The organism is Streptomyces sp. NPDC031426 (assembly GCF_055581585.1).
In genome coordinates this window covers 1-45,573 of sequence record NZ_JBVIJE010000014.1, presented here as the reverse complement: position 1 = coordinate 45,573, position 45,573 = coordinate 1, and the positions used below count along the sequence as shown (strand labels likewise).

Annotated in this window: 46 protein-coding genes, 1 tRNA gene, 1 pseudogene and 1 riboswitch; of the genes and pseudogenes, 22 read left to right on the top strand and 26 right to left on the bottom strand. The window is 70.9% G+C overall.

Features of this window, described 5'->3' with window-relative positions:
• Positions 1 to 98: 98 nt before the first annotated feature.
• Positions 99 to 416: a PTS glucose/sucrose transporter subunit IIB gene (locus ACZ5NH_RS27260; protein ID WP_468778828.1), complete on the top strand. Its 318-nt coding sequence runs from the start codon at positions 99 to 101 to the stop codon at positions 414 to 416.
• A 62-nt stretch (positions 417 to 478) separates the two neighbouring features.
• Here ACZ5NH_RS27260 and ACZ5NH_RS27255 read toward each other — a convergent pair whose 3' ends face one another.
• Positions 479 to 1,132, bottom strand: a complete 654-nt coding sequence (locus ACZ5NH_RS27255) for a class I SAM-dependent methyltransferase (RefSeq protein WP_468778826.1) — start codon at positions 1,130 to 1,132, stop codon at positions 479 to 481.
• A gap of 91 nt (positions 1,133 to 1,223) precedes the next feature.
• Between ACZ5NH_RS27255 and ACZ5NH_RS27250 the strand changes: the two genes are divergently transcribed.
• Positions 1,224 to 1,793 carry a hypothetical protein gene (locus ACZ5NH_RS27250; RefSeq protein WP_388630649.1) on the top strand — a complete coding sequence of 190 codons (570 nt, stop codon included), beginning with the start codon at positions 1,224 to 1,226 and terminating at the stop codon, positions 1,791 to 1,793.
• A 12-nt stretch (positions 1,794 to 1,805) separates the two neighbouring features.
• On the opposite strand, the gene ACZ5NH_RS27245 is transcribed toward ACZ5NH_RS27250, so the two are convergent.
• The 5 genes from ACZ5NH_RS27245 to thrC form a co-directional block, all read right to left on the bottom strand.
• Positions 1,806 to 2,930, bottom strand: coding sequence for an NADH:flavin oxidoreductase (locus ACZ5NH_RS27245; RefSeq protein ID WP_468778824.1), 1,125 nt, complete (start codon positions 2,928 to 2,930; stop codon positions 1,806 to 1,808).
• A 350-nt stretch (positions 2,931 to 3,280) separates the two neighbouring features.
• Positions 3,281 to 4,903 (bottom strand): chaperonin GroEL, encoded by a 1,623-nt coding sequence (gene groL / locus ACZ5NH_RS27240; RefSeq protein WP_031170937.1) that lies wholly within the window; start codon positions 4,901 to 4,903, stop codon positions 3,281 to 3,283.
• Positions 4,904 to 5,287: 384 nt separating this feature from the next.
• The gene (locus ACZ5NH_RS27235) at positions 5,288 to 5,494 is read right to left on the bottom strand and encodes a cold-shock protein (protein ID WP_019057200.1); all 207 of its coding nucleotides are present in this window, start codon (positions 5,492 to 5,494) and stop codon (positions 5,288 to 5,290) included.
• A 432-nt stretch (positions 5,495 to 5,926) separates the two neighbouring features.
• Positions 5,927 to 6,202, bottom strand: coding sequence for a MoaD/ThiS family protein (locus tag ACZ5NH_RS27230; RefSeq protein WP_004000249.1), 276 nt, complete (start codon positions 6,200 to 6,202; stop codon positions 5,927 to 5,929).
• The gene (gene thrC, locus ACZ5NH_RS27225) at positions 6,199 to 7,482 is read right to left on the bottom strand and encodes a threonine synthase (RefSeq protein ID WP_468778821.1); all 1,284 of its coding nucleotides are present in this window, start codon (positions 7,480 to 7,482) and stop codon (positions 6,199 to 6,201) included. Before thrC ends, ACZ5NH_RS27230 begins: the two co-directional genes overlap by 4 nt.
• 17 nt (positions 7,483 to 7,499) lie before the next feature.
• Positions 7,500 to 7,640, bottom strand: a riboswitch (SAM riboswitch).
• Positions 7,641 to 7,772: 132 nt separating this feature from the next.
• Between thrC and ACZ5NH_RS27220 the strand changes: the two genes are divergently transcribed.
• Positions 7,773 to 8,717: a glucosyl-3-phosphoglycerate synthase gene (locus ACZ5NH_RS27220; protein ID WP_468778820.1), complete on the top strand. Its 945-nt coding sequence runs from the start codon at positions 7,773 to 7,775 to the stop codon at positions 8,715 to 8,717.
• Between the two features lie 72 nt (positions 8,718 to 8,789).
• Positions 8,790 to 10,229, top strand: coding sequence for an alpha,alpha-trehalose-phosphate synthase (UDP-forming) (locus tag ACZ5NH_RS27215; protein ID WP_468778818.1), 1,440 nt, complete (start codon positions 8,790 to 8,792; stop codon positions 10,227 to 10,229).
• Here ACZ5NH_RS27215 and otsB read toward each other — a convergent pair.
• The 3 genes from otsB to ACZ5NH_RS27200 all read right to left on the bottom strand — a co-directional run bounded on the left by otsB (position 10,217) and on the right by ACZ5NH_RS27200 (position 12,742).
• A complete protein-coding gene (gene otsB / locus ACZ5NH_RS27210; protein ID WP_450983068.1) occupies positions 10,217 to 11,050 on the bottom strand; it encodes a trehalose-phosphatase in 834 nt (277 codons plus the stop codon). The genes ACZ5NH_RS27215 and otsB overlap by 13 nt on opposite strands.
• Before the next feature lie 79 nt (positions 11,051 to 11,129).
• Positions 11,130 to 11,354, bottom strand: coding sequence for a DUF3263 domain-containing protein (locus ACZ5NH_RS27205; protein ID WP_450983069.1), 225 nt, complete (start codon positions 11,352 to 11,354; stop codon positions 11,130 to 11,132).
• Positions 11,355 to 11,389: 35 nt separating this feature from the next.
• Positions 11,390 to 12,742: an ABC transporter substrate-binding protein gene (locus ACZ5NH_RS27200; RefSeq protein ID WP_468778815.1), complete on the bottom strand. Its 1,353-nt coding sequence runs from the start codon at positions 12,740 to 12,742 to the stop codon at positions 11,390 to 11,392.
• 64 nt (positions 12,743 to 12,806) lie between these two features.
• Here ACZ5NH_RS27200 and ACZ5NH_RS27195 point away from each other — a divergent pair, with 64 nt between their 5' ends.
• From ACZ5NH_RS27195 to ACZ5NH_RS27180, 4 genes are all read left to right on the top strand, one after another.
• Positions 12,807 to 13,757: an ROK family protein gene (locus ACZ5NH_RS27195; RefSeq protein WP_388631000.1), complete on the top strand. Its 951-nt coding sequence runs from the start codon at positions 12,807 to 12,809 to the stop codon at positions 13,755 to 13,757.
• Positions 13,757 to 14,902, top strand: a complete 1,146-nt coding sequence (gene nagA / locus ACZ5NH_RS27190; RefSeq protein ID WP_468778813.1) for an N-acetylglucosamine-6-phosphate deacetylase — start codon at positions 13,757 to 13,759, stop codon at positions 14,900 to 14,902. The genes ACZ5NH_RS27195 and nagA overlap by 1 nt, the downstream gene beginning before the upstream one ends.
• A 121-nt stretch (positions 14,903 to 15,023) precedes the next feature.
• Positions 15,024 to 15,941 (top strand): 1-phosphofructokinase family hexose kinase, encoded by a 918-nt coding sequence (locus tag ACZ5NH_RS27185; protein ID WP_388630675.1) that lies wholly within the window; start codon positions 15,024 to 15,026, stop codon positions 15,939 to 15,941.
• A 136-nt stretch (positions 15,942 to 16,077) separates the two neighbouring features.
• Complete coding sequence (locus ACZ5NH_RS27180) at positions 16,078 to 16,425, top strand: peptidase inhibitor family I36 protein (RefSeq protein ID WP_388630678.1); 348 nt, start codon at positions 16,078 to 16,080, stop codon at positions 16,423 to 16,425.
• A gap of 99 nt (positions 16,426 to 16,524) precedes the next feature.
• Here the strand turns inward: ACZ5NH_RS27180 and ACZ5NH_RS27175 are convergent, their stop codons facing one another.
• Complete coding sequence (locus ACZ5NH_RS27175; RefSeq protein WP_468778812.1) at positions 16,525 to 17,436, bottom strand: CBM35 domain-containing protein; 912 nt, start codon at positions 17,434 to 17,436, stop codon at positions 16,525 to 16,527.
• Between the two features lie 116 nt (positions 17,437 to 17,552).
• Positions 17,553 to 19,208 (bottom strand): diguanylate cyclase CdgB, encoded by a 1,656-nt coding sequence (gene cdgB, locus ACZ5NH_RS27170; RefSeq protein WP_388630684.1) that lies wholly within the window; start codon positions 19,206 to 19,208, stop codon positions 17,553 to 17,555.
• A 337-nt stretch (positions 19,209 to 19,545) separates the two neighbouring features.
• Here cdgB and ACZ5NH_RS27165 point away from each other — a divergent pair, with 337 nt between their 5' ends.
• Positions 19,546 to 20,118, top strand: coding sequence for a flavin reductase family protein (locus ACZ5NH_RS27165; RefSeq protein WP_468778810.1), 573 nt, complete (start codon positions 19,546 to 19,548; stop codon positions 20,116 to 20,118).
• Positions 20,119 to 20,178: 60 nt separating this feature from the next.
• Here ACZ5NH_RS27165 and ACZ5NH_RS27160 read toward each other — a convergent pair whose 3' ends face one another.
• Positions 20,179 to 21,039, bottom strand: a complete 861-nt coding sequence (locus ACZ5NH_RS27160) for a sigma-70 family RNA polymerase sigma factor (protein ID WP_468779050.1) — start codon at positions 21,037 to 21,039, stop codon at positions 20,179 to 20,181.
• A gap of 146 nt (positions 21,040 to 21,185) precedes the next feature.
• Complete coding sequence (gene arfB, locus ACZ5NH_RS27155; RefSeq protein ID WP_388631003.1) at positions 21,186 to 21,623, bottom strand: alternative ribosome rescue aminoacyl-tRNA hydrolase ArfB; 438 nt, start codon at positions 21,621 to 21,623, stop codon at positions 21,186 to 21,188.
• A gap of 160 nt (positions 21,624 to 21,783) precedes the next feature.
• Between arfB and ACZ5NH_RS27150 the strand changes: the two genes are divergently transcribed.
• The 3 genes from ACZ5NH_RS27150 to ACZ5NH_RS27140 all read left to right on the top strand — a co-directional run bounded on the left by ACZ5NH_RS27150 (position 21,784) and on the right by ACZ5NH_RS27140 (position 23,039).
• Entirely contained in the window at positions 21,784 to 22,359 is a 576-nt protein-coding gene (locus tag ACZ5NH_RS27150; protein WP_388630692.1) for a TerD family protein, read from the top strand.
• 186 nt (positions 22,360 to 22,545) lie between these two features.
• Positions 22,546 to 22,707: a hypothetical protein gene (locus ACZ5NH_RS27145; RefSeq protein ID WP_468778808.1), complete on the top strand. Its 162-nt coding sequence runs from the start codon at positions 22,546 to 22,548 to the stop codon at positions 22,705 to 22,707.
• Positions 22,708 to 22,733: 26 nt separating this feature from the next.
• On the top strand, positions 22,734 to 23,039 hold the full coding sequence (locus tag ACZ5NH_RS27140) for a hypothetical protein (RefSeq protein WP_468778806.1): 306 nt from the start codon (positions 22,734 to 22,736) through the stop codon (positions 23,037 to 23,039).
• Between the two features lie 41 nt (positions 23,040 to 23,080).
• On the opposite strand, the gene ACZ5NH_RS27135 is transcribed toward ACZ5NH_RS27140, so the two are convergent.
• Positions 23,081 to 24,472 (bottom strand): M1 family metallopeptidase, encoded by a 1,392-nt coding sequence (locus tag ACZ5NH_RS27135; RefSeq protein WP_468778805.1) that lies wholly within the window; start codon positions 24,470 to 24,472, stop codon positions 23,081 to 23,083.
• A gap of 77 nt (positions 24,473 to 24,549) precedes the next feature.
• Here ACZ5NH_RS27135 and ACZ5NH_RS27130 point away from each other — a divergent pair, with 77 nt between their 5' ends.
• The gene (locus tag ACZ5NH_RS27130) at positions 24,550 to 25,050 is read left to right on the top strand and encodes a hypothetical protein (protein ID WP_468778803.1); all 501 of its coding nucleotides are present in this window, start codon (positions 24,550 to 24,552) and stop codon (positions 25,048 to 25,050) included.
• Positions 25,051 to 25,053: 3 nt separating this feature from the next.
• On the opposite strand, the gene ACZ5NH_RS27125 is transcribed toward ACZ5NH_RS27130, so the two are convergent.
• Entirely contained in the window at positions 25,054 to 25,743 is a 690-nt protein-coding gene (locus ACZ5NH_RS27125) for a pentapeptide repeat-containing protein (protein ID WP_468778802.1), read from the bottom strand.
• A 224-nt stretch (positions 25,744 to 25,967) separates the two neighbouring features.
• Between ACZ5NH_RS27125 and ACZ5NH_RS27120 the strand changes: the two are divergent.
• Positions 25,968 to 26,451 (top strand): annotated as a pseudogene (locus ACZ5NH_RS27120) (zinc-binding dehydrogenase); the annotation flags it as partial.
• A gap of 89 nt (positions 26,452 to 26,540) precedes the next feature.
• Entirely contained in the window at positions 26,541 to 28,055 is a 1,515-nt protein-coding gene (locus ACZ5NH_RS27115) for an MFS transporter (RefSeq protein WP_468778800.1), read from the top strand.
• Here the strand turns inward: ACZ5NH_RS27115 and ACZ5NH_RS27110 are convergent.
• The gene (locus tag ACZ5NH_RS27110) at positions 28,044 to 28,523 is read right to left on the bottom strand and encodes a GNAT family N-acetyltransferase (protein WP_468778798.1); all 480 of its coding nucleotides are present in this window, start codon (positions 28,521 to 28,523) and stop codon (positions 28,044 to 28,046) included. The two genes, ACZ5NH_RS27115 and ACZ5NH_RS27110, sit on opposite strands and share 12 nt — an antisense overlap.
• Positions 28,524 to 28,815: 292 nt before the next feature.
• On the opposite strand from ACZ5NH_RS27110, the gene ACZ5NH_RS27105 reads away from it, so the two are divergent.
• Positions 28,816 to 29,469 (top strand): rhomboid-like protein, encoded by a 654-nt coding sequence (locus ACZ5NH_RS27105; protein ID WP_468778796.1) that lies wholly within the window; start codon positions 28,816 to 28,818, stop codon positions 29,467 to 29,469.
• A 10-nt stretch (positions 29,470 to 29,479) separates the two neighbouring features.
• On the top strand, positions 29,480 to 30,886 hold the full coding sequence (locus ACZ5NH_RS27100) for an NAD(P)/FAD-dependent oxidoreductase (RefSeq protein ID WP_468778794.1): 1,407 nt from the start codon (positions 29,480 to 29,482) through the stop codon (positions 30,884 to 30,886).
• Positions 30,887 to 30,941: 55 nt separating this feature from the next.
• On the opposite strand, the gene ACZ5NH_RS27095 is transcribed toward ACZ5NH_RS27100, so the two are convergent.
• Positions 30,942 to 31,018: transfer RNA gene (locus ACZ5NH_RS27095), tRNA-Thr, on the bottom strand.
• Positions 31,019 to 31,224: 206 nt separating this feature from the next.
• Here ACZ5NH_RS27095 and msiK point away from each other — a divergent pair.
• The 3 genes from msiK (at position 31,225) to ACZ5NH_RS27080 (ending at position 33,871) form a co-directional block, all read left to right on the top strand.
• Positions 31,225 to 32,361: a diacetylchitobiose ABC transporter ATP-binding protein MsiK gene (gene msiK / locus ACZ5NH_RS27090; RefSeq protein ID WP_451553281.1), complete on the top strand. Its 1,137-nt coding sequence runs from the start codon at positions 31,225 to 31,227 to the stop codon at positions 32,359 to 32,361.
• Positions 32,362 to 32,588: 227 nt separating this feature from the next.
• Positions 32,589 to 33,050 carry a hypothetical protein gene (locus tag ACZ5NH_RS27085; RefSeq protein WP_388630724.1) on the top strand — a complete coding sequence of 154 codons (462 nt, stop codon included), beginning with the start codon at positions 32,589 to 32,591 and terminating at the stop codon, positions 33,048 to 33,050.
• Between the two features lie 89 nt (positions 33,051 to 33,139).
• Complete coding sequence (locus ACZ5NH_RS27080; protein ID WP_388630727.1) at positions 33,140 to 33,871, top strand: nucleotidyltransferase family protein; 732 nt, start codon at positions 33,140 to 33,142, stop codon at positions 33,869 to 33,871.
• A 92-nt stretch (positions 33,872 to 33,963) separates the two neighbouring features.
• Here ACZ5NH_RS27080 and ACZ5NH_RS27075 read toward each other — a convergent pair whose 3' ends face one another.
• The 7 genes from ACZ5NH_RS27075 to ACZ5NH_RS27045 all read right to left on the bottom strand — a co-directional run bounded on the left by ACZ5NH_RS27075 (position 33,964) and on the right by ACZ5NH_RS27045 (position 40,859).
• Positions 33,964 to 35,679, bottom strand: a complete 1,716-nt coding sequence (locus ACZ5NH_RS27075; RefSeq protein WP_468778792.1) for a DoxX family membrane protein — start codon at positions 35,677 to 35,679, stop codon at positions 33,964 to 33,966.
• Positions 35,680 to 35,832: 153 nt separating this feature from the next.
• The gene (gene rlmB, locus ACZ5NH_RS27070) at positions 35,833 to 36,774 is read right to left on the bottom strand and encodes a 23S rRNA (guanosine(2251)-2'-O)-methyltransferase RlmB (protein WP_468778790.1); all 942 of its coding nucleotides are present in this window, start codon (positions 36,772 to 36,774) and stop codon (positions 35,833 to 35,835) included.
• Between the two features lie 91 nt (positions 36,775 to 36,865).
• A complete protein-coding gene (gene cysS, locus ACZ5NH_RS27065; protein WP_468778788.1) occupies positions 36,866 to 38,266 on the bottom strand; it encodes a cysteine--tRNA ligase in 1,401 nt (466 codons plus the stop codon).
• A gap of 45 nt (positions 38,267 to 38,311) precedes the next feature.
• Positions 38,312 to 38,716, bottom strand: a complete 405-nt coding sequence (locus ACZ5NH_RS27060) for a PPOX class F420-dependent oxidoreductase (RefSeq protein WP_468778786.1) — start codon at positions 38,714 to 38,716, stop codon at positions 38,312 to 38,314.
• Between the two features lie 74 nt (positions 38,717 to 38,790).
• Positions 38,791 to 39,309, bottom strand: coding sequence for a 2-C-methyl-D-erythritol 2,4-cyclodiphosphate synthase (ispF, locus tag ACZ5NH_RS27055; RefSeq protein WP_468778784.1), 519 nt, complete (start codon positions 39,307 to 39,309; stop codon positions 38,791 to 38,793).
• On the bottom strand, positions 39,299 to 40,051 hold the full coding sequence (ispD, locus tag ACZ5NH_RS27050) for a 2-C-methyl-D-erythritol 4-phosphate cytidylyltransferase (RefSeq protein WP_388630745.1): 753 nt from the start codon (positions 40,049 to 40,051) through the stop codon (positions 39,299 to 39,301). Before ispD ends, ispF begins: the two co-directional genes overlap by 11 nt.
• Before the next feature lie 325 nt (positions 40,052 to 40,376).
• On the bottom strand, positions 40,377 to 40,859 hold the full coding sequence (locus tag ACZ5NH_RS27045) for a CarD family transcriptional regulator (protein ID WP_003953493.1): 483 nt from the start codon (positions 40,857 to 40,859) through the stop codon (positions 40,377 to 40,379).
• A 626-nt stretch (positions 40,860 to 41,485) separates the two neighbouring features.
• On the opposite strand from ACZ5NH_RS27045, the gene ACZ5NH_RS27040 reads away from it, so the two are divergent.
• Positions 41,486 to 42,163: a copper chaperone PCu(A)C gene (locus tag ACZ5NH_RS27040; protein WP_468778782.1), complete on the top strand. Its 678-nt coding sequence runs from the start codon at positions 41,486 to 41,488 to the stop codon at positions 42,161 to 42,163.
• A gap of 120 nt (positions 42,164 to 42,283) precedes the next feature.
• On the opposite strand, the gene phoP is transcribed toward ACZ5NH_RS27040, so the two are convergent.
• Entirely contained in the window at positions 42,284 to 42,955 is a 672-nt protein-coding gene (gene phoP / locus ACZ5NH_RS27035) for a two-component system response regulator PhoP (protein WP_468362337.1), read from the bottom strand.
• Positions 42,956 to 42,960: 5 nt separating this feature from the next.
• Complete coding sequence (gene phoR / locus ACZ5NH_RS27030; protein ID WP_388630751.1) at positions 42,961 to 44,220, bottom strand: two-component system sensor histidine kinase PhoR; 1,260 nt, start codon at positions 44,218 to 44,220, stop codon at positions 42,961 to 42,963.
• Between the two features lie 180 nt (positions 44,221 to 44,400).
• On the opposite strand from phoR, the gene phoU reads away from it, so the two are divergent.
• Positions 44,401 to 45,090, top strand: a complete 690-nt coding sequence (gene phoU / locus ACZ5NH_RS27025) for a phosphate signaling complex protein PhoU (protein WP_388630754.1) — start codon at positions 44,401 to 44,403, stop codon at positions 45,088 to 45,090.
• Positions 45,091 to 45,573 lie beyond the last annotated feature (483 nt).

Here is a 45,573-nt window from a genome sequence, read left to right as displayed (position 1 = left end):
GCCGTGGCCCACTGCATGACCCGCCTCCGGCTGACCCTCGCCGACCCGGCGGCGGCGGACGAGGAGGGATTGCGGGCCCTGCCCGGCGTGCTCGGGGCGTGCGCAACGACCCCGCCTCCACCGCGACCGCCCTCCTCACCCGGGTCGGCGGCCCGGCCGACATCACCGCCGTGGCCCACTGCATGACCCGCCTCCGGCTGACCCTCGCCGACCCGGCGGCGGCGGACGAGGAGGGATTGCGGGCCCTGCCCGGCGTGCTCGGGCCGGTGTCCGACGGCCCGACCTGCCAGATCGTGATCGGCCCCGGGGTGGTCGACGAGATCACGGCAGAGGTGGAGGCGCGGGTCACGGCCGGACGACAGGCCGTAGACGGCCCCAAGCCGAGGAAGACGAAGCTCCTGGCCACGGATGCCTGATCCGTCAGGGCCGCTGAGGTACGGCAGTCAGGGCGACCGTCAGGGCCGCTGAGGTACGGCAGTCAGGGCGACCGCCAGACCAGCGTGTAACGCCAGAAGAGCCGCCGCCGGAACCGGGCCCCGGGAAGCAGCCGGCGGGCCTCCCGCTCGACCTCGTCGTAGGTCATCCCGGGCTCCCGGGTGGGCGCGGTCATGGACACGGGCCGGTGGGTGACCGCCCGCCCGCGGTTCTTCACCCATCCGGTCAGCGCGTTGAGCGGTACGGCGACCAGCCCGACGGCGTGATCGAGGGGCCTGGCGGCCTGCGCACAGCCGACGACGACAAGGGTTCCGCCCGGAGCCAGCCCTTCCTTGAGCCGGTCGAGGGTCTCGGCGAAGGGCAGGTGATGGAGCGCGGCCACACAGGTGATGACGTCGAAGGGGCCGGGCGGAAGACCGTGCGGGGCGGAGGCGAGGGTGTAGGTGACGGGAGCGTCGGGGGCCGTGAGCTGCCGCGCCTTCCCGAGGATCTCCGGCTCGGCATCCACCCCGACGACCGACTCCGCCCGCCGAGCCAGCAGCCGAACGAGGTCCCCGCTCCCGCACCCCACGTCCAGGGCGGTGCGGAACCGCCTGGGCAACTGCCGTAGCAGCCAGGGGTGATGGTGGGCGTTGTGGTCCCAGGGATGGGCGGCGTTGAAACGCTGGAGGGCGTCAACCAGCCGGTTCGGCAACATGATCACACCCTAGGACGTGGGTCACCTTCCACACGCACCTCGCGGAAGCGCGGCACCGGCCCAAGCAGCCGCTCTCGTACCCTTGGCTGACATGAACCACGTCCAGCTCGCCGCCCTGGGAAGGGCCCTGCGGCTTCTCGGGGAGCACGGGGAGGCGCTGACCGCCGACACCCCGGACGCCCGGCTGCACGAGATCAAGGCCGACCTGCGCCGGGCGCTCGATCTGGTGGAGGAGAGCGTCGGGGGCGGCGCGCCCAGCACCCGCTGCCCCGAGCATCCGCAGGGCCCCGTCGACGAGAGCGCGCCCGATCTGTGTCTGCTCTGTGAGACCCGGCGCCGGGCCGCCCGGCGGTCGGAGTTCCAGGGTGGGCGGACCGGACCCGCGCCCACCGCCACCGCACCCTCCCGCTACGGGGTCCGGGCCGACCGGCCTCAGCCGCAGCAACGCTGGTTGCCGGAGGCGTGGAACGGGCACGAGTGGCAGTTGTGCGGGACACCGAGGCGGGACCGGCACGAGGCCGAGGCGTACCTCGCCGCTCAGCGGCGCGGATCGCGGCCCGCCATGGCCTACCGGCTCGTGCACGAGTTCACCGACTACGAGGTGCTGCGGGTGTGGGGCACCCCCGTGCACGTCGACATCGAGCCCATGGGCAACCTGTAGGCCTCAGGCGTCTCAGCTGAGCGTCTTCAGCGACGCCGCGTCGTACGGCTTCAGCTCGTCGAGGCGGTCGGAGAGCACCTTGGCCGCCCACTCCGGGTCCTGGAGCAGCGCGCGGCCCACGGCGACCATGTCGAACTCGTCGGCCTCCATGCGGTCGAGGAGGTTGTCGATTCCCTTGACCTCGGAGCCCTGGCCCTGGAAGGCGCCCAGGAACTCGCCGTCGAGGCCCACCGAGCCGACGGTGATGACCTGCTTGCCGGTGAGCTTCTTCGTCCAGCCGGCCAGGTTCAGGTCCGAACCGTCGAACTCCGGCAGCCAGTAGCGGCGGGTGGAGGCGTGGAAGACGTCGACGCCGGCCGCGGCGAGCGGGGTGAGGATCGCCTCCAGCTCCTCGGGGGTCTCGGCGAGGCGGGCGGTGTAGTCCTGCTGCTTCCACTGCGAGTAGCGGAAGATGACCGGGAACTCGGGGGAGACCGCGGCGCGGACCGCGGCCACGATCTCCGCGGAGAACTTGGTGCGGGCCACCGCGTCGCCGCCGTAGGCGTCGGTACGGCGGTTGGTGCCCTCCCACAGGAACTGGTCGAGGAGGTAGCCGTGGGCGCCGTGGAGCTCCACGCCGTCGAAGCCGATGCGCTCGGCATCCGCGGCGGCCTCGGCGAACGCGGCGATGACGTCGTCCAGGTCCGCCTGCGTCATCGCCCTGCCGGCCGGCTCGGCGTCCGCCGCGACCAGGCCGGACGGGCCCATCGCGGGGGCGTCCGGGAAGGGGGCCTCGCCGTCCTTGCGGACCATGCCGATGTGCCACAGCTGCGGGACGATCGTGCCGCCCGCCGCGTGCACGTCCTCGGCGACCTTCGCCCAGCCCGCGAGCTGCTCCTCCCCGTGGAACCGGGGCACGCGCGCGCTGTTGCCGGCCGACTCATGGCCGACGTACGTGCCCTCGGTGACGATCAGGCCGACTCCGGCGGCGGCCCGGCGGGAGTAGTACGAGCGCACGTCCTCACCCGGGATGCCGCCCGGGGAGAACATGCGGGTCATCGGCGCCATCACGATCCGGTTGGGGACGGTGAGACCGTTGAGCGCGATCGGGCGGGACAGGACCTGGGCCGCGCGGGAGGCGGGCGTCGTGACGGTCACGTGGGGGCTCCTCGTGAGAGACGGGGTTAACCGAGCGGTATGTGAGCACGCATTGTTGCAGCTCCTTAAGTAATCGCCTATGCGCTGCCCCACATTCCGCCCCTGCCGAAGCCTTTACGTGACACCGCTCACACTGCCCCGGTTCAGCCGCCGCCTGGCCTACTCCGAAGGGCCTGGCCCCCGGACGGCTGGAAGACGATCCGGCGACCGTTGCCCAGCTGTCGGCATCACCCTCGACACCGAGAAGCTGAAGGACTACGCCGACTGACCTCAGCAAACGCCCGAGGGCGGCACCCCCAGCCGGAAGCTGGGGATGCCGCCCTCGCAAAGGACAGGTGATCCGGGAAGGATCAGAAGTCCATGTCACCGCCCGGCATGCCGCCGCCGGCCGGCGCGGCGGCCTTCTCCGGCTTGTCGGCGATGACGGCCTCGGTGGTGAGGAACAGCGCGGCGATGGAGGCGGCGTTCTGCAGAGCAGAGCGGGTCACCTTCGCCGGGTCGATGATGCCCTCGGCGACCAGGTCGACGTACTCGCCGGTCGCGGCGTTCAGGCCGTGGCCCGGGGTCAGGTTGCGCACCTTCTCCACCACGACACCGCCCTCGAGGCCGGCGTTGACGGCGATCTGCTTCAGCGGGGCCTCCAGGGCGATGCGCACGGCGTTGGCGCCGGTCGCCTCGTCACCCTCGAGCTCCAGCTTCTCGAAGACCTGGGAGGCCTGCAGCAGGGCCACGCCGCCACCGGCGACGATGCCCTCCTCGACGGCCGCCTTCGCGTTGCGGACGGCGTCCTCGATGCGGTGCTTGCGCTCCTTGAGCTCCACCTCGGTGGCGGCACCGGCCTTGATGACCGCGACGCCGCCCGCGAGCTTGGCCAGGCGCTCCTGGAGCTTCTCGCGGTCGTAGTCCGAGTCGCTGTTCTCGATCTCGGCGCGGATCTGGTTGACGCGGCCGTTGACCTGCTCCGAGGAGCCGGCGCCGTCGACGATGGTGGTCTCGTCCTTGGTGATGACGACCTTGCGGGCGCGGCCCAGGAGGTCCAGGGTCGCGTTCTCCAGCTTGAGGCCGACCTCCTCGGAGATGACCTCGCCGCCCGTGAGGATGGCGATGTCGCCGAGCATGGCCTTGCGGCGGTCACCGAAGCCCGGGGCCTTGACGGCGACGGACTTGAAGGTGCCGCGGATCTTGTTGACGACCAGGGTCGACAGGGCCTCGCCCTCGACGTCCTCGGCGATGATCAGCAGCGGCTTGCCCGACTGCATGACCTTCTCCAGGAGCGGGAGCAGGTCCTTGACGGAGCCGATCTTGGAGTTGGCGATGAGGATGTACGGGTCCTCGAGCGACGCCTCCATGCGCTCCATGTCGGTCGCGAAGTAGGCGGAGATGTAGCCCTTGTCGAAGCGCATGCCCTCGGTGAGCTCAAGCTCCAGACCGAAGGTGTTGCTCTCCTCGACGGTGATGACGCCTTCCTTGCCGACCTTGTCCATGGCCTCGGCGATCAGCTCGCCGATCTGGGTGTCGGCGGCGGAGATGGACGCGGTGGAGGCGATCTGCTCCTTGGTCTCGACGTCCTTCGCCTGCTCCAGCAGGGCGGCGGAGACGGCCTCGACGGCCTTCTCGATACCGCGCTTCAGCGCCATCGGGTTGGCACCGGCGGCGACGTTGCGCAGGCCCTCCTTGACCAGGGCCTGGGCGAGCACGGTCGCGGTGGTCGTACCGTCACCGGCGACGTCGTCCGTCTTCTTGGCGACTTCCTTGACCAGCTCGGCGCCGATCTTCTCGTACGGGTCCTCGAGCTCGATCTCCTTGGCGATGGAGACGCCATCGTTGGTGATCGTGGGGGCGCCCCACTTCTTCTCGAGGACGACGTTGCGGCCCTTGGGGCCGAGCGTCACCTTGACGGCGTCCGCGAGCTGGTTCATGCCGCGCTCGAGGCCGCGCCGCGCCTCCTCGTCGAACGCGATGATCTTGGCCATGTGAAGTGGTCCCTCCAGGACTGGGGGTGATTCCTTCGGACCGCGCCCGCGCCCGCGACGGACGGCTCGCCGGCCGCGTGGTTCCTTGCCCCACTTGGCCTGCGGGCCTCACCGACCCGGTCCTTCACTGTCACTCTCACCTTCAGAGTGCTAACGCCAATGATTAGCACTCGGCATGCACGAGTGCAAGGCGCACCCGCGAAGCGGGTTCGTTGAGGGGTGGTGGTCGGGCGACGGGTGGGCGCAAGCGCCCTACGGGGTACGGCACCCCCGTCAGCCGCCCGCGAACACCGGACCCCGGGCATGACGCAGGGCCCACACCCCGAGCGAGGTGCGGGCCCTGCGAAGATGAACGAAGAACGTCGCTGACAGTCGACGCGTGCTTCAGCTGGTCGCCAGCCGGACCATGTCCGCCTGCGGGCCCTTCTGGCCCTGCGAGATCTCGAAGTCGACCCGCTGCCCCTCTTCCAGGGTGCGGTAACCGTCCATCTGAATCGCGCTGTAGTGGACGAAAACATCCGCACCACCGTCGACCGCGATGAAGCCGTACCCCTTCTCCGCGTTGAACCACTTGACGGTGCCCTGAGCCATGCCTAACTCCCCTATTACTGGCCCTTGCACAGATCCACACTTCGCGGACCCGGGTCAGACCTCACCCCCCATCGGTCGGGGGCGTGCGCCGGAACGCGTCGACCGCGGCTGAATGTATCTGTCCAACTGCCGTCTGCAACAGGTCAATCGGACGAGAATTCTGGACGGGAACGGTCCGGAATGTGGTGTGAATTCACCCGACTTCAGGGCAAGTCGGGCCCTACAGACCGCCACAAAAGCCGCATAAAGCCCGCACACTTTGGCTACTTCTTGTCGGGCGTCCGGCATGAATACAGGGCTCCCGACCGGTCATGTCGAGAGCGCGTTCCCCAACTCTACCGCGCTCAATCACGCAGAATTGCCCCCTCCGCTTCTCTCACGGAGGGGGCAATTCGATGAACAATGCGTAACTGAAGTTACCCAAGGTAACGATCAGCCACCGGCGACGGCCGGAATGATGGAGACGCCGGCGCCGTCCGGGGTCGCGGTCTCCAGGCCCTGCTCGAAGCGCACGTCGTCGTCGTTGACGTAGACGTTCACGAACCGGCGCAGCTTGCCCTGGTCGTCCAGCACGCGCGCGGCGATGCCGGTGTGGTTCTTCTCCAGGTCGGCGATGACCTCGGCGAGGGTGGCGCCCTCGGCGGCCACTTCGGCCTGCCCGCCCGTGTAGGTGCGCAGGATGGTGGGGATGCGAACGGTCACGCTCATGCGAGGCCAGCCTCTCGGAAGGAGTCCAGGGTCGGTCGGATGGTGGCGGTGAGGCCGGTACCGGCCACCGCGTCAAGGGTCTTCAGGCCGTCGCCGGTGTTGAGGACCACCGTGGTCTTCGTCGGGTCCAGGACGCCGTCCTTGAGCAGCTTGCGGGTGACGCCGACGGTCACACCGCCCGCCGTCTCCGCGAAGATGCCCTCCGTGCGGGCCAGCAGCTTGATGGCGTCGACGACTTCCGCGTCCGTCACGTCCTCCACCGCACCGCCGGTGCGGCGCGCGATGTCCAGGACGTACGGCCCGTCGGCCGGGTTGCCGATGGCGAGGGACTTGGCGATGGTATTCGGCTTCTGGGGCCGTACGACGTCGTGGCCGGCCTTGAAGGCGGTCGACACCGGCGAGCAGCCCTCGGCCTGCGCACCGAAGATCTTGTACGGCTTGTCCTCGACCAGACCCAGCTTGATCAGCTCCTGCAGACCCTTGTCGATCTTCGTGAGCTGGGAGCCGGAGGCGATCGGGACCACGATCTGGTCGGGCAGCCGCCAGCCGAGCTGCTCGCAGATCTCGTACGCGAGGGTCTTGGATCCCTCCGCGTAGTACGGCCGCAGGTTGACGTTGACGAAGCCCCAGCCCTCGCCCGCCGGGTCGCCGATCAGCTCGGAGCAGAAGCGGTTCACGTCGTCGTAGTTGCCCTCGATGCCGACCAGCTCGCCGCCGTAGACCGCGGCCATGACAACCTTGCCCTGCTCCAGGTCGTGCGGGATGAACACACAGGAGCGGAAGCCGGCCCGGGCGGCGGCGGCGCCGACGGCACCGGCGAGGTTGCCGGTGGAGGAGCAGGACAGGGTGGTGAAGCCGAAGGCGCGCGCGGCCTCCAGGGCCTGGGCCACCACGCGGTCCTTGAAGGAGTGGGTCGGGTTGCCGGAGTCGTCCTTGACGAACAGGCCGCCGGTGACGCCGAGTTCGGCCGCGAGGTTGTCGGCCTTGACCAGCTTGGTCCAGCCCGGGTTCAGGTTCGGCTTGTCGGCGACGTCGGCCGGGACCGGCAGCAGCGGCGCGTACCGCCAGATGTTCGCGGGGCCGGACTCGATACGGCGGCGCAGCTCTTCGGTCTCGTAGGCGGAGAAGTCGTAGGCGATCTCCAGCGGGCCGAAACACTCCTCGCAGGCGAACACCGGGCCGAGCGAGACGCGGTGGCCGCACTCGCGACAGCTCAGGGCCGCGGCGGGGCCGAGGTCGACGGCGGAATCGGTCGAGCTTGCAACTGTCTGCACAGCCATGGAGGCGAGGCCCTTTCTCCTCATCTTCCTCACGACGCACCTCGCCGTGAGACGGATTTGGCACCTTCCCTGGCCGGGAGCCTCGCGTGAACGAGTGCGGCTCAGGGGGGTTGCCGGGGCTTCATCGGGCCGTGTCCCTCTGCCCCTCTGGATGAGCGGTATGCGGTTGTGAGCGCCTGGCTGACCCCCGACATGCGATGGTCATCAGCGTTGTTCAAGACTGTAACCGAAGGCCAAGACAGTTGAGAGAGTCGTCCGAACCGCGAGACAACAGTGAGGAGCCGCCGACCGTGCTGGAAGAAGTCGAGCGCTGGCTGAGCACCCGCTCCTGGTCCGTGACCGATCGCCCACTGCACAAGATCTTGGCCGCCAAGCAGCGTACGGGCCAGTCGGTGTCCGTCGTGCTGCCCGCACTCAACGAGGAGGAGACGGTCGGCGACATCGTCGCGATCATCCGCCACGACCTCGTGGAGCGGGTCCCGCTCGTCGACGAGATCGTGGTGGTCGACTCCGGCTCCACCGACCGCACCGCCGAGGTCGCCGCCGCCGCGGGCGCCCGGGTCGTTCACCGGGACGAGATCCTGCCCCGCATCCCCGCCGTCCCCGGAAAGGGCGAGGTGCTGTGGCGCTCGCTGCTGGTGACCAGCGGGGACATCGTCTGCTTCGTCGACGCGGACCTGAAGGAGTTCTCCCCCGACTTCGTCACCGGGATCGTCGGCCCGCTGCTCACCGAGCCGGACGTGGACCTGGTCAAGGCGATGTACGACCGTCCGCTCGCCGGGACGGCCGGCCAGGGCGGCCGGGTCACCGAGCTGATGGCCCGCCCGCTGCTGAACATGCACTGGCCGCAGCTGGCCGGATTCGTGCAGCCGCTGGGCGGCGAGTACGCGGCCCGGCGCTCGCTGCTGGAACAGCTGCCGTTCCCGGTCGGGTACGGCGTGGAGCTGGGCATGCTGGTGGACGCCCTGCACCTGGTGGGTCTCGACGCCCTGGCGCAGGTGGACGTGGGCGTGCGCAAGCACCGCCACCAGGACGGGCAGGCGCTGGGCCGGATGGCCGCGGCGATCTACCGCACGGCCCAGCTGAGGCTGGCCCGGGGCCATCTGATCCGCCCCTCCCTCACCCAGTTCGAGCGGGGCGAGGACGGCTTCGAGCCGCGCACCTACTCGGTGGACACCGAGGAACGGCCGCCGATGGCGGAGATCGCCGAGTACGCCGAGCGCCGCGTGGCCTGAGTTCGTATACGGCCGCGACACCCGGCGTGGCCGTACGTTTGAGCGTTTCCGGGCCGGGCTAGGTTGAGGACCATGGCTTCCACGCAGGGTGCTGCCGAGAAGGCTCAGGTGCTGGTCGCGTCCAACCGCGGCCCGGTTTCGTACACGGTGGGCGAGAACGGCTCGCTGTCCGCCAAGCGGGGCGGCGGCGGGCTGGTCTCGGGGCTGTCGGCCATCGGACCGGACGCGGACTCGCTGTGGGTGTGCGCGGCGCTCGACGACGGGGACCGGGAGGCCGTACGGCGCGCGGGCGGCGGGCCGCTGCCGGACGAGGACACCGGCGGGCAGCGGGTGCGGATGCTGGACATCGACGCGAAGGTCCACTCGGACGCCTACAACGGCATCGCCAACTCGGTGCTGTGGTTCGTGCACCACATGCTGTACCAGACCCCGCTGGAGCCGGTCTTCGACACGGAGTTCCGGCGGCAGTGGGCGTCGTACGAGGCCTACAACCGGGCGTTCGCCGAGGCGCTGGCCGAGGAGGCGGCCGAGGGTGCGGCGGTGCTGGTGCAGGACTACCACCTGTGCCTGGTGCCGGGGATGCTCCGCGAGCTGCGCCCCGACCTGCGGATCGGCCATTTCTCGCACACCCCGTGGGCGCCACCGGAGTACTTCCGGCTGCTGCCCGACGACATCGCCGCCGAGCTGCTGCGCGGCATCCTGGGCGCGGACCGGGCGGCGTTCCTGACCAGGCGCTGGGCGGACGCCTTCACGGAGTGCTGTCACGCGGTCCTGGGACCCGGTACCCCGGCCCTGCGGGTCGGTGTGCACGGGCTCGGCGCGGACGCCGACTTCCTGCGCAAGCGGGCTCATGAGCCCGATGTGGACGAGCGGATGGCCGCGCTGCGCGCGGAGATCGGCGAAGGCCGCAGGACCGTCGTGCGCGTCGACCGCACCGAGCTGTCCAAGAACATCGTGCGCGGTCTGCTGGCGTACCGGCAGTTGCTGGAGGACCGTCCCGAGTGGCGGGAGCGGGTGGTGCATCTGGCGTTCGCGTATCCGTCGCGGCAGGACCTCGCCGTGTACCGGGACTACACCGCCGAGGTCCAGCGGGTGGCCGAGGAGATCAACTCGGCCTATGGCACCCCCGGTTGGACGCCGGTCGTGCTGCACGTCAAGGACGACTTCGCCCGTTCCCTGGCCGCGTACCGGCTCGCCGACGTGGCGCTGGTCAACCCCATCCGGGACGGCATGAACCTGGTCGCCAAGGAGGTGCCGGTCGTCTCCGACGAGGGCTGTGCGCTGGTGCTGTCGCGGGAGGCGGGGGCGTACGAGGAGCTGGGCGCCGACGCCCTCGTGGTGAACCCGTACGACATCGGGGGTACGGCCGACGCGTTGCACTCCGCGCTGAGCATGCCGGCGGACGAGCGGGCGGAGCGGTCGAAGCGGCTGGCCGCGGCCGCCACCGCGTTGCCGCCCGCTCAGTGGTTCCTGGATCAGCTGCGGGCGCTGGAGGAGCTTCAGTCCAGCTGAGCCGCGAGGGTCCGCAGCAGGTGTACGACGCCGGGCGGGCCGTCCACCACGACGTCCGCGCGTTCCGCCAGCTCCGTGACCTCCGTGCTGCCGCTGCAGACCAGGAGGCCGGGGACGCCGTCGGCGCGGAGTTCGTCGACGGCGGCGAAGGCGGGGAGGTCGCCGAGGTCGTCTCCGGCGTAGAGGACGGACTCGGCGCCGGTCCTGCGGACGTGGTCGGCGAGGGCCACGCCCTTGTCCATGCCCGGCGGGCGCAGTTCCAGGACCAGCCGGCCGGGTTCGACGATCAGGCCGTGGCGGGCGGCGAGGTCGGTGAGGGGGCCGCGCAGGGCCTCGAACGCGGCCTGCGGGTCGTCGGCGCGGCGGGTGTGCACCGCGACCGCCCGGCCCTTCTCCTCGATCCAGGTGCCGTGCCAGGCGCCGGCGCGGTCCAGCACGCCCGGCAGCTCGGCGCGGGCCGCCGCGACGCCGGGGTGCGGGGGCGGGGCGGTGACGGTGGCGGTGACCGCGTCCCAGCGTTCGGCGCCGTAGTGGCCGAGGACGGTCAGGTGCTCCAGGCCGGGGACGCCGGCGAAGCCGCCGTAGCGGACCGCGACGCCGGCGGGGCGGCCGGTGATCACGGCGACGGAGGCGACCTTCGGGGCAAGTGCGGCGAGGGCCGGTACGGCCTCGGGGTGGGCGCGGGCCTGCTCGGGGTCGGCGACGATGGGGGCCAGTGTGCCGTCGAAGTCCAGACCGACGATCGCGGCGGACGGCTTCGCCAGGAGCGCGGCGAGGCCGTCCCGGCCGGGCTGGGTCTGCGGGGTCGGCAGAGGGTCCATACAGCGACACTATCCAGGCTCGCCCGGCCTCACTCCTGGGGCCTTCCCGGTCGGCCGAACGAGCGCCCGCGCAGCCGGTTCAGCGTTCCGTGCGCCGGGTCTCCCGCACCCTCCGCAGGCGGTTCACCGTCACCGGGTCCGCCGCCAGGGCCCGCTCGTCGTCCAGGAGCGCGTTCAGGAGCTGGTAGTAGCGGACCGGGGACAGGCCCAGTTCCTCGCGTATCGCTCGCTCCTTCGCGCCGGGGCCGGGGAAGCCGCGGCGCTCCAGGGCGAGGATGGCTTGTTCGCGGGGGGGCAGTTCCATGGAGTCACCGTAGCGGTGGGCACTGACAGCCGCGCTCAGTTCCTGGCGCTGCTGTCCGCCGCCGTAGCCGTCGTCTGGAGGCGGGTCAGGACGCCGGCGGGGTCGCCGCCGGGGGCGACGGCCTGGCCGATGTTCTGCTTCACGGCCGCGCTGACCGTCGCCCAGGAGGTCTTGCCGGCGGGGTACAGCTCAGAGGTCGGCAGCTGGTCGAGGAAGGGGTGCAGGGGGCTGTCGGTCGGGGCGTCCGACGCGCTCATGGTGTTGGAGGCGGAGCCGGTGACCGGCAGCAGGCCGTACTCGCGGGAGAACGCCAGGACGTTCTTCTCGCTGTAGACGAAGTTGAGGAAGTCGCCGATCCGGTCGCGGTGACCGTTCTGCTTGAAGGCCATCATCCAGTCGGTGACGCCCATGGACGCCCTGGATGTGCCGGTGCGCCCCGGCATCGGCACCATGCCGAACTGCACGCCCTTCTTCTCGGCCTGCTGGATCAGTGTGGGGTGCCCGTTGAGCATGCCGACCTGGCCGTCGGCGAAGGCGGCGAAGGCGTCCGCGCGATTGAGCCTGCCGGGCGCCACCGGCCCGGTCAGGCCCTTGTCGACCAGCTCGTCCTTGAGCCAGGTGAAGGTCTGGACGTTCGGCGCGGAGTCGATGGTGTAGGTGCCGATGTCGTCGGTGTAGCCGTTGCCGCCGTTGGTGCCGCTGCTGCCGCTGCTGCCGCTGAGCAGCCACTGCATGGTCTCGGCCTGGGCCTCCTCGGGGCCGAGCGGCAGCGCGAAGGGGTACTTCACGCCCTCGTCCTTGAGCGCCCTGGCGTCGGCGGCCAGCTCGTCCCAGGTGGTGGGCGGGGTGATGCCGGCCTTGGCGAACAGGGTCTTGTTGTAGAAGAGCACGCGCGTGGAGGCGGCGAAGGGTATGCCGTACTGCGTGTGGTTCCACTGGCCGGCCTCGGAGAGCTGGGCGAGGAGGTCGGCCTGGGTGGGGATGGAGAGCAGGTCGGAGGCCGGGTAGAGCTTGCCGGCTGCCGCGTAGTCGGCGTAGGCGCCGATCTGGGCCAGGTCCGGGGCGTGGCCGGCGGCGACCATGTCCTTGACCTTGGCGTCGACGTCGTTCCAGGAGTACACGCTGACGTCGATCTTCACACCGGGGTGCTTGGACTCGTACTCCTTGGCCAGGGCGTCCCAGTACTTCTTCGAGCTGTTGGCGGGGGAGTCGCCGTAGTCGGCGGCGACGAGTCTCAGGGTCACTTCGGAGGAGCCCGTGCTCCCGCAGCCGCCGAGGACCGCCGTCATGCCCAGTGCGGACACCACCGCGATCGTTCCTGCCGTACGCCGACGCAGCACCCTCAAAACCCCAACCCTGCTGTCTGACCGTTCAATATATGGACACATAAGGTCTACACCACGTGAGTGGACTAGACCTCTCGCGGGGTGGGGGGCCACACTAGGGCCCGTGGTGAGACATGTCATCGCCCTGGACGTGGGCGGTACCGGGATGAAGGCCGCCCTCGTCGGCGACGGCGGCGTACTGCTCCACCGCGCCCGCCGCGCCACCGGACGCGAGCGCGGACCGGACGCGGTGGTCGGGACGATCCTCGACTTCGCCGCCGAGCTGCGCGCGTACGGCGTCGAGCACTACGGCGTGGCCGCCGCCGCTGCCGGCATCGCGGTCCCCGGCATCGTCGACGAGGAGCGGGGCATCGCCTCCTACGCCGCCAACCTCGGCTGGCGGGACGTACCGCTGCGCGCCCTGCTCACCGAGCGGCTCGGCATCCCCGTCGCCCTCGGCCACGACGTGCGCACCGGCGGTCTCGCCGAGGGCCGGATCGGCGCGGGCAGGGGCGCCGACCGGTTCCTGTTCGTGCCGCTCGGCACCGGGATCGCGGGCGCCATCGGCATCGACGGCCGGGTGGAGGCGGGCGCGCACGGCTTCGCGGGCGAGATCGGCCATGTGGTCGTACGGCCCGGCGGGATCGCGTGCCCCTGCGGGCAGCACGGCTGCCTGGAGCGATACGCCTCCGCGTCCGCCGTCAGCGAGGCCTGGGCTGCGGCCTGCGGGGACCCGGACGCGGACGCCGCCGACTGTGCCAAGGCCGTCGCGTCCGGCGACCCGAACGCCGTCCGGGTCTGGCAGCAGGCGGTCGACGCGCTCGCCGACGGCCTGGTCACCGCGCTCACCCTGCTGGACCCGCGCACCCTGATCATCGGTGGCGGTCTCGCCGAGGCGGGGGAAGTGTTGTTCCCACCGCTGCGCGACGCCGTCCGGCGCCGGGTCACCTTCCAGAAGCTCCCGGCCATCGTCCCCGCCGCCCTCGGCGACACCGCCGGCTGCCTGGGCGCCGGCCTGCTGGCCCGCGACCTGCTGGCCACGACAACCACTTCTACGACTCCGGAGGTAAGCGCCTGATGGCTCCCAGCTTGGTTCTCACAGGTGCTCGGGTGGTGCTGCCCGGCGGAGTGGTGGACGACGGACGCGTTTGCGTCGAGGGCACGAAGATCGTGGCCGCGACGGCCGAGAGCGCCGAGACGCTCGACCTCACCGGCCACTGGCTGGTACCGGGCTTCGTCGACATCCACAACCACGGCGGCGGCGGAGCCTCCTTCTCCGGTACCCCGGACGACATCATGAAGGCCGTCCGCACCCACCGCCTGCACGGCACCACCACCCTCGTCGCCTCCACCGTCACCGACGAGACGGACCTGCTGGCGACGCAGGCCGGGCTGCTGAGCGAGCTGGCCGAGCAGGGGGAGATCGCGGGCATCCACTTCGAGGGGCCGTTCATCTCGCCGTGCCGCAAGGGCGCGCACTCCGAGGCGCTGCTGCGCGACCCGGACCCGGCCGAGGTCCGCAAGCTGATCGACGCCGCGCGCGGCAAGGCGAAGATGGTCACGCTCGCGACCGAGCTGCCGGGCGGCATCGACTCCGTACGGCTGCTCGCCGAGCACGGGGTCATCGCGGCGATCGGGCACACGGACGCCACGTACGAGCAGACGGTCGAGGCCATCGACGCGGGCGCCACGGTCGCCACCCACCTGTTCAACGCCATGCCCGCCCTCGGCCACCGCGCCCCCGGCCCCATCGCCGCCCTGCTGGAGGACGAGCGGGTCACGGTCGAGCTGATCAACGACGGCACGCATCTCCACCCGGCCGCGCTGGAGCTGGCCTTCCACCGCGCGGGCGCGGACCGGGTCGCGTTCATCACGGACGCGATGGACGCGGCCGGGATCGGCGACGGCCGTTACATGCTCGGCCCGCTGGAGGTCGAGGTCAGCGAGGGTGTGGCCCGGCTGGTGGAGGGCGGCTCGATCGCGGGCTCCACGCTGACCCTGGACCGTGCGTTCAAGCGGGCGGTGACCGTCGATCGGCTGTCGGTCGAGGACGCCGTACAGGCCCTGTCGGTCAACCCCGCCCGCCTCCTGGGTCTTTCCGACCGCATCGGCTCGCTGGAGCCGGGCAAGGACGCCGACCTGCTGGTGCTGGACGCGGACTTTGACCTCAAGGGCGTGATGCGGCGGGGCGAGTGGCTGGCGATCCCGCCCCAACTGGCCTGATGTGCCCGTCTTTTCCCTGGACGACGGCCGGCTCATGACTGGGCCGGCCGCCGTCTGTTTGGCATGATCGTGCCCCCGGAACCGATGACAGGCACAGGGACTTCGAGGGAGGTCGGCCCGGGTGATCCTCACGGTCACGCTGAACACCGCTCTCGACCTCACCTATCGCGTGCGGTCGCTACGGCCGCACGCCTCGCACCGGGTCTCGGAGGTCATCGAACGGCCCGGCGGCAAAGGCGTGAACGTGGCCCGGGTGCTGGCGGCGCTCGGGCACGAGGTGACGGTCACGGGGTTCGCGGGCGGCGGGACCGGCCGGGAGATACGCGACCGGCTCGCCGATGTACCCGGGGTGACGGACGCGCTGGTCCCGGTCGCGGGGGCGACCCGGCGCACGATCGCGGTCGTGGACGAACTCTCGGGTGACACGACCCAGTTGAACGAGCCGGGCCCGCTGATCGCCGCGGCGGAGTGGGGCGCGTTCCTGGACCGCTACGAGGAACTGCTGCCCGGCGCCTCGGCGGTGGCCCTGTGCGGCAGCCTGCCGCCGGGCGTGCCGGTGGGGGCGTACGCGAACCTGGTCCGCGCCGCCCGCTCCCACGGCGTTTTTGTGTTGCTGGACACCAGCGGCGAACCCCTGCGCCGCGGAGTGGCGGCCCGCCCGGACCTCATCAAGCCGAACGCCGACGAACTGGCCGAACTGACGGGCTCCCACGAACCGTTGCGCGCCACCCAGGATGCGCGGCGGCGCGGGGCGCACGCGGTGGTGGCCTCCCTCGGCCCGCAGGGCCTGCTGGCCGCGACCCCGGAGGGCCACTGGCGCGTGGCGCCACCCTCTCACGTCCCCGGCAACCCCACAGGCGCAGGAGACTCCGCCGTCGCGGGGCTGCTGTCAGGGCTGGTGGAGCAGCTGTCCTGGCCGGACCGCCTGACCCGCGCGGTCGCCCTGTCGACAGCCACCGTACGGTCCCCGACAGCGGGCGATTTCGACTGCGCGGCTTACGAGAAACTCCTGGCGCGAGTGTCGGTCGCGGCGGCGTGAAGGCTGCGCATCCCTTGCCGGATCTGCCCACCTGGCAGTTTGGCCGAAAGCGATTCCCTTTCGTGACAGCCGATTGATCCTGTGATCATCTGTTCGCTGCATCGACCGAAAGCGAACGATTCAGAATCGGGGACCTGTGAGCGTACTCAAGAAGAGCCTGACAACGATCGCCGTAGCCGGCGCATTGCTGGGCGGCGCCTTCGCCACACCGGCCGCGGCGGCCGATCCCAACACCTGTCCGAAGGGCAAGTTCTGCGGATGGTCGGGGCCGAACAGGACCGGGACCAGGACGGTCTACTCCGAAACGCCCGGCTGCATCCCTCTCGACCACATCGCCCGGTCCGTCTCGAACCAGACTTCTTACACTCTGGTTTTCTGGAAGGCCACCCTCGGCTGTGCCACCGGCACCAAGCTGGTCACCCTGAAGCCGGGCACCTACTCGGACAACCCCGGCAGCGCCAACTCGGTTGAGATTTACGGCTGAGGTGCGCCAAGAGCGCTCCACCTGAAGTTCACAATGCCCGACAGCCGCCGGAAATCAATACCTCCGGCGGCTGTCCCGCTTGACGGACCGCATCAGCCTCTACTTGGTGATGTAGAGCTGGTCCAGGACAGCGTTGCACTGGTTGCCCGCATTGCAGGCGAGCACGATCGTGTTGGTGCCCTCGTTCAGGTTGACGTTGGCCCACGTGGTCTTCCAGCCCTTCTCCCAGTCACCTGCGGGAGTGTTGCCGAAGTTCTTCATGTTCAGCGGCTGGGTGTTCGCCTCGCCGTTGACCAGCAGGGTCGCATTGGCGTCCGCGCCTGGGACGCCGTAGCGCACGTACAGTCGGTAGGTGCCGGCGTTCTGGATGCCGTTGACGGTCCAAGTGACCTTCGCCCCAACCTGGTTGAAGCCCGTCACATAGACGCCGCCGGCGGCCTTGGCACCCTTGAAGTCGGACGCCGTGGTGGCTCCGCCCTCCAGGCCAAGGGCCTTCGCGTCGCTCTTCGGCAGCTCACCGGCCGCCGCCGGTTTGCTGTTCGACGGGCTCGGGCTCTGGCTCTGGGACTGGGTCGGGGTGCCGCCCGCCTGGTTGTTGTGCTTGCCGTCGTCCGCGTTGCCGTTGAGCATCGTGATGCCGATGCCGATGACGACCGCTGCGACCACCGCGATCGCGCCGATCAACAGGCCCTTGGTGTTCGGGCCGCGGCGGCCGGGAGCCGGCGGTACCGGCTGTCGGCTGGTCGGGGCGCCGCCGGGCAGGGTCTCGGGGGCCTGGTAGTAGGCGTTCGACTGGCCGTGGGCACCCTGCTGCTGCGGCACTCCCTGGCCGTAGGCGGCCTGCGGCTGGCCGTACTGCCGCTCGCCGACCGCCCGCACCCTGCTGACCGAGTTCGGGTAGCCGTAACCGCCGGACGGCGGCTGGGCCCCTCTGGCCTGGCCGTCGGCGTACAGATAGCCGAACGGGTCGTCGTCCTCGGGCGTGCTCGGGCCGTTTTCGCCGGGCGTCATCCCTAGGTCTCCTCAGCGGGTGCGAGTGGATGCGGTACAGGTCTGAAGGGGGAGCCTACCCGCTCCGACTGTGCCAAACGGGTGACTCGAATCGCATCAAGTCCCTGACCTGCGGATCATCCGGCGCGCCGATGTTGTTTGGGACGAGATCGTTTCTCTACGTACATCCGTTCGTCGGCTGACTTCAACACTTCGTCCGCCGTCATGCCGCAGTGTGCCCATCCGATGCCGAAGCTCGCGCCCACCCGGACGGCCCGGCCCTCCGCCCGGATCGGCTGGATGATCTCGTTGCGCAGCCGTACGGCGAGGTCCTGGGCGTCGGCCCGGCCGAGGCCGTCGGCGAGGATCACGAACTCGTCGCCGCCGAGCCGGGCGACCGTGTCCCCGTCCCGGACCCCGCGCGACAGCCTGCGCGCCACCTCGATGAGGACCGCGTCGCCCGCATTGTGCCCGAAGCGGTCGTTGATCGACTTGAAGCCGTCGAGGTCGCAGAAGAGCACCGCGAGGCCCTTGGTGCCGTCGTCGCGGCCGTCCTCGGGGGCGACGGTGTGGACGTGGTGGTCGAAGGTGTCGTACGCGTCCGCGCCCGGCCGGAAGTCGAAGCCGTGGCCGACGGGGGCGTCGAAGGCGGGGTGCCCGTAGGCCGCGTCCAGGGATTCCAGCTCGTCGGCGTGGGCCGGGCGCCGGCACAGCCGGGCGGACAGGCGGGAGCGCAGCTCGGCGGAGTTCGGCAGGCCGGTGAGCGAGTCGTGGGAGGCGCGGTGGGCCAGCTGCAGCTCGCGGCGCTTGCGTTCCTCTATGTCCTCGACGTGGGTGAGGAGGAAGCGGGGGCCGTCGGCGGCGTCCGCGACGACGCTGTTGCGCAGGCTCACCCAGACGTACGTGCCGTCGCGGCGCCCCAGGCGGAGTTCCGCGCGGCCGCCCTCCGCCGAGGTCCGCAGCAGCGTGCCGATGTCCTCGGGGTGGACGAGGTCGGAGAAGGAGTAGCGGCGCATCGCGGAGGCCGGGCGGCCGAGGAGACGGCACAGGGCGTCGTTGGTGCGCAGGATGCGGCCGTGCTGGTCGCCGCCCATCTCGGCGATGGCCATGCCGGAGGGGGCGTACTCGAAGGCCTGCCTGAAGCTTTCCTCACTCGCCCGCAGCGCCTGCTGCTCGCGCTCCAGGCGGACCAGGGCGCGCTGCATGTTGGCGCGCAGCCGGGCGTTGCTGATCGCGATGGCGGCCTGGAAGGCGTACATCTGCAGGGCCTCGCGGCCCCAGGCGCCGGGGTGGCGGCCGTTGCGCGGCCGGTCGACCGAGATGACCCCGAGCAGCTCGCCGCAGGAGCCGCCCGGGACGCCCGGCGTGTACATGGGGGCGAAGAGGCGGTCGGAGGGGTGCCACTCGTCCTCGAAGCGCGGCGCGGGCCCGTCCGTGAACCACTGGGGGACGTCGTCGTCGTCCAGCACCCAGCCCTCGGTGTGCGGTATGAAGACCAGGTCGCCCCAGCGCTCGCCCATGGTCAGCCGGCGGTCCCAGGACTCGCGGGAACCGACCCGGCCGGTGATCAGGGCCTCGGCGGCGGAGTTCCCGGCGAACGCGGCGACGACGAGATCGCCGTCGGGGCGTACGAGGTTCACGCACGCCATCTCGTACCCGAGGGCCTGTACGGCGCCGTCGGCGACGGTCTGCAGTGTGTCCGCCAGGCTGCGTGCCGTGTTCATGTCGGCCATGACCTGGTGCAACTGCCGCAGGGACGCAAGACGGACATACGGCTCCGACTCGGTCTCCATGCTCGCCCTCCCCCCGAGACCTCGCAGCGAATCAAGGGTTGTCTTCGGCGCTTCTTAAGGGTGCCTCTTACGGTGCGTTTCAGCTTTCCCCGCCACTGAATCACAGCGCGCTGCCCACTCGGTACACAGGGTCAACAATTACTGGCTCTTGTGACTCAAGTCACAGGTGAACGTGAACAATTGAGTGGAGTTTCTGTGTTTTCCACGTGCGTTTACCGAACGCAAGCTTTTGGTAACGGTTCACATGATGCACACAGCGGTCGTCCGTTGGTCCTAGGACCCGGCTCGGGCGAAGGCCCGATGCTGCCCGTGCGGGGCGGAGACTAGCGTTCCGGGTGTGCTGAAGACTCCCTCATCCACCGCCCCCGCCGCTTCCGGGCATGCTGAGGGGGTGAGCAACGACGAGTTCCGGGCCGCGATGTCCCGGCTGGCCGCCGGAGTGGTCCTGGTGACCGCGCAGGAGCCGCCGCTGGACCCCGACGACCCGGGCGCGCCGGGCATGGAGGACGTCGGCATGACCGCCACCGCCTTCATGTCCGTCTCCCTCGACCCGCCGCTGGTCCTGGTCAGCCTGCGGACGGGCGCCCGCATGGACGACCTGCTCGACGAACAGCCCCTGTGGGCGGTGTCGGTCCTCACCGAGAGCCAGCGGCACATCGCGGGCCGCTTCGCCATGAAGGGCCGCATCAGCGACCGGCTGCTCTTCGAGGACATCCCCTACATCCGCGGCGAGGCCACCGGCGCCCCGCTGGTGGGCGGCGCGCTGGCCACGCTGGAGTGCCGCACCGAGCAGCGGGTGACGGCCGGCGACCACACCCTCGTCATCGGCCGCGTCCTGACCGCCCGCGTCCCGAGCACGGAGGGCGGCCCCCTGCTGTACTTCCGGGGCCGGTACCGGCAGTTGGGGTGACCTGGATATTCCGGAGACGTACATCCACCCCGCCGGCGCCCGCCCCCGCCCAATGCCCGGCTACACCGGCTCGATGGTCAGCTCGGACAGGTCTTCCGGGTTCGTCACGATGTCGATGGTCGTGATGCGGTCGGCGACGAAGGTGAACGTCAGGATGCGCTCCACGCGGCCGTCGGCATACACGACCAGCCCCGTCGCCCCGTCGACCAGCGCGGGACGCGCCACGCGGGCCAGATGGGCGAAGCTCTTCGCACCGGAGGCGACCCCCGCCGCACCGGCGGTCACACCCGCCTCGCCGCGCGCCACCACGTCCGGGTCGAGCACCTCCAGCAAGCCGTCGAAGTCCCCCTCCCGCGCGGCCGCCAGGAACGCGTCGACCACCTCCCGCTGCCGCGCCAGGTCGGCCTGCGGCGCGTCCGCGCCCCGCACCCGGCGCCGCGCGCGGCTGGCCAGCTGCCGCGCGGCGGCCGGGTTGCGTCCGAGGATCCCGCCGACCTCCTCGAACGGCACCCCGAACAGATCGTGCAGCACGAACGCCAGCCGCTCGGCCGGCGAGAGCGTCTCCAGGACGACCAGCAGCGCCGCCCCGACCGAGTCCGCGAGCACCGCGTCCTGCGCGGGGTCCGGCTCGGCGCAGGCTCCGGGATGCCAGGTCTCCAGGGGCTCCTCGCCCCGCGAGCGGCGGGAGCGGAGCGTGTCGAGGCAGACCCGCCCGACGACGGTCGTCAGCCAGCCCCCGAGGTTGTCCACCGCACGCGTGTCGGTCCGGCTGAGCCGGAACCACGCCTCCTGCACCGCGTCCTCGGCCTCCGCGGCCGAGCCCAGCATCCGGTGGGCGACGGCCCGCAGATGCCCCCGGTACGCCTCGAACCGCTCGGCGAGGAACTCGTCGTCGCGGTGCTGCCGCTCGTCGTCGCCCATGGGGTGCCCGGCCCTTCCGCCGCCCAGGTGGTCCGCTGCCTCACGGACTCGCTGACTCACTGACGAACGGCAGGCCGCGAATGTGACGGCTCACCGGCGCGACGGCAGCCGCGCGGGTGACCGGCGGCCGCCCGCGCCCGCCGGGCTCACGACCAGTCCCGGCCCGAGCGGCCCCGCTTCGTCTCAGAGCGCTGCTTCTTCTCCCGCAGCCGGCGTTCGTTGATGCCGCGCGGGATCCGGGTCGGCCTGCGCGGTCTGGGCGGGGGCGCGCTGGCCTCCGCGAGAAGGGCGGCGAGGCGCACGGCGGCGGCCTCGCGGTTGCGCCACTGGGAGCGGTGCTCGGAGGCCCGTACGGTCACCACGCCGTCGGCGAGCCGGCCCGCGAGCCGCTGCAGCGCCCGCTCCTTCCAGACCGCGGGCAGCGCCTCGGTGCGGGCGAGGTCGAAGCGCAGCTCCACCTGCGAATCGCTGGTGTTGACGTGCTGTCCGCCGGGCCCGGACGACCTGGAGAAACGCCACATCAGCTCGGCCTCGGGAAGGGAGACGGAGCCGCGAATGACGTAAGGACCGGACATGCCCTCCATGTTCCCGGCCGGCCCGGTCCGCGTCACCTGGATTTCCGGATCCCCCGCTCGGTAAAAAAGGTAAAGGGACCCGGAACCACCGGCACCCCCCTCGACGTTCTTCACGGTGACGGTAGCTTCAACGGCACTGCACCACATGTCCAAGGAAGGGACTCCCAACATGGCTGTAAGCCTGTCCAAGGGTGGCAACGTCTCGCTCACCAAGGAGGCTCCGGGCCTGACCGCCGTCACCGTGGGCCTCGGCTGGGACGTCCGCACCACCACCGGCACGGACTTCGACCTGGACGCCTCCGCCATCGCGGTCAACGGCCAGGGCAAGGTCTACTCGGACGCGCACTTCGTCTTCTTCAACAACAAGCAGACCCCGGACAACACCATCGTCCACACCGGCGACAACCGCACCGGCGAGGGCGAGGGCGACGACGAGGCGATCAACGTCAACCTGGCCGCGCTCCCGGCCGACATCGACAAGGTCGTCTTCCCGGTCTCCATCTACGACGCCGAGAACCGCGGCCAGAACTTCGGCCAGGTCCGCAACGCCTACATCCGCATCGTCAACCAGGCCGGCGGCACCGAGATCGCCCGCTACGACCTCTCCGAGGACGCCGCCACCGAGACGGCCATGATCTTCGGCGAGCTGTACCGCAACGGCGCGGAGTGGAAGTTCCGCGCGGTGGGCCAGGGTTACGCCTCGGGCCTGGTCGGCATCGCCCAGGACTTCGGCGTCAACGTCTGACGGACGCCGGGCGCTGCGCTGAGCAGGGGCCGCTGCTGAAGCGACCTGCGCGAAGGCGGCGGGCGGAGGCCTCTCGTGCGGCCGACCACGGCGAAAGGCTCCCGCCCGCCTCCTGGCTCCCGCCCCGCCCGCCTGAAGGGGCGCGGGGCACTCGGCCACCCACCCCCGGAGGGATAGCCTGCCGCTGTGATTCTCGAACTCCTGTCCCCCGGCCGGGACTTGTGGCCGCCGCCGCTGCTGGCCGAGCTCACCGCGCTCTACGCGTCCAAGCGTGAGTTCCACCGGCTCAGCGGCGACTTCCCCGACCGGACCGGCGCGAACGGCGGGAGCTGTACGTCGCCTGCCTGACCAAGTACCGGCTGGCGTACGAGGCCATGCACACGGCCGCCGGCGCCCACCGGGACGGGCCCGCCGACCGGCGGGAGACGGCCGTGCGGGAGGCGTTCCGCGCCCCGGGCTGCGCCGAGGTCCGGGAGAACCTGCTGATCTGCGCCACGGAGGAGATGACGGCCGTCGTCGAGGACGTCTACGCGTCCCTGCGGAAGCTGCTGGAGGTGTTCGCGGCGGGCGATCCGGCGCTGGACACCCCGGATTTCCAGGAGCACCGGCTCAAGCACGCGCAGGCCACGTGGGCGGCACGGGCGGCGATGCGGGCGGCACTGGAGCGGGGAGCCCGGTAGCCGCGCCCGTCACGGACGGCCGGGCCTGCCGGTCACGGATGTCACGGGTGGGCCGGTTTGCCGTCGCCGTACAGCCAGTCCTGCCAGATCTCGGTGAAGTCCTTGTGCGGGGCCTTCTTCTCCACGTACGCGGTGAAGTCAGCGGTGCTCGCGCTGCCGTGCCGGTGGGCGGCGGCCCAGCCCTGGATGATGTCGTAGAAGGTGTCGTCGCCGACCTTCTGCCGGATCTTCTCCAGGACCATCGCGCCACGCTGGTAGACCGGGCTGTCGGAGATGTGCGCGGCGCTCGACGGTTTCGCGGGCGGGTAGGCCCAGATGGCCTTGTCGTCGCCGTTGTAGTAGTCCATGAAGGTCTGCTGGGCGCTCTCGCCGCCGTGGTCCTCCCAGTACAGCCACTCCGCGTACGTGGCGAATCCCTCGTTGAGCCACATGTCCCGCCAGGACTTCGGGGTGACCGAGTCGCCGTACCACTGGTGGGCGAGTTCGTGCACGAGGGTGCCGGTGTCCGGGGCGCCGGGGAAGACGGGCCGGTTCTGGGTCTCCAGGGCGTACCCGGCGTCGTCGGGGCGGGCGACGATCGCGCCGGTGGAGGAGAAGGGGTAGGGCCCGAAGTTGATCTCCTCCCACTTGATGATGTCGGGGAGCTGCGCCAGCGCCTGCTCGCTCGCCTTCGCCTGGGTGGGGTCGACGGCGGTGAGAATCGGCAGTCCGTGCGGGCCGGTGCCGCGGGTGAGGTCGAAGTGGCCGACGGCGACGGTGGCGAGGTAGCTCGCCATGGGCTGGGCGGTGTGCCAGTGGTAGGTCGTGCGGCCGCCCTTGGTGGTCCGGTCGGTCAGCTCGCCGTTGGAGACGGCCTGGAGGCCCTGGGGGACGGTGACGGTGAGGTCGTAGGTGGCCTTGTCGGAGGGGTGGTTGTTGCCGGGGAACCAGGCCATGGAGCCGACGGGTTCGCCCAGGCCGAGGGCGCCGTCGGCGGTGGGCAGCCAGCCCTCCTTGGAGCCGTCGGGGTCGGTGAGGGTGTGCGGGGTGCCCGAGTAGCGGACGGTGGTGCGGAAGGTCTCGCCCCTGCGCAGGTCGTCGTGCGGGCGGACGGTGAGCTCCTGGCCGGCCCGGTTGAAGCGGGCCTTCCTGCCCTCGACGGTGACCGAGTCGACGTGCAGCCCGGCGAGGTCGAGGTCGAAGGCGGACAGGTCCTGGGTGGCGCGGGCGGTGATGACCGCCGTGCCGGTGAGGTGGCGGGTGGCGGGGGTGTAGTCGAGGGTGAGGTCGTAGTGCCCGACGTCGTAGCCGCCGTTGCCTGCCTTCGGGAAGTAGGGGTCGCGTACGCCGGAGCCGCCGGGGGTGCCGTGCACACCGCGGTCGCACGCGGTGCCGGTGAGGGCGAGGGCGAGCAGGACCGCGGCGGCCGGCGCAAGGCGTACGGATCTGGACATGTCAGCGATCTTAAGTGCCGGGGCACGAGTGATCCGAGTGTCCGGGGCTGCTGCCGGGGCGTGACACCATCTCTCCCGTGCTCGACATCGGCTACGCCCTCTCCAACCGGTTCCCGGACCCCCCGCAGACCGACTACCGCCGCGCGGACGTGCACGCGCTGCGGCACGACCTGTTCTGCGGTGATGTGTATCTCGCGGACACGAAGACGGACCGGGAGCTGTCCACAGCCTGGGGATGGGTGCCGGTGCTGGACTTCGCGTGGGCGCTGTGCGACATCGTGGAGCGGCTGGACCGGGACCCGATGGGCTCCCGCGCGGCCCGGCCGCAGCGGGCGGAGCTGGACTTCACCGAGTCCACCGACCGGATGCTGTTCGAGCGCCGCTTCGGCTGGGTGGACATCACCGCCGACTGGGTGCCGGACGAGGAGTCCCCGCTGTCCTTCTCCCACGCCGAACTGCGCCGCGAGGCCCGCGACTTCCTGCACGACCTGATCTCCGACCTGACCGACCTCCATGAGGACCTGGCCGAGAACCCGGCGATCTGGACCCTCCAGGCCCGCTTTCCGCGACTGCAGTGAGGCCTACTCCACCCGGATCCCCAGCTCCGCCGCCAGCACCGGTGCCAGATCCAGCAGTTGGCCCGTGCTGATCACCGCCCCCGACAGTCGGTCCAGCCCCCGCACGATCTCCAGTGGCGCGGCGCCGCGCAGGTCCACGTCCTTCAGTGTCGCGCTGCCGAAGTCGGCCTCTCTCAGCGCGCAGTCGACGAACTCCACCCGCTCCAGCGTCGCGCCCGCGAAGTCCGGCTCGACCAGCACGCAGGACTCGAAGACCACGTCCTTGAGGCGCGCCTCACGCAGATTCAAATAATCGATCTTGCCGCCGCGGACCACGACCCGCTCCAGGACGGCGCCATGCAACTGCGTGCCGCCCAGCCGGGCGTCGATCAGCTCGACGTCCCGGAACGTGGACTCGGCGAGATGCGTGCCTACCCCGCGCAGCCCGGCCAGGACCGAGTCCAGGACTCTGGCCCGGCCCAGCGAAGTGCCCTCCACCACGCAGCCGGTCAGCGCGCAGTCCATGAACCGGGCGCCCACACCGTCCTGCCCGGTCAGATCGGCGTCCCGGAACACCAGCCCGTCATAGTCCCCGTCCGGCGCCAACTCACCACCGGACCACGGCTCCAGGGACGGCAGCCGCAGCTCCGGCCGCCGCGCGCCCTTCACCGCTGCCCGGCCCGCCGCACGGCCGCCCGTTGCTCTCCTCGCCATGCCCCCATGCTGCACCCCACCACTGACAATCCGTCTGACCTGCGCAAACCCAGGCGATGTCACATTCCGGCCCCGCCAAACAGTCCTACCTACGGACCGACAGACCCGTACGACACGGACCAGGTGTACCGATCCGAGGGAGGGCCCACCTCATGCACCGCCCCATGCACCGCCTCACCGTCGTCGGCGGTGGCTTCGCCGGACTCACCGCCGCCGAGGCGGGCGCCGAGAACGCCGGCGCCACCGTGATCGGACTCGCGCGCGGCCCGGAGAAGACGGCCCGGGTCCGGGCGAACGGCGCCGACCTCGCCGTCGACTACACCGACACCGCCTGGCCCGCGAAGGTCCGGGCCGACCTCGGGGCGAGGCAGGCCTCGATGGTCTACGACGGAGTCGGCGGCGAGGCGGCCCGGCAGGCCGTCGCCCTCCCCGGACGCGGCGGGCGGCACCTGGTCTTCGGCTGGTCGGCGGAGGGCATCGCAGAGGGCGCGGGGGCACTTCGTCGAGGGCGTCTCCCGCTCCGTGCTCGGCCCCGAGATGCTCCGCAGGGCCGGCGGACTGCGCGCGCTCGAACTGCGCGGGCTCGCCGAAGCCGCGCACGGCCGGCTGCGCCCCGCCGTCACCCGCTTCCCCCTCGCGGACGCACCCGCGGCGCACCGCGCACTCGAGAACCGCGGCACTATCGGAAAGGTGGTACTGGAACCATGAAACGCCCGCCGAAAACCACGCCGAAGGCCCCGAACAGCCGGAACGCACACACGGATGCGATACGCCCAGATTCATGGTCTTCTGGCCAGATGACCAACGGCCGAACGGGTGCGACCGGAACCCCCCGACAGGCCCCGGAGGCGACCGACCCGCACCGCTGGTGGGCGCTCGTCGTCATCGCCCTCGCCCAGCTGATGGTCGTCCTGGACGCGACGATCGTGAACATCGCGCTCCCCTCCGCCCAGCACGCCCTGCACATGTCCGACGGCAACCGGCAGTGGGTGATCACCGCCTACACCCTCGCCTTCGGCGGCCTCCTGCTGCTCGGCGGCCGCATCGCCGACCTCGTCGGACGCAAACGCACCTTCGTCCTCGGACTCGTCGGCTTCGCCGTCGCCTCCGCGCTCGGCGGCGCCGCCACCGGCTCCGGCATGCTCTTCGGCGCCCGCGCGCTCCAGGGCGCCTTCGCCGCCGTCCTCGCGCCCTCGGCGCTCTCCCTGCTGACCACGACCTTCACCGACCCCCGCGAACGCGGCAAGGCCTTCGGCGTGTACAGCGCCCTCGCCGGCAGCGGCTCGGCGATCGGATTCATCGTCGGCGGCCTGCTGACCGAGTACCTCAACTGGCGCTGGTGCCTGTACGTCAACGTGCCCATCGCCGTGCTCGCCGTGATCGGCGCCTTCGCCCTCCTGCACGACCGCCCCGGCCACCGCGAGTCCCGCCTCGACGTCCCCGGCGCCCTGCTCGGCTGCGGCGGACTCGTCGCGATCGTCTACGGCTTCAGCGAGGCGCAGCCCCGCGGCTGGAGCGACTCCCTGGTGCTCGCCCTGTTCGCGAGCGGACTGCTCCTGCTCACCGCGTTCGTCTGGTGGCAGAACCGCGCCCCGAGCCCCCTGCTCCCGCTGCACATCATCAAGGACCGCAACCGAGCCGGCTGCTTCCTGACCATGATGCTCGCGACGATCGGCATGTTCGGACTGTTCCTGTTCATGACCTACTACCTGCAGATCATCCTCGGCTACTCGCCGGTCAGGACGGGCCTCGCCTATCTGCCGCTCACCGCCGCGATCATCATCGGCGCCACGCAGATCTCCGCCCGGCTGCTGCAACACGTGGCCCCGCGCATGCTCATGACTCCCGGCATGATCATCGCCGGCGGCGGCATGGCCCTCCTCACCCGCATCACGGTCCACTCCTCCTACCCCACCGAGATCCTGCCCGCCCTCATCCTCATGGGCCTCGGCATGGGCCTGACCTTCATGCCCGTGTTCGCCACCGCGACCTCCGGTGTCGCCCCCCGCGACTCCGGCGTCACCTCCGCGACCGTCAACACCTCGCAGCAGGTGGGCGGCTCGATCGGTACGGCGCTGCTCAACACCATCGCCACCACCAGCAGCACCGCCTACATCACCGCCCACCTGCGCATCGGCGCACCCAAGGCCCTCGTGGTCCCGGCCGGAGTCGTCCACGGCTACACCGTCGCCATCTGGTGGGCGTCCGGCGTGATGCTCCTGGCGGGCCTGACCGCCGGCCTGATGGTCACGGCCAGGGCGCCGAAGAAGGGGCTGCCGGCCGACGCCCCGGTAGCGGAGTCAGTGATCTGACGCCAACTGCGCGAGCGGCCCGTCCGTCAGCCGGTACACCGTCCACTCGTCCTGCGGACGGGCACCCAGCGCCTCGTAGAAGCCGATCGCGGGCCGGTTCCAGTCCAGCACCGACCACTCCAGCCGCTCGTACCCGCGCTCCACACAGATCCGCGCCAGCTCCGTCAGCAGCGCCCGGCCGTGCCCGCCGCCACGGGCACCCGGCCGGACGTACAGGTCCTCCAGATGGATCCCGTGCGCCCCGCGCCAGGTCGAGAAGTTCAGGAACCACAGCGCGAACCCCACGGCCTCGCCGGTGGCGTCGTCCACAGCCATGTGGACGAACGCCGCCGGCCGCTCCCCGAACAGCGCCTCCCGCAGCTGCTCCTTCGTCGCCCTAGCCTCGTGCGGGGCCTTCTCGTACTCGGCCAGCTCACGGATCAGGGCGTGGATGACGGGGAGGTCGGCGGGTGTCGCGGTACGAATCATGCCGCGAGGCTAACCGGTGAGCCGGCGCGCGATCTCCAGCGGCCGCCCCCTTCATGACGGGGCGTGCCGCCCCCGCGCGGTCGGCGGCCGACACGTTCTCGAAGTGCGGATCCCAGACGGGCCGGCAGCCGCGAGATGACCACGACGGCCGCACGCGTGACGGCCCCACGGCCGCCGTCGGGCCCGACGACCGGCAGGGCCCTGCATTCCTGGACTCCATCTCCTGGACACCGCAAGATCGCCGGGAATGTCAATCACGGGCCGGACGATACTGGCGTGCGTGAATCGGCTCATGCGAATCAACCGGGGCCTCGGCTACGTATGGGCGTACATCCGCAGCGCTCCCGGCACGTATGTGTGGCTGGCGGTCCTGTTCGTCACGACCGTCGCACTGCACCAGATGTCGCCGGAGTTCGAGCAGCACTTCCTGCGGCAGCGGTCGACCAATATCCACGAACTGTCGCACAATCCCGTGCGGGTCCTGGTGGCCAGCGCGATGTGGATCGACAGCGGCCGCTGGCTTCCCTACGTCCTGCTGTACACGGTGTTCCAGGCGCCCGCCGAACGCTGGCTCGGCACGGCCCGCTGGTTCGCGGTGTGCGCCCTGGCGCACGTCCTGGCCACCCTCATCAGCGAGGGCGCCCTGCTCAAGGCCATCCGGGACGGCATGGCCCCGCACTCGGCCGTCAACACCCTCGACATCGGCGTCAGTTACGCCCTGGCCGGCGTCATCGGCGTCTTCACCTACCGCTTCGCGTTCCCCTGGCGGTACGCGTATCTTCTGGTCATCCTGACCGTCTTCACCCTGCCCCTGGCCGCGGGACGCACCTTCACCGAACTCGGCCACCTCGCCTCCCTACTGATCGGACTGGCCTGCTACCCGCTGACCAGAGGCCGCGGAAAAGCGTGGAATCCGAAGGAGACACTGACCGCCCCGAGGGGTTAACGTCCCGGCCATGAGCAGTACGGCAAGCAGTGTCGTCAACGGCGGGATCTCCTTCTGGTACGCGGACGACGGCCTCTCCGCGGTACGCGAGCCCCTGCCCGGGGACGCCACCGCCGACGTCGCGATCATCGGCGGCGGCTACACCGGCCTGTGGACCGCGTACTACCTGAAGAAGGCCGCCCCCTACCTCCGCATCACCGTCCTGGAACAGAAGTTCTGCGGCTACGGCGCCTCCGGCCGCAACGGCGGCTGGCTCTACAACGGCGTCGCCGGCCGCGACCGGTACGCCCGGCTGCACGGCCGCGAAGCCGCCGTACGCCTGCAGAAGGCCATGAACGACACCGTCGCCGAGGTGATCGCGGCGGCCGAGACGGAGGGCATCGACGCCGACATCCACCAGGGCGGCGTCCTCGAAGTGGCCACCACACCCGCCCAACTGGGCCGCCTCAAGGCCTTCCACGAGCACGAGCTGTCGTACGGCGAGAAGGACCGGGAACTCTACGGCGCCCGCCAGACCGCCGAACGCATCCGCATCGCCGACGCCGTCGGCTCCACCTGGACCCCGCACGGCGCCCGACTGCACCCCGTGAAGCTGGCCAAGGGCCTCGCGGCGGCCGTCGAGGCCCTCGGCGTCACGATCCACGAGTCGACCCCGGTCACCGAGATCCGCCCCAAGCACGTCGTCACCCCCTACGGCACGGTCCGCGCCCCCTACATCCTGCGCTGCACCGAGGGCTTCACCGCGTCCCTGAAGGGCCAGAAGCGCACCTGGCTCCCCATGAACTCCTCGATGATCGCCACCGAGCCGCTGACCGAGGACCAGTGGGCCTCCATCGGCTGGGACGGCCGCGAGACCCTCGGCGACATGGCCCACGCCTACATGTACGCCCAGCGCACCGCCGACGGCCGGATCGCGCTCGGCGGCCGGGGCGTGCCCTACCGCTTCGGATCGAGGACGGACAACGACGGCCGCACGCAGCAGGCGACCATCGAGGCCCTCCGCGAGATCCTGACCCGCTTCTTCCCGGCCCTGACCGGACTCCGCGTGACCCACGCCTGGTCGGGCGTCCTCGGCGTGCCCCGCGACTGGTGCGCCACGGTGACCCTCGACCGCTCGACGGGCCTCGGCTGGGCCGGCGGATACGTCGGCTCCGGCGTCGCCACCAGCAACCTGGCCGCCCGCACCCTGCGCGACCTGGTCCAGCAGGACTCCGGCCAGGGCGGCCGCACCGAGCTGACGGACCTGCCCTGGGTGAATCACAAGGTCCGCAAGTGGGAACCCGAACCCTTCCGCTGGCTCGGCGTCCACGGCATGTACGCCACCTACCGCACCGCCGACCAGCGCGAACGCCTCCGCCCGGGGACGGAGTCCTCACGGCTGGCGAAGGTGGCGGACCAGGTGGCGGGACGGCACTGAGCGAGCTGGAACGAGCGGGCCGACCTGAGGGAAACCCCAGGTCGGCCCAATTGTCTGGAGCCCCCTGTCGGATTCGAACCGACGACCTTCGCTTTACAAGAGCGGTGCTCTGACCAGCTGAGCTAAGGAGGCGTGCACCTGGGTGCTCGTGCAGTGTACCCAGGTCCACGGCGGGTCCCGTCGAGAATTTCCGCGAAGTTCACAGTCGTCGAGGTACTGACAGACCACCTGAACGCCAGGTACCGTCCTGAGCCAGTTCACTCGTGTGGACTACACCAACCACCTTCCTACAACGGATCGTCCGGCACGTTCCTGCCGGTAGAAGGGGGCCCATCACCATGGCCACTGTCACGTTCGACAAGGCGACCCGGATCTACCCGGGTTCCACCAAGCCCGCCGTCGACGGTCTCGACATCGCGATCGAGGACGGCGAGTTCCTCGTCCTGGTCGGCCCGTCGGGTTGCGGAAAGTCCACCTCGCTGCGGATGCTCGCGGGCCTGGAGGACGTCAACGGCGGCGCCATCCGCATCGGTGACCGCGACGTCACCCACCTGCCGCCCAAGGACCGGGACATCGCCATGGTGTTCCAGAACTACGCCCTCTACCCGCACATGACGGTCGCCGACAACATGGGCTTCGCGCTCAAGATCGCGGGCGTCAACAAGGCGGAGATCCGGCAGAAGGTCGAGGAGGCCGCGAAGATCCTCGACCTCACCGAGTACCTGGACCGCAAGCCGAAGGCGCTCTCCGGCGGTCAGCGCCAGCGTGTCGCCATGGGCCGCGCCATCGTGCGTGAGCCGCAGGTGTTCCTCATGGACGAGCCACTGTCCAACCTGGACGCCAAGCTCCGTGTCTCGACCCGTACGCAGATCGCGTCGCTGCAGCGCCGCCTCGGCATCACCACCGTCTACGTCACCCACGACCAGGTCGAGGCCATGACGATGGGCGACCGGGTGGCCGTGCTCAAGGACGGCCTCCTGCAGCAGGTCGACTCGCCGCGGAACATGTACGACAAGCCCGCGAACCTCTTCGTCGCCGGCTTCATCGGCTCCCCGGCCATGAACCTGGTCGAGGTCCCGATCACCGACGGCGGCGTGAAGTTCGGCAACAGTGTCGTCCCGGTCAACCGGGAGGCGCTGAAGGCCGCCGGCGACAAGGGTGACCGCACGGTGACGGTCGGTGTCCGGCCCGAGCACTTCGACGTGGTCGAGCTGGGCGGCGCTGCGGCCGCCTCCCTGACGAAGGACAGCGCCGACGCGCCGGCCGGTCTCGCCGTCTCCGTGAACGTCGTCGAGGAGCTCGGCGCCGACGGCTACGTCTACGGCACCGCCGAGGTCGGCGGCGAGGTCAAGGACCTGGTCGTCCGCGTCAACGGCCGCCAGGTGCCGGAGAAGGGCTCCACGCTGCACGTCGTGCCGCGGCCGGGCGAGATCCACGTGTTCTCGACGTCCACGGGTGAGCGTCTCTCCGACTGAGCACGTGCACGCCGAGTGAGCTGCGCGTTTGCGCGAAGTTGACGAAAGGGGCCCTGCGGACTGCCGCAGGGCCCCTTTCGTGCCGTTCGCGCGGCCGGATATACCCCGGCACAGCCATCATTTCGGGCGAGGCCCGTCAACCCCCTACCCAGAAAATGGCGACATTCCATCCCCCGAAGGGGTGACTCAATGTCGCCAAATCATTACGCCACGCTACCCTCACACGCGTGAAGCACTCCACCACCCCACAGACGCGACGCGGCCACCGGGGCGGCCCTGCCCGCCGGATCGGCCGCACTCTCGCCCTCGTCCTGCCCGTCGTCCTGGTGCTCTCCGGGACCCTCGCGGTCACCCGGGTCAACTGGACGGGAAGCCCCTCCGGCTCGGTGCTGGCCGCCTCGGACATCTCCTCGGCCGAGGTCTCCACCAGGACGGTCTCCCGCGCCCCGCAGGACGTGCTCCGCGACCAGCTGATGAGCGAACTGCAGGACAAGAACCCCGGGGTCGTCCTCACCCACCTCCAGCAGGCCGTCAACGGACACCCCGCACTGGCCCGGCACTGCTCCGCCATCGCCCGTGCGCTGGGCCAGGCCGCGGTGCGCATCTACGGCGCCCCGCGCGCCCAGTCCTACGCGCGTCCCGTGTGCGACACGGCGTTCGCCTCGGGCGTGCTCGCCGCGCACAGCTGACGCCGGGTGCGCCGGGACGTCGGCGACGGCTCCTCAAGGAGCGCGCCGCCGTCGGCCGGCCCCAGGGGCGCGCCACGTACAGTGCGGTCATGACCCATCCCAACGCCGCGTCGCGCCCCACTCAGGCCGTGATCCTGGCCGGTGGCCAGGGCTCCCGGCTGCGCCCCTACACCGACGACCGGCCCAAGCCGATGGTCGAGATCCCCGGCACGGGCACTCCGATCATCGGCCATCAGCTGACCTGGCTCGCCGAGGAAGGCGTGACCGACGTGGTGGTCTCCTGCGGCCACCTCGCCGACGTCCTGCAGAAGTGGCTGGACTCCGCCGACCTTCCGCTCTCCGTCACCACCGTCGTGGAGACCGAGCCCCTCGGCCGTGGCGGCGGCCTCAAGTACGCCGCCGCGCGTCTCCCGCGCCCCGACCGGCCCTGGTACGCCACCAACGGCGACATCTGGACCCGCTTCTCCCTGCGGGACATGGCCGACTTCCACACCGAGCGGGACGCCGTCGCGACACTGGCCCTGGCTCGGCCGCGGATCCCCTGGGGCGCGGTGAAGACCGACGGGTTCGGGCACATCACCGACTTCATCGAGGCGCCGCCGTCGACGTTCGAGATCAACGCGGGCGTGTACGTCTTCTCCCCCGAGTTCGCCCCGCTGCTGCCGGAGCGCGGGGATCACGAGCGCACCACGTTCCCCGGGCTGGCCCGTGAGCGGAAACTCGCCGGGTTCCCCATTCCGCAGGGGGCGTACTGGCGGGCCATCGACACGGCCAAGGATCTGACGGAGGCGGCCAAGGAGCTTGCCGCGCTGGGGCGGTAGCCCAGGCCGCTCGGTAGCCGGGGCTGTGCCCTCCCCACATCAGAAGGCCCCGTACCTTTCGCGGTACGGGGCCTTCCGCTCGCTGGGTCGAGCTAGCCGAGCAGACCGCCCACCAAGCCCGGCTGGCCGCTGGACGAAGAGCCGCCCGAGCTGCCGGAGCCGCCGGAGCCGGACGAGCCGCCGGAGCTGGACGAGCCGCCGGAACTGGTCGGGCCGGCCGTCGTGCTCGGGACGCCGCCCGTCGGGGAGGACTGGCGGGGCGGAATCTGGCCCGAGGTGCCCTGGGTCTGGCTGGGGGTCGTGGTCGTACCGCCGGCGCTGCGGGTGGCGCCCGGGGTCGTGGCCGCGCCGGAGGGGCTCGCGCCGGCCGTGGCGCCGCCCGAGGGCGAGGTGGAGGCCGCCGGGTTCTTCTTGTGCCGCTGGCCGGGCTGCTGGGGCAGCGGGGAGCCCGGGAGGTTGTTGCGGGGGGCATCGCCCGGGCCCGGGACGATGACGCGGCTGGAGTCGCGTACGGCGCCGCCGAGCAGGGAGCCGACGAGCAGGGTGACGCCGACGGTGATGACCGTGATCAGGGCGCCGCGGCGCAGGACGTAGCGGCGCAGGTCCCAGATGTCGGCGCGGGGGCCGAGGCGGCGCCAGGCGCCGGCGGCGAGGCGGCCGTCCACGGAGTAGACGGGGGCACCGGCGATGATCAGCGGGGACCAGGCGGCCAGATAGATGATGTCGGGGGCGTCGTAGGCGGGGACCGTCTTCCAGCTGACGGTGACGATCAGGGCCGCGGACAGCAGGGCACCCACGACCGCGGCGACGCGCTGCCAGCAGCCGAGGACGGTCAGGACGCCGACGACCACCTGGAGGAAGGCGATGACCAGTCCGGAGCCGACCGGGTGGTGCAGCGCGAACTGGCGCAGCGGCTCGGCGACGTCCCAGGGGTGCAGGGTGTTGAGCCACTTGACCATCGAGCCGCGCTTTCCGCCGTCGAAGTAGACGGGATCGCACAGCTTGCCCATGCCGGCGTAGATGGAGATGAAGCCCAGGAAGATGCGGAGCGGGAGGAGGACGACGCCCAGGTTCATCCGGCGGCCGGGGTAGTAGGCGTGCCGGGCCGGGTCTTCTCCGTGGCGGCGGGCGCGGCGCGGGGCGTCGGGATCGGAGAGGTGTGCGTAGTCGTCGTAGTCGTCGTAGTCGCCATGGCCTTCGTAGCCGTCGTGGCTCTCGTACGGCTCGAAGGCGGCGCCCGGGTAGGGGGGTTCGTCGTAGGCGCCGCCGACCGTGCGCATGTGGGGCAGCAGGCGGGTGCCGTCGGCGGCGTCGGGGGCCGTGCGCTGGTGGCCGACGACCGGGGTCGCGACCGTCTGCCCCAGGTCGTCGTAGGCGTCGGCGTAACCGGTCCCGACGCGTGGGATGACCCGGGTGGCGCCGGGCTCGGGCTCGTCGGTGTGGCGGACGCTGCTGCCCCGCACGGCCTGGAGGAGCCGGTGGGCGCCGGTGTCGTCGGGGGCGGACCTGCCGCTCCACACGACGGGGCGGCGGCGGCCCGTGGCGGCGCCCGCCCGGCCCGCGGTGCCCATGACGGGCATCCGGGCGGTGTCCTGGGCGACGCTCGGATACCGGGCGATCCGCGCGGATTTGCTGCGCGTCGCCGATCCGCCCAGCTGCACGCGGAAGCTGGCGTGATTGACGATGACCTGCGCCGGATCGCTCGGCACCTTCACCATGCTCAGCGCGGGAGCGTCGTCGAGCCCGGACTGGAATCCCGACGAGCGTCCCCCCGTGGGAGTGCGGGGTGTTCTGGTGTCCACACTCATCTAACCGAGTGACGTGGAGTTAGGACACTGCTTTGACCGGGCGGATGTGTCCGGACCCCGTCAAAGCAGCATCGAAGGCCACATGGACCCCAGAATTACCCCGCAAGGGTGAAATTCCGGACGGGTGTTCAGCCCCGTCGGTGTGCCGTCCCCTCAGCTGCGCCTGCGCGCCGCCTCATACAGCACGATGCCCGCCGCCACACCGGCGTTCAGCGACTCCGCGCCGCCCGGCATCGGGATGCGGACCCGGAAGTCGCAGGTCTCGCCGACCAGGCGGGACAGGCCCTTGCCCTCACTGCCGACGACGATGACGACCGGGCCGTCCAGGGCCGCCAGATCGCCGAGTTCGACCTCGCCGTCCGCCGCCAGGCCCACGACCGTGATGCCGGCCTTCTTGTACGCCTCCAGGGCCCGGGTGAGGTTGGTGGCGCGGGCGACCGGGGTACGGGCGGCCGTGCCGGCGGAGGTCTTCCAGGCGCCGGCGGTCATGCCGGCCGAGCGGCGCTCGGGCACGACCACGCCGTGGCCGCCGAAGGCGGAGACGGAGCGCACGACCGCGCCGAGGTTGCGCGGGTCGGTGACGCCGTCCAGGGCGACGATCAGCGGATCCTCGCCCTCGTCGTAGGCGGCTTCGGTGAGGTCCTCGGGGTGCGCGTACTCGTACGGCGGGACCTGCAGGACCAGGCCCTGGTGGTTGAGGCCGTTCGTCATCCGGTCCAGCTCGGGGCGCGGGGCCTCCATCAGGTTGATGCCGCCGCGCTCGGCGGCGAGCTGGAGGGCCTCGCGGACGCGCTCGTCGTTGTCGATGAACTGCTGGACGTAGAGGGTGGAGGCGGGCACGCCCTCGCGCAGCGCCTCGACCACCGGGTTACGGCCCACGACCAGCTCGGAGGCCGACTTGCCGCCGCCCCGGCGCTGCGGCGTGCGGCCCTGGGCACGGCGGGCCTTGGCCGCGGCGACGCGCTGCTTGGCGTGGCCCTTGCGCATCTCGGCGGGCGGGGTCGGACCCTTGCCCTCCAGGCCCCGGCGCCGCTTGCCGCCGCTGCCGACCTGCGCGCCCTTCTTGCCGGACATGCGGCGGTTGTTCGCGGCCATGACCTACCTGTTCTCTGCGGAAAAGTGTGCGTACGTCTATGCAGTGTGCCGCCCGGGGGGCCGGGCGGCACAATCGATCAAGGGTCGGGGCCTACCGGGACCCGAGGGTCCAGCGCGGGCCCTGTGGGCTGTCCTCGATGACCAGGCCCGACTGGTTCAGCTGGTCGCGGATGGCGTCAGCGGTGGCCCAGTCCTTGCGGGCACGGGCGGACTCGCGCTGGTCGAGGACCAGGCGGACAAGGCTGTCCACCACGCCGTGCAGATCTTCGCCCCGGTCGGACTCCCCCGCCCACCGCTCGTCGAGCGGGTCGAGACCGAGGACGCCGAGCATGGCCCGCACCTCGGCGAGGCGGGCGACAGCGGCATCCTTGTCATCGGCAGCCAGCGCGCTGTTGCCCTGCCGGACCGTGGTGTGCACGACGGCGAGGGCCTGCGGCACACCCAGGTCGTCGTCCATCGCCTCGGCGAAAGCGGGCGGGACCTCGGCGGCCGGCTCCACGCTCTTCCCGGCGAGCCCGGTCACACGCTGCACGAAACCCTCGATCCGCGCGAACGCCGACTCGGCCTCGCGCAACGACTCCTCGCTGTACTCGATCATCGACCGGTAGTGCGGGGTGCCCAGGTAATAGCGGAGCACGACGGGCCGCCACTGCCTGACCATCTCGCTCACCAGCACGCTGTTGCCGAGCGACTTGGACATCTTGTCGCCGGCCATCGTGACCCAGGCGTTGTGCACCCAGTACTGCGCGAAGTCGTCACCGTAGGCCCTGGCCTGGGCGATCTCGTTCTCATGGTGCGGGAAGATCAGGTCGAGGCCGCCGCCGTGGATGTCGAAGGCGGTACCCAGGTACTTGTGCGCCATGGCCGAGCACTCCAGGTGCCAGCCGGGGCGGCCCTCACCCCACGGGGTCGGCCAGGTCGGCTCACCCGGCTTCGCCGCCTTCCACATGGCGAAGTCACGCGCATCCCGCTTGCCGGTCTCCCCCTCGCCGGACGGCTGGAGCAAGTTGTCCAGCTCCTGCCGGGACAGCTCCAGATACTGCGGGAAGGACCGCACGTCGAAGTACACGTTGCCGTCGGCGGCATAGGCGTGCCCCCGATCGATGAGGCGCTGCATCATCTCGACCATCTCGGTGATGTGGCCGGTGGCGCGCGGCTCGTAGGTCGGCGGCAGGCAGCCCAGCGCGGTGTAGCCCTCGTCGAAGGCCCGCTCGTTCTCATACCCGATCGACCACCAGGGCCGGCCCTGCTCACGAGCCTTCGCGATGATCTTGTCATCGATGTCCGTGACGTTCCTGACGAAGGTCACCTCATAGCCGCGGTAGGTGAACCAACGGCGCATGATGTCGAAGTTGAGGCCCGACCGGATGTGCCCGATGTGCGGTGCCGCCTGCACGGTGGCGCCACACAGGTAGATCGAGACACAGCCCGGCTTGAGCGGGATGAAGTCACGGATCTGCCGGGCGCTGGTGTCGTACAGGCGAATAGTCACCACTCCAGGGTAGTGGGCGCGGGGTGGTGCCCAGTGCCGCATGCCTCAGAACATGCCCACGACCTTCTCCGGCGTGATCCTCACGATCACACGGTCGGCGTCGTCGGCGGAGGCCGGGTTGAACTCCGCGTACTTCTTGCCGGTGTACTTCATGGACAGTTCGTCGATCAGGGCCTTGGCGCCCTGCGTGGTGAGTTCCGCGGTGCCCCGGATCTCGCCGTAGGCGTACGGCATCTCGGGGTCCTGGACGACGACGCTCACCCGGGGGTCGCGGTCGAGGTTCTTCTTCTTGCGGCGGTCGACGGTGGTGGAGAACAGGATCTGGTCACCGTCCCGCTTCACCCACACCGGGGACATCTGGGGGCGGCCGTCGGGCTGGATCGTGCCGACGACGACGAACACGGGACCGTCGAGCAGGGACTTGAGCCGGTCGGGCAGGGTGGCGGGCATGGGTACCTCCCAGGTCAGCGGTGACTCTCCGGGTACCCTCGCACGCTCTGCGCACACGCGCATCACGAGCAACTTCAGCCCGTACGGACCACCAGTGCCGTGGCGATCGCCATCAGCCCCTCCTCGCGGCCCGGGAAACCGAGGCCGTCCGTCGTGGCTCCGGAGACGGAGACGGGCGCGCCGGCCGCCTCGGAGAGGATCTTCTGGGCCTCGTCCCGGCGCTTGCCGATCTTCGGACGGGGGCCGACCACCTGGACGGCGATGTTCCCCACGGTGAAACCGGCCTCGCGGACGATCCGGGCGGCCTCCGTCAGGAGGGTCACGCCCGAGGCGCCGGACCACTCGGGGCGGCCGGTGCCGAAGTGCTGTCCCAGGTCACCGAGGCCGGCGGCGGAGAAGAGGGCGTTGCAGGCGGCATGGGCGACGACGTCCGCGTCCGAGTGCCCGGCGAGGCCCGTCCCCTCACCCTCCCACTTCAGGCCCGCGCACCACAGCTCGCGGCCCTCCTCGAAGGCATGGATGTCGGTGCCGATGCCGACCTGCGGCAAGACGCCACCCGGCGGCAGCCGGAAATCCGGTGCTTCAGAAGCCATCGTTCAGCCTCCTGCGGGCCAGGACCGCCTCGGCGAGGACCAGATCGAGGGGCCGGGTGACCTTGAAGGCCTCCTCGTGCCCGGGGACGGCGACGACCGTCAGGCCCAGCTGCTCGACCATGCTCGCGTCGTCGGTGACGTTGTCGGTGACCGTCTCGTGGGCGTGGATCAGGGTCGCCCGGTCGAAGCCCTGGGGCGTCTGGACGGCGCGCAGGCGGGCGCGCTCCGGCGTGGCGACGACGGGCTCCGGCTCGCCGGCCTCGGTGGCGGGCTCGACCTCCTTGACGGTGTCGGCCAGCGGGAGCGCGGGGACGACGGCGGGGGCGCCCGCGCGCACCGCCTCGATGACGCCGTCGACCGTGTCGACCGGGACGAGCGGGCGGGCCGCGTCGTGGACGAGGACGATGCCGTACTCGGGGGGAAGCGCGTCGAGGCCGAGCCTGACCGATTCCTGGCGGGTGTCACCGCCGGGGACGACCAGGAAGTCGGTGCGGTCGGGCAGGGCGTGCGCGTCGAGCAGGGACTTGACCTCGGCGGCGCCGTCCGGCGGCGCCACGACGATCACCAGGGAGACATGGCGGGAGGCGGCGAGCGCGCGGACCGCGTGGATGAGCATGGGCGTGCCGTTCAGCGCGCGGAGCGCCTTGGGGGCGCCCGGGCCGAGGCGTACGCCCCGGCCGGCGGCGGGAATCACGGCGGCGACGGGGGTCTGCGCGGGCGAAGGGCGCGATTCGTCAGACATCGGTTCCTGTCAAGGTTTGTGTGCTCGACCTAGGTGGGTATGGCCTGGAGGAGTGCCGGGCGCGACGCCTTGACCGGACCCTTTCCGTGACCCTGGTCGAGCCATCTGCCCGGGCCCGGCACATCAAGTATCGGGGGCATTCCCTGAGGTGTACGGCAGGCGTTTCGACGCCCCGTTTCCGGCTGCCGAAGCCGCGCTGAAGGTTCGCGGCATTTTCCGGGGACGAACATGCCGCAGCGCCCGGCGACATGGTCAGTGTCATCGGGCACCGCGGCATTTCACTGTGCTGAGCGTGGCGGAAGCGAAGGTTCGCCGCCGTGGCGCGTCAGGAGGCGAGTACCTCGTCGAGCAGGGCCTCGGCCTTGTCCTCGTTCGTGTTCTCCGCGAGAGCCAGCTCGCTCACCAGGATCTGGCGGGCCTTGGCGAGCATGCGCTTCTCACCGGCGGAGAGCCCTCGCTCGCGCTCACGACGCCACAGGTCACGCACGACTTCCGCGACCTTGATGACATCGCCGGAGGCGAGCTTCTCCAGGTTTGCCTTGTAACGACGCGACCAGTTCGTGGGCTCCTCGGCGTACGGCGCGCGCAGCACCTCGAAGACCCGGTCCAGCCCGTCCTGACCGACCACATCACGCACGCCCACGAACTCAGCATTGTCCGCTGGCACACGTACCGTCAGGTCACCCTGGGCGACCTTCAGCACCAAGTAGGTCTTGTCCACGCCTTTGATCTGGCGAGTTTCGATGGCCTCGATCAGCGCGGCCCCGTGATGGGGATAGACCACGGTGTCGCCAACCTTGAACGTCATGTGACAGGTACCCCTTCCGTGGCTATCCAGGGTAACACGGATACGGCGTCTTCTGAATGGCGTTTTCGCAGGTCAGGGCATATCTCGGGGCTTGACAACTGCGACAGGAACGTGCTGCGAGGGGCCTCGCGAAGCGGGAATTCGCAGGTCGGAGGGGCTCTTCGGGCGAGGTGAAACGCGTACGTTACACACTTCGGGAGCCGTCTCCAAGTGGATGAACGTCCCGGTTTGTCCGCTTCCAAGCGTACGACTTCCGCTACTCCGTTCGGTGCCCGTGGGCCGATCCGGGCCGATTCCGGAATTGATCAACGGCTGCCCGGGCGGTGCCGCGTGATCAATATCGAGACAGTCGTCGAAGGGTGGCCGAGGGCGAGCACGCATTCCTTCACGGAAATTTTGCGAGCGGTTATGTGAATGGCGGACGAGCGCCCGGCAAAGTGACGGGAGAGTCGCCTGTGACCACAGTGACGAGGGTTCGCGGTACCCCCAGCCGGAGGCAAGCACACTGCTTGGGGAGGGTCGGGTGCGGCGGCTCCGGAACGGCTCGGTAACCTAAGGCCGCTGACAGACACTTAGGGTGGCTTTATAAGGGGAGCCGCCCGCGCGTTCAAGGAGTTGCCGCCGCCGTGAGCAGCAGCCTTCGACGCGGCGCCCTCGCCGCCTCCGCCATCGCCTTCTCGATCGCCTCGCTCGCCGCGTGTGGTGCCGGCAACGACTCCCAGACCCTCGGGATCAAGCCGGACAACGCGGCCACCACGGTCGGCAACATCAAGGTCCTGAACGCGACGGTCATCACCCAGCCCGACCTGAAGTCGACGGGCCCGGCCGTGGTCTCCGCGACCCTGTTCAACCAGGGCAGCACGGACGAGACCCTGCAGTCGATCGCCGTCGCGGGCAGCACCGAGACCGTGAAGCTGACCCCGGCCAAGGGCGGCAGCCTGACCGTCCCGGCGCACGGCTCCCTGATCCTCGGCGGCCCGGGCAACGCCTCCGCCGAGCTGCCCAGCGGCCGCGCGGCGGTCCAGGACGGCAACGCCCAGACGATCACCTTCACCTTCAGCACGACCGGTGCCGTGAGCCTGCGCGCCTTCGTGGTGCCGGCCGCCGGCTACTTCGACAAGTGGGGTCCGAGCCAGATCCCGTCCGCCTCGGCGACGGTCTCCGGGGCGCCGGGCGCCACGGCCTCCGGCAGCGCGAAGCCGGGCAAGCACGGCAAGGGCAAGGCCACCGCGTCGGCGACCGCGAGCGGCGGCGCGACCGCGGCCCCGAGCGACTCCGCCTCGCAGTCGGCCACCGGCCAGTGAGCAACCCCTGAGCAGCCGTACGCACGAGGGCGGCACCCCACAGCGGGGTGCCGCCCTTCGTCGTGGAGCCGGTGCGGCCGACGTACCCGGCACACGGCTCGTACCGCGGACGCGTGCGGTTTACGGCTCGAACTTGTAGCCCAGGCCCCGGACCGTCACCAGGTAACGCGGCGCACCCGGGTCCGGTTCGATCTTGGCGCGCAGGCGCTTGACGTGGACGTCGAGCGTCTTGGTGTCGCCCACGTAGTCGGCGCCCCAGACGCGGTCGATGAGCTGCATGCGGGTGAGCACACGGCCTGCGTTGCGCAGGAGCATCTCCAGCAGGTCGAACTCCTTCAGCGGGAGGTCGACCTTGGAGCCGGCGACCGTCACCACGTGGCGGTCGACGTCCATGCGGACCGGGCCCGCCTCCAGCGCGGCCGGGGCGACCTCCTCCGGCTCGCCGCGGCGGCGCAGGACGGCACGGATGCGGGCGACCAGCTCGCGCGAGGAGAAGGGCTTGGTGACGTAGTCGTCGGCTCCTATTTCCAGGCCGACGACCTTGTCGATCTCGCTGTCCTTGGCCGTCACCATGATCACGGGGACGTTGGAGCGGCCGCGCAGCTGGCGGCACACCTCCGTGCCGGGCAGCCCCGGCAGCATCAGGTCGAGGAGGACGAGGTCGGCGCCGTTGCGCTCGAACTCGTCGAGTCCGTCGGGGCCGGTGGCCGCGATGGCGACCTCGAAGCCCTCCTTGCGGAGCATGTACGACAGAGCGTCGGAGAAGGACTCCTCGTCCTCGACGACGAGCACTCGGGTCACGGAAGGACCTCCGGGGCGGGAAGCGGTTCGTACGGGGATGAGTCGGGGGCGCCGCCGTCCTCGTCTTCTTCGTCGAGGTCGGGGTGCTGTTGTGCACGGTCGCGGGCCGCACCCGCCTCCGGCAGCCTGAGGGTGAATGTGGAGCCCTGGCCTTCGGCGCTCCACACCGTGACCTCCCCGCCGTGCGAGGCGACCACGTGCTTGACGATCGCGAGACCCAGACCGGTGCCTCCGGTGGCCCGCGAGCGGGCCGGGTCGACGCGGTAGAAGCGCTCGAAGATGCGCTCCTTGTCCTTGTCCGAGATGCCGATGCCCTGGTCCGTCACGGCGAGCTCGATCATGTCGCCGCCGGGTGCGCTGACCCGGCGGGCGGCTATGCCGACGCGGGTGCGGGCCGGGGAGTAGTTCACGGCGTTCTCGACGAGGTTGCCCAGGGCGGCGGCCAGCTGGCCGCGGTTGCCCCAGACGTGCAGGTCGGCGGTGCCTCCCGCGGCCATGGTGATCTGCTTGGTGCCGGCCTGGTGGCGGCAGCGGTCGATCGCCTCGGCGACCAGCTCGTCCACGCGGACGGGCTCGGCGTCCTCCAGCGGGTCGTCGTTCTGCACCCGGGAGAGGTCGATCAGCTCCTGGACCAGGTTGGTCAGGCGGGTCGCCTCGATCTGCATACGGCCCGCGAAGCGCTGTACGGCCTCGGGGTCGTCCGAGGCGTCCATGACCGCCTCGGACAGCAGGGAGAGGGCGCCGACGGGCGTCTTCAGCTCATGGCTCACATTGGCCACGAAGTCGCGCCGTACGGCCTCGATCCTCCGGGCCTCGGTCAGGTCCTCGACCAGCAGCAGGACCAGTCGGGAGCCGAGCGGGGCCACGCGCGCGGAGACGGCGAGGGCCTCGCCGCGTCCGGTGCCGCGCCGGGGCAGGTCCAGCTCGACCTGCCGTATCTCGCCGTCGCGTCTCGTGTCCCTGGTCATCTGGAGCATGGGTTCCACGGCGAGCTTGCCGCCGCGGACCAGCCCGAGGGCGTAGGCGGCGGAGCTTGCCTTGACCACGGCGTCGGCCTCGTCGAGGACGACGGCCGAGGAGCGGAGCACGGACAGCACGGTGTCCACGCCGGGCGGGAGTACGGGATCGGTGTGCAAAGAAGTCCTGGTCGGTCGCTTCTGGTCGCGTTCGCTCCAGCGGAACGCCAGCATGGCGATGACGCCGGTGAGCACTCCGGCGATCGCTGCCGCTGCGGCGACCGCCGCGTTCACGTCCATGCATCCAGGTTAAGCAGGCCCTACGACATGACTACAGCCGTCGAGGTGCGACCTCGGACACTCGTCGCCCAGAGTTCACCTTGGGGCCAGGATTGGTTCATTTGGGGTGGCGGAAACGGACGCGTGCGGGTCAGAACGTGGGAGCGTGGGGACCAAGCACACCTATGAGAGGGAACCCTGATGCGGGACGCGTACCACGAGGAACTTGACTCGATCGGCGACGGTCTGGTGGAGATGGCCCGGCTGGTCGGGTCGGCGATCGGGCGCGCCACGACCGCCATCCTCGACTCCGACCTGAAGCTGGCCGAGAGCGTGATCGAGGCCGACCAGAAGGTCGACGAGCTCCAGCACGACCTGGAGGCCCGGGCCATAGCCCTGCTCGCCCGGCAGCAGCCGGTGGCCACCGACCTGCGGATCGTCGTCACCTCGCTGCGCATGTCCGCCGACCTGGAGCGGTCCGGCGACCTCGCGCAGCACGTGGCGAAGCTGGCCCGGCTGCGCTTCCCGGAGCGCGCGGTGCCGCAGGACCTGCACGCCACGATCCTGGAGATGGGCCAGCTCGCGCAGCGCCTGATGGCGAAGGCGGCCGAGGTGATCATCACCAAGGACGTCGACCTGGCGCTGCAACTGGAGCATGACGACGACGAGATGGACCTGCTGCACCGCACCCTGTTCCAGCACCTGATCGACGAGCGCTGGAAGCACGGCATCGAGACGGCGGTGGACGTCACCCTCCTCGGCCGTTACTACGAGCGCTACGCCGACCACGCCGTGGCCGTCGCCAAGCGCGTCGTCTACCTGGTCACGGGCGAACACGCGGACGAACTCCAGCCGGACATCCAGCCGGTCACGGGGGTCGAGGGCGCGTAGCCCCTCCGGGGGTTCGGCCGGCGTTGGGCGAGCTCTGCTGGGCTACGGCCCGGGGCGGGGGCTCGCGGGGGTTCTGTGGGTCGGGGGCTCGCGGGGCCGCAGCCGCGCCGGGGAGCGTCACGGAGCCTCGACTTCCGGGCCTGCCCCGGCACTGGCGCCGGGCGGGCTCGGGGCGCTCGACGCCCTTCGGCCCCGGGCGGACAGGGCCTCAGAGCGCTTGCGACCCGAGGCTGCGGCCTGGAGCGGGGAGCATCACGGAGCCTCGACTTCCGGGCCTGCCCCGGCACTGGTTGCCGGGCGGGCTCGGGGCGCTCGACGCCCTTCGGCCCCGGGCGGACAGGGCCTGGAAGGGCTTGCGACCCGAGGCTGCGGCCTGGAGCGGGGAGCGTCACGGAGCCTCGACTTCCGGGCCTGCCCCGGCACTGGTTGCCGGGCGGGCTCGGGGCGCTCGACGCCCTTCGGCCCCGGGCGGACAGGGCCTCA

Bases quoted from the DNA above. Each gene is read 5' to 3' on its own strand.
- otsB (WP_450983068.1), bottom strand. From the start codon at position 11,050: ATGGACCCTCTGCCGACCCCGCAGACCCAGCCCGGCCGGGACGGCCTC.
- ACZ5NH_RS27100 (WP_468778794.1), top strand. From the start codon at position 29,480: ATGAGCAGTACGGCAAGCAGTGTCGTCAACGGCGGGATCTCCTTCTGG.
- cdgB (WP_388630684.1), bottom strand. From the start codon at position 19,208: ATGGAGACCGAGTCGGAGCCGTATGTCCGTCTTGCGTCCCTGCGGCAG.
- rlmB (WP_468778790.1), bottom strand. From the start codon at position 36,774: ATGGCCGCGAACAACCGCCGCATGTCCGGCAAGAAGGGCGCGCAGGTC.
- ispD (WP_388630745.1), bottom strand. From the start codon at position 40,051: ATGTCTGACGAATCGCGCCCTTCGCCCGCGCAGACCCCCGTCGCCGCC.
- arfB (WP_388631003.1), bottom strand. From the start codon at position 21,623: ATGGAGGGCATGTCCGGTCCTTACGTCATTCGCGGCTCCGTCTCCCTT.
- phoU (WP_388630754.1), top strand. From the start codon at position 44,401: ATGCGGGACGCGTACCACGAGGAACTTGACTCGATCGGCGACGGTCTG.
- ACZ5NH_RS27200 (WP_468778815.1), bottom strand. From the start codon at position 12,742: ATGTGTCCATATATTGAACGGTCAGACAGCAGGGTTGGGGTTTTGAGG.
- ACZ5NH_RS27080 (WP_388630727.1), top strand. From the start codon at position 33,140: ATGACCCATCCCAACGCCGCGTCGCGCCCCACTCAGGCCGTGATCCTG.
- ACZ5NH_RS27230 (WP_004000249.1), bottom strand. From the start codon at position 6,202: ATGAGCGTGACCGTTCGCATCCCCACCATCCTGCGCACCTACACGGGC.
- ACZ5NH_RS27205 (WP_450983069.1), bottom strand. From the start codon at position 11,354: ATGGAACTGCCCCCCCGCGAACAAGCCATCCTCGCCCTGGAGCGCCGC.
- ACZ5NH_RS27060 (WP_468778786.1), bottom strand. From the start codon at position 38,716: ATGCCCGCCACCCTGCCCGACCGGCTCAAGTCCCTGCTCGACGGTCCC.
- ACZ5NH_RS27105 (WP_468778796.1), top strand. From the start codon at position 28,816: ATGCGAATCAACCGGGGCCTCGGCTACGTATGGGCGTACATCCGCAGC.
- ACZ5NH_RS27125 (WP_468778802.1), bottom strand. From the start codon at position 25,743: ATGGCGAGGAGAGCAACGGGCGGCCGTGCGGCGGGCCGGGCAGCGGTG.
- ACZ5NH_RS27115 (WP_468778800.1), top strand. From the start codon at position 26,541: ATGACCAACGGCCGAACGGGTGCGACCGGAACCCCCCGACAGGCCCCG.
- ACZ5NH_RS27045 (WP_003953493.1), bottom strand. From the start codon at position 40,859: ATGACGTTCAAGGTTGGCGACACCGTGGTCTATCCCCATCACGGGGCC.
- ACZ5NH_RS27135 (WP_468778805.1), bottom strand. From the start codon at position 24,472: ATGTCCAGATCCGTACGCCTTGCGCCGGCCGCCGCGGTCCTGCTCGCC.
- thrC (WP_468778821.1), bottom strand. From the start codon at position 7,482: ATGGCTGTGCAGACAGTTGCAAGCTCGACCGATTCCGCCGTCGACCTC.
- ACZ5NH_RS27215 (WP_468778818.1), top strand. From the start codon at position 8,790: ATGGCTTCCACGCAGGGTGCTGCCGAGAAGGCTCAGGTGCTGGTCGCG.
- ACZ5NH_RS27235 (WP_019057200.1), bottom strand. From the start codon at position 5,494: ATGGCTCAGGGCACCGTCAAGTGGTTCAACGCGGAGAAGGGGTACGGC.
- ACZ5NH_RS27250 (WP_388630649.1), top strand. From the start codon at position 1,224: ATGAACCACGTCCAGCTCGCCGCCCTGGGAAGGGCCCTGCGGCTTCTC.
- ispF (WP_468778784.1), bottom strand. From the start codon at position 39,309: ATGGCTTCTGAAGCACCGGATTTCCGGCTGCCGCCGGGTGGCGTCTTG.
- ACZ5NH_RS27255 (WP_468778826.1), bottom strand. From the start codon at position 1,132: ATGTTGCCGAACCGGCTGGTTGACGCCCTCCAGCGTTTCAACGCCGCC.
- ACZ5NH_RS27110 (WP_468778798.1), bottom strand. From the start codon at position 28,523: ATGATTCGTACCGCGACACCCGCCGACCTCCCCGTCATCCACGCCCTG.
- ACZ5NH_RS27075 (WP_468778792.1), bottom strand. From the start codon at position 35,679: ATGAGTGTGGACACCAGAACACCCCGCACTCCCACGGGGGGACGCTCG.
- ACZ5NH_RS27150 (WP_388630692.1), top strand. From the start codon at position 21,784: ATGGCTGTAAGCCTGTCCAAGGGTGGCAACGTCTCGCTCACCAAGGAG.
- ACZ5NH_RS27140 (WP_468778806.1), top strand. From the start codon at position 22,734: ATGCACACGGCCGCCGGCGCCCACCGGGACGGGCCCGCCGACCGGCGG.
- ACZ5NH_RS27160 (WP_468779050.1), bottom strand. From the start codon at position 21,039: ATGGGCGACGACGAGCGGCAGCACCGCGACGACGAGTTCCTCGCCGAG.
- msiK (WP_451553281.1), top strand. From the start codon at position 31,225: ATGGCCACTGTCACGTTCGACAAGGCGACCCGGATCTACCCGGGTTCC.
- nagA (WP_468778813.1), top strand. From the start codon at position 13,757: ATGGCTCCCAGCTTGGTTCTCACAGGTGCTCGGGTGGTGCTGCCCGGC.
- groL (WP_031170937.1), bottom strand. From the start codon at position 4,903: ATGGCCAAGATCATCGCGTTCGACGAGGAGGCGCGGCGCGGCCTCGAG.
- phoR (WP_388630751.1), bottom strand. From the start codon at position 44,220: ATGGACGTGAACGCGGCGGTCGCCGCAGCGGCAGCGATCGCCGGAGTG.
- ACZ5NH_RS27175 (WP_468778812.1), bottom strand. From the start codon at position 17,436: ATGACGCCCGGCGAAAACGGCCCGAGCACGCCCGAGGACGACGACCCG.